The sequence below is a fragment of the Ralstonia mannitolilytica genome (assembly GCF_905397375.1).
GTDB lineage: Bacteria > Pseudomonadota > Gammaproteobacteria > Burkholderiales > Burkholderiaceae > Ralstonia > Ralstonia mannitolilytica.
The window spans coordinates 1-55,166 of the sequence record NZ_CAJPVG010000002.1 but is presented as its reverse complement, the minus strand read 5'-3'; the positions used below and the strand labels follow the sequence as shown (position 1 = coordinate 55,166).

Here is a 55,166-nt window from a genome sequence, read left to right as displayed (position 1 = left end):
CCTCCCCGCAGCTCCACGCCGAGCACACGGAACGGCGGCTCCGGCACCTTGGGCTTCGTCGCAACCGGAGTGCGCGGGCGAGCGGCGGATGCCACCTGCCGGGTTTTCTCAAGGCGGGTTTCGATTGCGTTCACGCGCGCCAGCAGCGTCTGCAGGTCGACGGCCAAGGCCCTCGCCTCATCGGCCTCTTCGATGCGCGTCATCCGTTCGTCCAGCGCCTGCCGCGCGGTGGCGAATTCGGCCTGGCTGATCGGCGTCGGCCGGCGCTTGTCCGCATCGGCCTGCTGTTCGAGATCGGCCACGCGCAGGCCCAGCGCGTTGACCTGCGCATCCTGTGCGCTGCTCTGGGTCCGTTCGGCGAGCCGCGACAGGCCGACGCTGTTGATGAGTGCCACGGCACTGATGAGCAGCAGCCAGAAGGCCGCGGCGATCTTGAGCCAGCGCGTGCAGGAATTGCGCTCGGATGGCGCTTGGGGAAAGGTCATGGCTGCATCTCCTCGGGCCGGTCGGCGTCCGGCACGGGCGGGGCGGTGCCGGGCGGGTTGGCGGAAAGGAAGGTGGGAGCACCGCGCCGGCTGAAGCAGACCTGGCGCCTCAAGTCATCGACCGACAGCTCCCAGGCCGGGCCGGCAAGGGTCAGCAAGGCATCGCGCAGCATCAGCGGGCCCAGGCGCAGGTGTGCGGCAGGCAGCGGCAGCGCGTAGAGCGCGGCGGCCTCGGCCGCATCGCAGAGCCGGTAGCCCGAGCGCAGGAGCACATGGCGCATGGCATCGCCCACGCTGGCATCAAGCATGGGCGGAATCGAGACCTCCACCGCCTGCTGCAAGAGATCACGCTGCGCGGGCTCCGGCACCAGCTCGACCAGGGTGTAGCGGCCGTAGCGGGCCACCGGAACGAAACCTGGCTCCGGCGCGACGGCGGTTGGCGATGCGGCCGGCACCGCTGGCACAGACGGCGTGGCGGTCGTGGCGCAGCCGGCGGCCAGGACGGAGCTGGCTATCGCGCCGTAGATTGTGGGAGGGCTACGAAAACGGGCGAACAGTCGCATGGTTCGGCTCCCCAGAATGTGGAGCCGTCACCATCGCTGCCGTGACGAGCGCTGGCAGCAAACAAAGGGAACTGGACGCCGACCGATTAGTGCGGTGGGTCAAGAAATCGTTGCCCTGGACAGGTACCTACGTGGCAGCGACTTTCAGCAATACCTTCGTGAATGCTTCTGGTGCAAGGAGGAACGATTGGAAGCCATCAGCCCACACCGCCGCTTTGCCACGGGCATCCACAGTCCAGCCGTCGTCCGCTTTGAAGCGTGCTTCAGCGACGTTTACCAGATCGATGCCTAGTTCATGGAACAGCGCGATGTCACGATCTTCCAACTCGAAATGGATGGTGCTGTAGAAGTCCAGCGCCTCTCGCCCCCAATAGCCGACGTAGAGAATCGGCACGTCGGGTCTGGCACGCCGGGCAGCCTTCAGGAACGTGTTCAGATGGAGATCCGCTAGCCCGCTGCCTAGCACCAGAATCAGGTCTGCCTCCATGGCCTCCCGGTTGAGCGCCGAGTAGTAGAACGCATAGGGCGACTGCTGAAGGCGGCCGAGTTTGTCCAATCCGGTGATGATCGCGCCCCGCTCGACGTGGGTGCCATCCATCCTGTCAACGCCCGAGCCATTGAATCTGGCTTGCCGACGTGCCACGGCCTTGTCATCGAACCAAACGATGTCACCGATCTGATGCTCGCCGGGCACGGAGAATCCCATATGGACTGATCCGTGTAGATGGAACAAGGCCGGCTTGCCCCACTCCGCCCAGAAAGCCTTTCCGTCGAAGTCCGAGTGATCGCCATGTCGCTGCGTAAAGCCGGTGAAGTAGCGCCCTTGGGTCGCCTGGGCGACGAAATCATCGTAGTTGGTCGTGTACACGCGAGGGACGTACTGCTGCTCCAGCACCTCGAAGAACGCAGACAAGGGATTCAATGGTAGGGCTGGGTTGTCGCAGACTTCCGAGACCTTCGCATAGATGAAATCAAGCATCGCGCTGCAGGCGGCCTTGAGTGCTTGCTCAGGGTGCGTCACAGCGGTGCCCAGGAACGGATACATCACGGGTAGGAACTTGGGAACCGCGCCTTGCTTTGCGCGCAACTGGCTGAGTTCGTGCATGACGTGATAGATGCGCTCAAAGTGGGCTTCGGCCTCGCTGGCATAGTAGGTGCGCAACTTGTCTCGAATGTCGAAATAGACCTCCGTTCCTCCCACATGGGCACAGTATTTGTCGGCCTTGATGGCGTCATCGATAAGATTCCCGAATCCAATCGTAGCGGGGATGCCCAGCTCCACCGAGGCTCCGGCCCCCATCACGACCAATGCCCTCTGCTTACCGTTCTTGTTCATTACCCGCCTCATAAAGAGATCGAAGATAACCTAACAGAAGGCAGCCCCGAAGGGCCGTGGAAAGAAGCCGGCGACCCCGAGGGGCCGCCGGCATGAGCACATGGATCAGACCGTGACAAGCTGCCGTGCCAGTGCCACCTCCACCGAGTCGCCGTCCTGGTTCAGGACATCGAGTCCGGACTCGGGCACGTCGCCCGACGTGCTCTGCGAGACCATGATCTTCCTGGCCATCAACCCCAGGCAGGTCATCTGCGAGGAGTTGGCGTAGCCGAGGTAGATCACGCGCACCGGCTGCTTCTGGCCGATGCGCCATGAGCGCCGGGCGGCCTGCTGCAGCGAATACACGTTGTACCCGCTCTGGAGGAACACGATGGTCGGGAACTCCAGCAGGTCCAGGCCGGTTTTCACCAGCTCGGGATTGGTGACGAGCACGTCGATGCCACGGTCCAACTGCTCGGCGATCCAGTCCTCGCGGCGGGAGGCATCCACGCTCGCGCGCAGTACCGCCACCTTGAAGCCCTCCTGCTCCAGCAGCACCTTCAGGCGCGACGTGGTGTCGCGCGTGCCGGTGTAGACCGAATAGACCAGGGTCTTGCGACCTTCCGCCTTCTCTTGCTTGCAGATCTCGATCAGCTCGCGTTCCTTGGGCATCACCTCCAGCTCGTTGAACTGAGCCGGAACGAACGCCAAGGTGTTGCGCGTGCGCGGATGCACCACCGTTTCCGACCGGAAGCAGCAGTCCGGCCAGGCCAGCAGCACGTTGAGGACCACACCGAGCAGCGTCGTGTCGCGCTTCGCCAGGGCCTGCTTCAGCTCCTGGGTCAGCCGACCCGCCAGATCGCGGTAGGCCGCGGCTTGCGCCGTGTCCATCGCGACTTCGCGGAACTCCTCGTCGTAGGGCGGCAGCACGTTGCCGCCGATGTCCTTCAACTTGAGGAAGACCGTGAACGGCAGGACGCAACGCAGTACGCCCTTGGGACCGAAACCCGGCGCCTTGACCGTGCGCACCGATACCTTGGTGCCCTTGGCCGTCTTGTGCGCCGTGCCGGTGCTCTCGGAATAGATGTCCTTCAAGACACCGTGATCGCGCATGAACGCCATCGCGGCCGAGGTCATGCTGCCGCTCTTCGTCGGCCGGTAGCCGTCTTCGATCATCCGCCCCGGCAGGGCTCGGAACAGCAGGTGGAACAGGTCGTCGCCGTAGCCGCCCATCAGTGTGCCGGTGAGCAGCAGTGTCTTGCGCGCCTTGGCCGCCAACACCCCCATGGCCTGGCCCTGTGCGGAGCCGCCGTTCTTGTACTCGTGTGCCTCGTCGGCGATGAGCAGGTCGAACGTGCCTTGGGGAAGCTGCCTCTTGATGAACTCGGACGGCTGGTAGCCGCCCTCGCCGAAGCCGAACTCCATGTTGGCCATCGCACGTTCCATGCGATGGGCTTGCCGGTCCGAGAAGACCAGCTCGCCGTTGCCATCCATCAGGTTGATGAACTCGTGGATGTTGTCCCCGAGCATCGACGCGAGGAAGGCGTCGCCAAACTTCTGCATCAGCTTCTGCGCGGTGACTTCCCCGATGGTTGGAATACGCTTCAGTGCCTTGAGCACGGTCGAGGACTGGTCGCTGGCGGACAGGCCTCTGGGACGGATCAACGACCACAGCGGTGCACGGCAGTGGCTGCACTTGCGGCGGGACTCCTCGGCTTCCAGCTCGACCGGGTTGATCGGCTCGCCGTCGAGGTCGGTGATGACATGCCCGCAATCCGGGCAGGCCCCCACGTCGCCGTGAGGCGTGCGCCGCCGAACGAAGACAGGTTTCCAGTGGAACCCCATCCGCATCCGCACGCGGCCCAGGACGAAGAACTCCTGGCCCTGCGCCGGCACGCCCAACTGCTCGCGCAGTTTCAGCAGCTTGACCAGCGTGTCCGGGCCATTGAGCACCCAGACCTTGGCACCGGCCACCGTCTCCTGGATTTCGCGCCGCCACTTGTAGACCAGGTGCGGCGGAGACAGAACCAGGGTACGGCGGTAGCCTTCGGCGTTGAGCACGGCGGCGGTGGCAATACCCACCGTCGTCTTGCCGCAACCCATCTCGCCATTGACGATCGCGGCGCGTTCGCCGCGATCGACCAACAGCTCGGTGACGGCATGGACCACATCGGCTTGCGCCGGGAACAGCTTGCGCTTGAGCGTGGCGAGGATCAGTTGCCGATGCACCCGCACCTGGCCGGTGTAGACCGGAGGATTGGCGCGGTTGAGTGAGTCGAGCAGCTCGTCGCCGAACTCCGATACGAAGTCCTGCAGGCTGAGCGTGAGGGGTGAAGCGGCCGCTTCGAGCAGGTCGCCCTGCACAGCGGTTTCGGGAACAGTTTCAAGATCGAGGGACATGGTGATGCTCCAATGAAGATGGGGCATGCACCGACCCCTGCGGGGCGATGGCATGCCCCAGGGGTGGGAAGAGAACGGTCAGATGACGATCAGTACTCGGATGGCAGCAACAGCGTGGTGACGCTGCGGTCCCACTCGGTGATGATCCAGAGATTCAAGGTCGGCGTGACCTGGTAGGACGAGAACAGACGATCTCCGGACTTCAACGCGGCATCGTTGGAACGCCGGTCGCAGTCGTCGAGATCGCCCCAGTCACCACGAAGGTGGCGACGCAGATAAGGCACCGGATTGAACTGGCCCTGGTGGACCAGATCGTTGATACCGGCGGTCATGACCACTTGCCCGGATGGGAACCGTGGTTGCGACACGAGGTTGAGAACAGCGAGTGCCATGGTGATTTCTCCTTCAGGAAAAAGAGGCCACGGCGCCCCATCGGGGCGACATGACCCCGGTGGGTGGACAAAGAAGGCGGCGAAGCACTGGCGGCTTGCCGTCGAGGAACGACGATCAGCGAATGGTCAGCACCTCGCCCCGCGTGGCGGAGCCCGGCGTCATGTCCCAGGCGCGGATGACCGGCACGAACTTGTCGGTGAGGATGCGTGTCTCGGCGACAGACCCGTCGTCGCGCTCGGTGTATTCTGTCTGGAGCGTTTTCTCCTTGTGGGTGTCACCTTTCACGACGAGCGTTCTGCCGCTCTTGGAGGTCACGACGCCCGAGATTGCGCCCGCGGCCAAGGCCAGGGCGAGATGCCAGTGCGACAAGGCCCGCGCCGGTGGCCGCAGCGACTGCTGCGCGCCCCCCAGGTGCGTATCGAGCGCCGGCCAGAGTCCTTGCAGCCGGCCGACTTCATCGGCGAACTGCTCGGGCTCCATCGTCACGCGATAGAAGTGCTCCGGCTCGGCCGGGCTGGCAGGGACGGTGTACGGCAGGAACGGCCATTCGAGCGGCAGTTCCTCGGCTTCGGCGTCGCCCTGACCGATCTGCAGCAGCAGACCACGCAGGGCCTTGGCCGACTCCGACGCCTGGTCGCGCTGGCGAACCCGGCGGCCGAAGATCACCACCTGCTTGAACTGCGTTTCCACCGCACGGTAGATGCGCAGGTCGGCGAAGTGGCGCGTCAGCCATCCGACCAGCTCGGCGTCGAGCACGTAGGACGGCACGATGAAGATCAGCACGCCGCCGTACTGCAGCAGCGGCAGCGCGCGCTGATAGAACAGCTTTTCCAGCCGCGCACGGCCCTGGCCCTGATAGCCGATGTTGCCGTTCACGTCCTTGCTCAGATCGCCATACGGCGGGTTCAGCCACAGCAGCCCGAATGACTGGCGCGAGATCAGCGTGTCCATCAGGTCACCGTGGATGCAGCGATCGACCAGGTGCCGTGCGTGGCGGGCACGCTCGGCGTCGTACTCGACGGCGAAGGCCTGGACCTGCTCGCGCCCGAGGGCGTGGGCGGCTTCAGCAATCGCCACGCCTTCGCCGGCGCAGGGATCGAGGATGGACATGGAGCCGGGAGACGGTGCCAGTGCGGACAAGGCGCGCTCCAGCGTCGGCTCGTCGGTGGGGAAGTAGCCGTTACGGATGAAATTGCGCGCCAGGCGCGGAAACATGAGTGCCATGGATTTCTCCTGATGATGGATGAGGGAAGGCGGGCACGCGCGGCGCGCATGCCCGTGGGAATGGCTCACGCCACACGCCGAAGCGGTGCGTTCGCGGCCAGTTCGTACTGCGTGGCACCGAGGGTGCCGTTGCGGATCAGCTCGCCCAGCGCCTTCGTCAGCGCCGGGACATCGAGGGCCAGCCGATGGCCTTCCAGCGGCCCGAGGGCCAAGGGAAGACCGGTCAGCATCCGCCGTGTCTGCAACAGCTCCAGCACGGTGTCGCGCCAGTGGTCGAGCAGTGGCAGCGGGCAGGTGTCCTGCACCAGCGTCCACAGCCGGTCGAGCCGGTAAGCGGAATCCCTGGGCAGAAGCGCCAGCGCGCTGGCGTTGGCCTTGTCTGGCTTCACGCAGCGACGATCGAACAGCCACACATTCGTCAGCGAACCGAACAGCGTTCGCCGATAGGCGCGGGTGATGCGCTTTTCCAGGTTCTCGACGTTGCCGACGAAGACCGGGATGGATGCGCCCTGCTCGGTGATGACGTGGAACTGATCCAGTCCCTGTTCATCCCGGCCGAGGGTCAGGCGAGCGAGGAACTCCTGAACGGCGGTGTCGCGCGCCCAGATCGAGAGAAAGACGAGATTGCCCTGCTCGTCACCGACGCAACCGTCGGCCATGAGGTCGGGGCATTCGTCGATGCGGTACAGCGGTTTCGCGGAAGAAGGTGCAGGCATGGTGATGTCCTCTTGGAAAAGAAGGAGCAACCACAGCCCGCGGGGCCGTGCTCGCCCCGGTTGGGTGAAGGAAGATGCGTGCCGCTAGACAGCGCGTCCCGCGTGAAAGCGGTGAACCCGCTCGCGCCACTCGGAGCTTTGCACCGGCGCCATGTCGAGATAGCGCAGCGGGCACGAGTAGTAGTACGGATGCACGGACTCATCGAGGGACTTGTAGCCCCAATCGCCGCCCGAGCTTTCCAGCAGATTGCAGCCGATGTAGCAGACGGACTCACCGGCCGCGAGGCCCATGACGCCCGCCTGCCTGGCGGTGACGCGAACCACGGTCCACAGAACGTCGCCGTCCAGCGTGTGGTCGATGACTTCGCAGCAAGCGCGTTCGGACGCCTGCGGAGCGAGCAGCTCGCGGATCAACTGATCGCGCGTCTGACGAACGAAGGTCCAGCCCATGAGGGTCTCCTTGAAGAAAAGGCCGGAGCCCTCCCCGTCGGGGGAGAACCCCGGCGGGTGGCGGAATGCCGCGCAAGGCGGCGGATGGATCAGGCAGCTTGGAGGTGCCAGTCCTGGGACAGCGGAGCGAACTCGTAGCCCAGCTTGTCGAGACGGTCGCGCTGCTGACGCAGCACACGACGATCCACGGTCGCATCGAGCTTTACGGTCTCGCCCAGGGGCCACAAGGCACCGAACAGCGCCGCGTCGTCTGCCTCGGCCGAGGCCGCAGCGGACACGGGAGCCGGTTCGCTGCCGAACGGCGTGGTATCGACCAGGGGATCGCGCGGACTGCGCGGCTTCGCCTTCGGCTTGGCCGGGGGCGTTGCCGGCGCGGGCGCCTGCGCTTCCTCGTCGATTGGATCGACTTCCTGCGGACTCAGCCGGCGGGCTTCGTCGCGGCTCAGGGCGTCGATGTTGGACAGGGTCATCCCGCCCAGATGGGCGCGGATCTCGATGACCATGCGGCCGTTGGCGTTGTACGTGGAGGGGCGAATCTCGACGATGACGAAATCACCGTCGTACTTGCCCTCGCGGTACTGATCGAGTTCGGCGTTCTTCACGACGAACTCGCCGATCGAGGTCGCCAGGCGGCCGACGTTGAAGTCGCCGTTCCTGCCGTGGATGGTCTTGATGGCCAGTTGGCCGGGAATGGTGATCATGAAGGTCTCCTGCGGACGAAGAGAAGACAAGGCCCCGGGGATGGGGCCTTGCGGATCAGAACGACTCGGCAACGGCCAATGCGGGGGCATCGGCAGCGTCGTCGGCAGCATCGGCGACGGGCCTGGAAGGCTCCGGTGCCGAGGCTTGCTGCGCGGCGGGCGCGTCGGACGTCACGGGGACTTCCGGGTCGCGCTCGTCGGTCTCGGTCGGCTTGGGTTCGGCCTTGTAGACGAGCTTGCCGTCGACCTTGATCCAACTGACGAACAGCAGACGGGCCTTGAGGCTCACACCCTGCTCGCCGGCACGCTTCCCCTTGGAGTAGGTGAAGGTGTCGGTCCACAGGTCGCCCAAGCGGAAGCCGATCATCACCTTCTTCTCGGCGTCGACCGCCTGAATGCAGCGGCGCACCAGGTGCTGCGCTTCCGAACCCGATACGCGCGTGTCGAAACGCACATACGAGACGTCGTCGCTGGGACCGTTCAGAGCCGCGATGTCGCAGGCCAGGAACGCATCGCCCTTCTTGGGCTTCACTTCGCGGATGCGATTGAGATACCCGAGGCCGGTGATGTGCAGATCGAAGTAGGACTTTTCGGTGGAAGTGGTCATGGTGAATCTCCTGGGAACAATGAGGCGGAGACACACCCGACCCAAGGCGGGGAAGGTGTGGAACCCCCGCGTGGGTTGATGGAACAGCTTGGAGGCATCGCCATCGAGAACCGATGGCCGTTCGCGCATGGATGCCGGTGCGAACTGGAGTGATCAACGCGGTCGGAACCGCGTCGCAGCCTTGAAGATCGTGGCTGCCTGGGCATGTCGCTGACGGACGTCAGCGGAACATGGCCGGAAGCGTGGCGCCAGGACGGCGCGCAGGCGAGCGGCAATCGGCACTCGCGGCTGTCCGCATTGCCGGGAAGAAAGAGGCCCCCGGAGCGGGGGCCAGGGATGGGCGGTCAGTTACCGCTGGGCGTGGGAGGAACCGCCTGCAGCGATAGGTGTGTCGCGGAGGCGGACACGTCGAGGTCGTCCTCGCTGCGCAGGATGCGCGCAAACACGCCCTCCTGCGGATCGAAGAACTCGCCGAAGTCGTCGCCACCGAACTCGGCGCGCGCCAGCTCCCACCAGTCATCGAAGGCATCGACATCCGGGTTGCAGCCAGCGGCATAGGCGATGGTCTTCTGGCGACCATCGGGTCGGCGCTCGCCGCACTCGGCCAGGAAGTACACGCCCTGATCCTTGACCAGGATGACGCGGCATTGATTCGCCACCGCTTCGGCGAGCACGGGCCGCAGCTCCGTGCCTTTGAATCGAACAGTCATGGGTGTGATCTCCAGGGGGCAGGAAAAGAGGCTTCCCGCCGCGAGGGCGGGAAGCTGCTGTGAGATCAGTGCCGGATAGCCTTACGACACGACAGGCACTGCACGCGGATGCGCCGCCAACTCCCGTCGTCGATCAGCCGTTCCAGCGTCTCGCCGAGGGTGTCGAAGAACACCTCATCGACCCGTTCGACCAGCTCGCCGTCGCGGTGCAGCTCCACCGCGTAGAGGTCGAGGCCACGCTCATACAGCACGGTGACGCGACCCTGGAACTTCGTCGTGGCGACGGTGAAGCCGATGGCCGGCGGCGTGCGGATGATGTCGGCGGGCAGCGGATCGACCCAGGTGATGTCCCGCGCGCCGGCATCCACCAGCATGTGGGTGACGCGCCGGAAACCGTCGGGAGCGGGCAACTGCTCCAGTTGGTCGACCAGTTCCTGCAGCTCGGGGCAGCGCGGCTCGGGGATCGGCAGCTTCGCCGGTGCGGACCCGAGCACGAACCGCTTCACCGTGTAGGGCTGGCCGTCGGCGGTGAACTCGGTCTGCTCCTCGGGCGTGTCCGCCCGCTGACCGTCGAAGCGGCGTCTGACATAGGGTTCGACCTGCACCTTGGCGCCCTCGTCGGGCACTTCGGTCACGAGCGTGCGATCGAGCACCGCGAACTCGGCTCGTCCCGTCTTGACGACGATGGCCTCGTCGGTGGTGGCGATGACCTTGCCCTCGAAAGGCTTCGGGTCGATGTGAAAGCCCAGCGTCGAAACCTTGGGCTGGCCGTCGAAGATGTTGAATTTGAACGAACGGACGTTGGAAGGCACATGACCGACAACGAGCGTCGGCATCTGTGCGCGGATGGCTTGGGTATCCATGGGGAGACTCCTTGTGGCAACCAAGGGACTCCCGCCCGCAAGGGAGGTCTGTCCCTTGAGGGTGAGGTGGATGGACGCGGGTGCGCCCGGAGAACGAAGCAACCAGCACGGCGAACCGCGCCGCAGTCTTGAAGGTCTCGACTGCCTGGGCATGCTGCCGGCAACGCCAGCGAACATGCGGCCAGCGTGCGGCACATGGCGGCGACCATCCGTTGGGAATCGGCAATGCGCCGGCACCGCGTTCCGCGAAAAAGAAGAGCCCCGACGTGGGGGCTCGAATGGGTTGCGGGTTACTCGTCGTCGTAGAGCGTCAGCCCGTCCAGCACTGGCGCGTCGGCATCGAACACCAACATGCGAACGTCGGCGAGCGCAGCCAGGTGCAACACTTCCACGAGGGACTCCGGCACGCCCTTGGCCCGATGCTCCTGCCGCAGCTCTTCGGCGGTGATGCCCTCGACATGCTGCAGGTTCGCATCCGTCCAGGGCGTGGCGATCAGCTTCACGCCGACCGCCGGGCTGTAGGGAATGCGGAAGGCCACGAACAGAAAACCGCTCGGCGTGGCGATGTCCGCCAGTTCGGCGAGGAAGCGACCGGCCTCCTCGGTGATGTGCGCCGAACTGATTTCCCAGGCACGGCTGTAGAACCCGGTCTCGAAGCGCAGGCGGCGTACCACCTCGCGCGCGGCTTCCTCGGAGTAGGTATCGCCGACGTGCAGCGGCTGGCCGGCTTCTTCGGCCATGACTGCGTAGACGAGGTTTCGGGCGATACCGTGGCTGGGGCACTGCGCGTCCAGCTCGGGCGGCACGTTCTGGCCCTCGGTGATCAGCGCGAAGTCGTCGCAGAAGACGCAGGCATGGCGCTCGACCTGGTTGTCCGGCAGATGCGACTGCGAGACGTGCAGCGGCAGATAGCTCAGCGGGCAGTCGTCGTCGTAGGAAATCGCCAGCAGCCGCTGCACGGACAGGCCATCGTAGCCGCGGACGAAGGGGTTTTTGGAATGAGACATGGGATTCCTCCAGCAGAGGATGGCCGAGGCAATCCCCTGCCGGGGATTGAACCCCAGCGAGTGGATGAAGTGGCAACCGGTCAGCCGGCCGCGGCGTCGGGCCGCCCTGGCGCCGGGCGGTGCAGGTCAGTGGAAGATGGTGATTCGGGACATGGCCGCTCCTGCGAAAGGAAGGAGGGACATGGCCCCGAACGGGGACGCATGTCCCTCGTGGGGTGGGATGAAAGAACGGTGGGTTGCCAGGCGCGGCTCACCAGCCGTTGTAGTGCAGCGTGAGGTCGGCGATGACCTGGCGCCGTTCCAGATCGAGGCCGCCGAAGTCGGACAGCCCCTCGAAGCCGCAACGCTTGAGCATCGCGCCGCCCTCGCGGGAGTTGTAGAAGCTCACCATCGCGGACAGGAACATGCGTTGACCGCTGCTCAGCACACCCAGGGCGTCGTTGAGCATCAGCATGTTGGGCCGCAGGTCCCACTTGGTGGTGGCACGCTGCAGACCTTCGCGTGTGCCGTCGCCGAACCACTCGTGGCCGGCGATCTGCGCGCCGCGCTTCCAGGCCTCGAAGAAGGCCTGCGGTGCAGCGTCGAAGTGCGCCTGTTCCAGCGCCATCTGATCGAGCACGTCTTCGGGTAAAGACAGATTCATGAGAGAACTCCTTGAAGGGTGGGAATCAGGGGTGAGCGCGCTGTGTCCAGGCATGGGTATCCAGGGCGCGCTGTGCTGCGAGGTGGTTCGGGAAATACTCGACGGACTCCCGCGATACCGGGCCTTCGTCGTCTTGCGTGCCGATGTAGTGGCCGGCCGCGCTGCGCAGCACCTGTAGCGGCAAACGCTTGCCGGTCCAGGCCAGCGCCAGCGCACCGCTGCGCACTGCGGTTGCAGAGGAAGATGCGGAAGGTTCAGACATGCCGTGCTCCTTGGTGGGTCGGGGAGCACGCATCCCGCAGGGGATGGGTTCCCCTCGGGTGGTTGAGAAAAGTGCATCGTCGCCAGGCCGGCGAGCGTCCGCGGTGGGCGATGCGAAGCGGACTGGATCGGTCAACGCGGCGAACCGCGTTGCAGTCTTGAAGACCGAGACTGCCAGGGCATGCCGCTGACGACTGTCAGCAACGCATGGCGTGAGGATGGGCGCGAAGCATGGCTGTCGTCGCAGGGAAAACCGAATCGCGGACGGCCCGCTTTAGGGCAGGCCCGCGTCACGGGACAAGGCAAGGACCAGGGCGCCGAAGGCCACGCGGGCCTTCGGCTGGAGAGGAAGGAGAACCACCTGTGGGCTGCGTCAGCGCGGGCCGTCGTCAAAGCCGTTCGCTGCGTCAGCAATCGCACCCGGCCCGTTTCGTGGCTGGGGCCGGAAACCTCTGGCGTGCATCCACACACAAAGGGAGCCCGTTGTTCCGCCGGCGGGCACCGGCACGGAATACCCTCGGCCCAAGGGGCCTCCTCACGGCTCGCGCGGCGGCAAGGCGTCAGGAAGCCCCTCATGACCGAGGCAAGGCACACCGATCAAGGGAATGGCGGCGGGCGCGATTCGTGGAGCAATGACCTTCTCGCCCTGTCGCCCGATGGCGGGCAGACGGGGCGCGCACACCGTTGCAGAAGGAGACGCGCGCTTTGGAGTCCCGCGCGGTGCGGGACGTTTGCCTCGCCGCCAGTGAAGTGGCCGGCGCGGCAGGGGGAAGCGAGGATCAGGACGCCTTGGAGGCAGCGCGCCGCTTGCGCGGTGCGCTGCGCCGGCCCGTCGGGGACTCGATCGGCAACGTGCCCTTGCAGTCCGGGTAGCGCGAGCAGGACCAGAACGCGCCGCTCTTGCCCGTGCGCTGCTGCATCGGTGCGCCGCACTGCGGGCAGGCCGGCGCCGGCGGCAGCTTGAGCGAGAGCGTTGCGCCGCGATACTGCTGCACGAGCTGGCCGAGCCACACGGACTGCTTCTCGATGAAGGTGTCCAGCGCCATCTGGCCGGCCTCGATCATGTCGAGCGCCTGCTCCCACACTGCCGTGGTGCCGGGGTCGGCGATGGCCGAGGGCACCGCGTCGATAAGCGTGAATGCCGCGTCGGAAGCGCGGACGGCACGGCCTTTCTTGACCAGGTAGCCGCGACCGATCAGACCGTTGATGATGTTGGCGCGTGTCGCCTCGGTGCCGATGCCGGTGGTATCTCGCAGCTTCTGTTTCAGGCGCGGGTCGGTCACGAACTTGGCGACGGTCTTCATGGCCTTGATCAGCTCGCCCTGCGTGTAGGGTTTGGGCGGCAGCGTCTTCAGCGCCTTGAGATCCACCTTTCCGACCGGGCAGGACAGGCCCGCATGCAGGGCGGGCAGCACCTGGCTGCGCTGCGCATCCTCGCCATCGGCATCGTCCGGCCCTGGCGTCGCCAGCACCTCACGCCAGCCGATGACGGCGATCTGCTTGCCCACGCCCGCCAGCGACTGACTGCCGCACGAGAACTGCGCCACCGTCCGGTCGAACTCATGGTGCGGGAGGAACTGCGCGAAGTAATGGGCGCGGATCAGCCGGTAGACGGCCAGCTCCTTCTCGTTCATGGCCGACAGGTTGGCGGGCTCCAGCGTCGGGATGATGCCGTGGTGAGCCGACACCTTGCCGTCGTTCCACGCACGCGAACGCTGTTGGCGATCCAGGCGCTCGATCAGCGGCCACAGGCTGGGGTCGGTCTTGACCAGGCTGTCGAGTACGGTCGGCACCTCGGCCAGCATGCTCTCGGGCAGGTAGCCCGAATCGGAGCGCGGGTACGTTGTCGCCTTGTGCGTCTCGTACAGCGCCTGGGCAATGTCCAGCGTCTCCTGCACGTCGAGGCCCAACTGCTTGGAGCACACCTCCTGCAGCGTGCCCAGGTCGAACGGCAGCGGCGGTGCCTCGCGCACGCGCTCGGTGTCCACCGACACGACCTGCGCATCGCGTGCCGCGCGAATGCGATCCGCAGCCTGCTGCGCCACCGGCTGCTGAAGGCAGCGACCCGCTGCATCCGTGCTGCCTTCGGGCGGTATCCAGCTCGCGGTGAAGGATTGGCCGGCATGGGATAGCAGCACATCCACGGCCCAATACGGCATGGAGACGAATCGCGCGATCTCGCGATCACGATCCACGACCAACTTCAGCGTCGGCGTCTGCACGCGCCCCACCGACAGCACGCCCGTATAGCCGGCCTGACGCCCCAGCAGTGTGAACAAGCGGCTCAAGTTCATCCCGATCAGCCAGTCGGCGCGCGATCGGGCGAGTGCGGAGAAATACAGCGGCAGCGTCTCGGCGGACGGCTTGAGCGCACGCAGCGCTTTGCGGATCGACGCATCGTTGAGCGCCGACAGCCACAGGCGCTGAATCGGCCCGCGGTAGCCGCACAGGTCGATGATCTCGCGGGCGATCATCTCGCCCTCGCGGTCGGCGTCGGTCGCTATCACCAGCTCGCCCGCCTTGGCGACGAGCTGCTGCACGACCTTGAATTGCGCTGCGGTCGCCGCCTTGGGCTCGACACGCCAACGCTCGGGAAGAATGGGCAGTTGCTCGATGGCCCAGCGCTTGTATTGCTCGCCGTAGCCTTCGGGCGGAACCGCCTCCACCAGATGACCGATGCACCAGGTCACGACGACACCCGCGCCGCTGTAGCAGCCGTTGCCGCGTTGAACGGCACCCAGCACACGGGCGATGTCCTTGCCCTGGGACGGCTTCTCGCACAGGAACACGCGCATGAAGCCTCCTTGGAAATGTGCGGTTCATCGGATGGGCGTCAGCTTGGCGGGGCCAGGAGATGCCGGCAGCAAGGAAGCCGATTGATGCAGACACCGCTTTGTGATCGGCAGGCGGCCCGTTGCCGCAGCGGTGTGCATAGACCGCAGGAGCTGGCACAGCAAGAGCGTCGTTTCGGGAGGGCGGCTGGAACTCCGTGGACGACCTTGGAGCTATCCCCTGGGGATAGCTCGCTGGTGCATCGCGGGCGTATGACGGTTGCTACAGCCGCCCTCGGGGGAACGGCGATGGGCGAATTACTGTCCGCCGGCCGGCTTGGTGCTGAGCGCCACCGACTCGATGCGGTACGGCAGGATGCCCACGCGCCGCGCCTCGACCTTGAACGTCACGCGCTCGTTCTCGTCGGCGTCCTCCCATTCGTCGCGCACGGTGCGGCCCTCGACCAGCACCCGCATACCTTTCTGGTACAGCGTCTTCCAGTGCTCGGCGTCGCGGTGCCACAGCTCCACGGGCGCCCAGAAGCCGCCGCGATCTTCGTACTCGCCGTCCTTCTTCGGGATCGGGTTGTCGAAGTAGACGTTCAGGCGAAGCAGCCGGCGCGGCTCGTCGTTGCCGTTCGGAAACTCGCGGTAGTCCGGCGCAGAACCGATGTTGCCCTCGCCGACGAAGTGCGTGCTCATGGTGACTCCTTGGTGGTGGGTGGAACGGCCGCGGTATGCCCGTGGACACGCCGCAGGTAAGCCGCTTCGGCCTGGGCGGCCTTGCTGGCGCATTCCAGGGCTTGGCGAGCGATGCTGTGGGTCAGGCTGATCTGCATGTTCAGCACGATGCGCTGCAGTTCGATCGCGTACAGCTCGTCGATCAGCGAGGCCGGCGTCGCGGGGTTGGCCAGCAGGGCCTCCCACAACGCCACGCCCATGGAGGAACGGTCGAGGTTGCGCCAGCGCAGGAAGGTCGTCCCTGCGCCAGTGGCCTGCTGGGCCAGTTGCACGTCGAGCAGGCTGAAGGGGTAGGCGCGTGCCTGGGGCAGCACACGCCGCTGCGCCAGGCCAATCACGTCGTCGCGCAGCGCTGCGCACTGGCTGGCCCAGGTCTCCAGACTCCCCTTACCCTTAAAAGGCTGTAAAAGGCCTTTTAGGTAGCCTGCGTGTTCCAGCCGCTGGAAGTCCGCCTGTTCCAGCGTCACGAAGCGCGTGGAGTGACTGATGGGGGGCGATGCCGTCATGCGTCAGCACCCTCATTACCCGTCGCTGGATTGGCTGCGCCATCCGTGTGAGCCGGCGCATCGGGCTCAATGGCGGGCGCAGCAGGCGGCGTGCCGGGCTTGGTCGTCCGCCGCGCGATCGGTGGCGCGAAGCGCGAGCGGCGCGTGCCTTCCAGCACGTCTTGCGGCAGCTCGCCGAACTTCTCCAGCGCCGCTCGCGCCGCGGCGTTCTTCGCCGCGAAGTCGTCGCGCGTCGTGCCCGAGTAGCGGTACTGCTGGGCGAGCGAGAACAGGCTGCGCAGCGCGTGCGCGCCATCATTGAGCCAGCGCTCCAAGGTGCTGCGGTCGATCAGCGCCGTGTGGTGCGCCAGGATGAGTTTGCGCGCCAGGTCGTCGTAGTCGGCCAGCAGGTACACCGCCATGAAGCCGAGCTGTGCATTCACGAACAGCGGCAGCTTCACCGGCTGCACATTCATGTTCTCGCCCAGCGACAGCGCCGGTGGCACGTCGGCCAGGGCCTGGTCGACCTGTTCGCGCAGGGTCTGCAGGCGGGTCTTGGTGTCGGCGAGCTTGTCCTCGATCCGCAACATCCACCAATCCGAGTACGGGTCGTCCTGCTCGGCGCCGCGCTTCATCTTGTTCATGGCGCCGATGAAGCCGTTGAGACCGATGATGCCGGGGCGCCCCTCGGTCGGCGCGCGGCCGTGCCAGATGCGCGAAGCGTGGTGCGTGTGCAGCGTCAGCGACATCGCGCTGCGCAGCGATCCGAGATTCAGTTGCAGGGGTTCTGTGCGTTCGTTGGCCATTGGAGCGACTCGCGGTGAAGGGGCGAGTCGCCAGCATCGGCATCGGCCGGAAGGCTGTCAGTCAACAAACCGCAGCCCATGCGCGCCCGGTTTGTTCCGCACGGAAGGCTGTGTGTGCCGGCTATCCCCTGGGGATAGCTCGGCGGAGTTGTTCGCGGCTCGCGCGGAGGTGAGACCGCGTTGCGGGGCTATGCCTCGCGAGGTCTGTACCAGGCGGCCCGTTGCCCCTCCACCTCACGGTAGCGAAGCTCGAACAGGCGGCACTCGTGCACCACCTGCCGCCAACTGCTGCAGCCGTACTTGGCTGGAAGCTGCTCGGGATGCTGGTCCGCGATCCAGCGGCCAGCGGCGGCAATGGGTGTCCAGCCCTCGACGGCCAACTGCGCGGCGGCCTCGCGCAGCGCGCGAACGATGCCGGCGGCCGGCCAGTCCACCGTGCCGTCCGGCGCGATGCCATTGACCACCAGGTCGTGGAACACATCCGACTGGACGAACTCCGCTGCCAGGCGCCGCGCCTGATCCATGTGCTCGGCCCAGCCGCGCAGCTGCTCAAAGTGTTGATCGATGCGCGTGTAGGCGGAACCGAGTTCGTCCTGTGCAGCGCGACACCCGTCCACGGTCCATAGATCGTGCTGGTCGATGAAGTGGTGCACCAGGGTGTTGCGCAGCGATACCAGGTCTTTGAGGTCGGCCTGGGTTTTGGCGTAGTCCTGCGCAGACAGGCTCAGTTGCACGCGCGTGCGAAAGGAAATCACGTCGCCGGGAAGATCGTTGTCGCGTTCCTTGCCACCATTTCCATCGGTGACCACATACGAACCAAACAGTTGTCCGACCAACGTGCCCAGGGTCTTGGTCGCGGCATCTTCGATCCGCGCTGTGCGAATGGCCTCCAGCGAATGCGCCGGGCCTGAAATCTCGTGGTGCGCCACGATGGCTTTCATGAGGCGCTCGTATTGTTGAAGGCGCAACAGGCATCTGCCCAGCAAGCGCTGAACGTCTCGCTGCAGTGGTTGCAGTACGTTTGTGACGGGGGAAGTCGTCATGTCCATCATCGGCCGGGCTCGTGCGTGGCTGTCCTCGTCTGATTCACAGGCGACAGTTTCGCCTGTCGTTCGGCGGACGACAATTGAGCGCGGCGGAAAGGTGTCTGTTCCAGCTATCCCCTGGGGATAGTCAACATCAGCGATCACGCAAGGCTTCTCGGAGCTGTGCCAGGTAGGCACGTGCCACCTCGGGGTCAGCCGCACGGGATGCCGGTGGTGACGACGGCGGGGACGCTGGCGCCGCCGATGCACTTTCTCCGGCCCAGGCCTTGAACTCCCCGCGGATCGCCTTCTGGATGATGCCAAACAGGTAGCCGGCCGGGTTGCGTACCGCGCTGTTGTGGCAGCGTGCCGCCCACTCGTCGAGAACGGCCTGCCTCTGCGCCTCGTCCACCTGCTGCAGCGCCACCAGCGCGCCGGCCTGCTGCTCGTCCTTCAAGCGCAGGAAACGCTCGGGCAGCCGCAGGTTCTGCAAGGCCCTCGCGCGCGGTACTGTACGTACTTCATTTATACGATCATTACGTACTGTACGGTCCTCCTTCGGAATCCGAAGAGAGCCGTCCGGCGCGGGTTTCGGCCCTGCTTCGGATTCCGAAGACGGGCGCGCGCCATTCCGAAGCAGGGCTTCCTGGCCTTCTTCGGATTCGTGGTCCGCACCCTCCTGTGGATAACCTGGCGTCGTCCAGCCATGCCGTGCCATGCGCTGCGCGAGCACCTGCAGGCGGGTCGGCAGCGTGCGCCCGCTGAGCAGCGGGTCTTCGGCGATCTCCCGCAGCGTGTTCATGCCCACGACCTGCACCGCCTTCGCCGCGTGCGTGAGCGCTTGGCTCACCAGGCCCAGATAGTCGGGGTCGAGCTGCATCGCCTCGAAGGGCGACAGCGGTTCGTCGTGCAGCACGTAGAGGTTCCCCTGGATGCGGCCGGTCTTGGGATCGCGCCGCCGCCGCACCAGGCTGAGCCAGCGCGTCAGCCGCAGCAGCGTCAAGGCGCGCGCCACGGTCTCGTGCGAGGCTTGCGCCGCACAGGGCATGGACGCCAGATATGGGCGGAGCTGGTCGTAGGTGGGAAAGGCGGTCACGCCGTCGTCGTTGAGCTGCAGGCGGAACACCTGCCAGGCGTTGCGTTCCAGCGGGGTCAGGCGCCGGTCGAGGAACAGTCGGCGCGGCACGCTCTCATGGCGGTTGCCGCTGTAGAGAAAGCCGTCCTGGCTCGGCGCCGTGCCCTGCGCCGGTTCCTTCGGCTCAAGGTGCCGCAGCGCCTCGTCGAACAACGCCGACAGCGCAACCGGGCCTTCGCGCCGTGGTGCGCCACCCGTGGTCATGGCCTACACCAGCCCCTGGTCGATCCAGTTGCGTATCGCCGCCCACACCACCGACATCGGCAGGCTCAGCGCCTCGGCCAGATCCATGGTCAGCGCCAGCATCGCCATGTCGTCGGTCAGGGCGATATGGCGCTCGGAGACGCCGGCCTTCCAGCGCTCCCACAAGGCCACGTCCTGCGCCTCGTCGAGCACCGGATGCCGGCCCTTGCGCTTGGGCAGCCCGAGGATGTCGCGGCGCAGCGCCACTTCCTGATGCGTGAGGCCGTAGAACTTGCTGACCATCTCCGTGCTCGCCCCCAGGCGCAGCATGCGGTCCACCGTGGCGATCTCCCGCTCCACGTCGTGCACCTGGCTCAGCAGCCGCTTCAACACTTCCCGGTTCACCGACACCGAACACCACGACACCGTGGCATTCACCAGCATGCTCACGAGTTCGGGGTGCTTCAGCGCATCCAGCTCCTCCTCGCCGAAGCCCATGGCCTTGCAGCGGCGCAACTGGCCGTTGCGCAGGTCATGCAGGGCCTGGGCGATCACGGCCTGGTTGAGTGGGTGCGGTGCCGACATGCGGGAGCCTCCTGCGCTCAGGAATCCTGGCTCGCTACGCCGGCTTCCAGATCCAGCAGCCGGCGCGCCAGGCGCAGCAGACGGAACAGCTTCACCAGCGCAGCATCGCTCAGGCGTGTGGCCGAGCCGCCGTGGCCATGCAGCAGCGCCGCCAGCTCGTCGGCCAGCCGCGCGCGGTCCAATCCGTTCGCGGAGGGCGGAGCCGCACTCAGCACATGCAGCAGGGTCAGCACCGCCCGCGCGAACGCCGGCAGCGCCTTCGCCTGGCCCACGGCCGGTGCCACGCAGACGAAGCCGATGCCGCCGACGCTGGCCTCGATGTGGTCGGCGACCGCCGCTTCCTCGCCGATCTCGCGCGCGAACTGCGCGATGTGCACGCGCAGGCGATCCGGCGCGTCCAGCCCCGGCTCGATATACCAGACGTCCGAGATGGGATAGAGCCCGCCAGCCTGCACGGGGATCGCACGCAGCGCGTCGGCCTCGAAGTCGGGCAGCTTGTCGCCGAGCTGGTCCGCGACCATCCGTTGGATGGACAGCAGGCGCTCGGTGGTCGGTGCCGGTGTCACGATGTGCCCTTGCAGACGCTCGTCGCGTTGCCCGTACTGTTCCTCCGGCGCTCCGGTCGGTGCAGGCGGTGTTGCTGCTGGCGCCGGAGGCGCGACCGGCGTGGCGTCGCGCGGCACAGACGAGGCGGGTGGCTGCTGAGGCGTGGAGACCGGCGGGGGAGGAGCAGCAGGCACGACAGGCGCTGCCGGTGGCGTCGGCACCGCTGGTTCGCTGGTCAGCGCACGCTGGCGGCTTTCGCTGTCGTTGATCTCCAGCGCCAGCGTGTCGTAGTCCACCTCCAGCAGCTCGGCCATCTGGCCCACCAGCTCGTCCTGCACCCGCTGCGGCGAGAAATCGTCCGGCTGTGTGTCGAACTGCGTCAGCACGTCCTGAAACAAGGTGGCGAAGTCCATGGCCACGGTGCGGCCCAGCGCACGCCGCTCCCAGGTGCGCTCGCACGCCTTGCGCAGCACCGCGAGCCGGTCCACCTGATGCCGGCCCAATCCGCCGTACAACAGCGTCGGGATCGCCGGCAGCAGATAGCGCACCGCATCGTTCATGCGGCTGATGTGTGACTGCGGCACCGGATAACCGTCGGCAGTCAGCCGCCGCGCGAGTTCGCTCTGCGACAGCGCCTGGCCGCTTTCCTGCTCGTAGAACTCGCGCGCCTTCTCGATGCCCAACGCCCGCTCGATGAAGGTCAGGCCGCCGCGCAGCTCGTTCTCGGCCAGATGCCCGGTCAGCGCCACGATCTCGCCGCGCGCCGGCCACGGGCGGAACAGGCACGCAATCCGGAAGAAGCGTTCCTCCTTGGTCTCGCTCCACAACTCGCGCAGGATCGCCAGCCGCGTGTTGCCGCCGTTGCGAATGATGTAGTGCGCCTCGCCCGGCCTGCGCGTGATCGCGGGGGGCGCGTCCAGCCCACGTTCGCGGATGGACGCCTTGATCTCCGCATAGGCCGGGTTGCGCGTCACGCGCGGGTCGTGGTCGTAGGGCCGCAACTGGTCCAGCGTCACCACCATCGGCGTGTCGGCGATGGGGTCGCTCAAGGTCGCGGCCGAAGGGCCGCTGCGCTCGAAGCCGGTGGCCAGCAGCTTGGCAGCCATGTCCTGCGGCGTCAGCTCAGCCACGGCTGTTCTCCTGCGCCTGCCGGTCGGCGCGGCGAAGTTGCGCGCGGGCATTGCGGTCAGCACGGTGGTCGCTCGCCGTCGAGCTGGTGTAGATCGACGCGCAGCCTTGCTTCGTGAATTTCAGGTGCCCGCCGGACGTGCGCACCACGCGCCAGCCTTCGCCCAGCGCGAACTCGATCAGCGCGCGCAGCCGTTCGCGGCCGCGCGCCAGTTCATGCGCGCTCGCCATGGCCGGCCCCTCCCGCATCGGCCCGGCCGGTGACCAGCGCGAAGCACTCCCGCCACGCGGGGAACAGCTCGCCGGCCAGCGTGCGCATGGTGTCCAGCGCCGCGGGCGCCGTGCGCCCAGCTGGCCGCCGGTACTCCACCCGATGCACCGGCAATCCTCGTGTCGCAGCGCGCGGATAGGCTTCGATGGCCGGCACGTCGGTGTCCAGCACCTGCACGCCGGCCTGTTCCTGGAACACCTGTCGCAGCGCCTGCTGGACCAGCCGCGCGTTCGACGACACCGGATGCACACGGTTGATGAGCAGGCGCAGCGGCGGCGGCTCGATGCCCAGGTGGCGATACGGCGCGATGTCCTCGATCAGTTGCAGTGTGCCGCGGCGCAGTTCGCGCGCGGCCAGAATCTCCGGCGTCACCGGTGACAGCGCCAGGTCGGACGCCAGCACAGCCATCTCCAGCAGCACGCTGCGCGCGCCCTGGGTGTCGATCAACAGCAGGTCATAGTGCGTGCGGAAGACGGGCAGCAAATGGCGCAGTCGCAGGCGCCCATCCGGAGCGTGCAGCAGCAGCGTGTTCAGTTCGCCGCGGTCGTCGTTGGAGAGCACCAGGTCCAGGCCCGCGATCGCGGTGCGCGACACCAGTTGCTCGATGCGCCGTTCGTTGAAGGCCAGCATCTCGTAGATGCCGCCGGGCGCGCGCACGTCCAGCGTGAAGTAGCTCGACAGCGTGGGCTGCACGTCCAGATCCAGCAGCAGCACGCGCAGCCCGGCATCGGCGATGAAGCCGCCCAGGTTGGCCGCCGTCGTGGTCTTGCCCACGCCGCCCTTGGTCGAAATGATGGACACCACCTGCATGAGCTTCTCCTCGTCGAATGGCATGAACCGAGAAGAAGCGTCAGGCGCGTTCTTTGAGGCGATCGGCGATCCACTGTTCGATCTCCACCGAGTCCCAGCCCACCGCGCGCACGCCCAGGCGCAGCGCCTTGGGGAACTTGCCTTCCTTCATCAGGCTGTAGATGTGCGCGCGCTTGAAGCCGGTCTTGGCTTCGACCTCGGCGCGGCGCAGGATGCGGTGCTCGGCCGGCACTGCCGGCGCGGTGGTCTGCGAAGACATGAGAGACACTCCTTGACGCTCACTGGCGCTGTTCGGAAAGTGCCTCGTATTCAATACACCGCGGTCGCCGAAATCACTGCAATTGCAGAAGCAGCGACTGCAATTGCAGTGCGCCGCATCGGCATCATGCTGGCCGCGTCGTCAGCGCGACGCCTCCAGGTGGCGCCGCGCCTGCGCGAGCTTGCTCCACAGCGTCCGCTCGCTGAGACCCGGCCGCCCCTCATGGTGTGCGATCAGCGCGCTGACCACGGCATCCATGCTGCGGAACGACGAATAGGCCGCGCCTGACGGCGAATTGCCCAGCAGCAGCGTCAGCAGTCCGCCGATGATGTTGAGGTAAGTCGTCTCGCTGCGCAGGCCAGGCTCGCGCGCCTGTTCGTCGTTGGCCGCGCGCGTGGCATGTTCCTTCGCCAGTGCTTCGTGCGCGGTGCGCAGCGTTTCATGCACCAGGGCAAGTTCGGCAAGTTGCGACTTCGCTGCTTCGCGATCGGCCAGCAGAATGTTGAGCGTGTCCACGCTCACCGCCGGATGCACCGCGCGTTCGATGCCGTCAAACAAAAACCCCGGCCGATCGCCGGGGTAGAACTGCGACATCCACGCTTTCAAGTCCACGTGGCGCACGGTCAACTCGGGGTCGTCGAGCGCCGGCCGCTGCGAGTCCAGCACGATGCCGGCCTTGCCACCGAGCAATTCGCCATGCGTCAGCGCGTCGAAGATGCGCTCGGCATACAGGCGCAGCAGCGGCCAGCGCGGGAATTCGCCGGGCTCCGGCATGGCACGCTGCTCCAGCGCTTCCAGAATACGCTGCTCGAAGCGCAGGAGACCGCACCAGCGGACGGCCCCCTCGATCGGTCGGTAGTACGTCTTTGCGCCAAAGGCGTGGCTGCTCGATTTCGGCATATCGCGCTCTTCCCATCGTCGGATCGACACATGGCAAGCGCGCGCGGCCCACATGGGCGCAGCGATTGCCCAAAGAACCCGATGAAGCGCGAGCCGGTCGGCATCGTGGTGGACGTTGGGTGCGGCGATGTCGCCGAGCGTTACGCAGGGGGCAAACCTCCTTGCGGTGCCCGCTACACCTCAACCATAATGCACCTGCGAAAAATCTTGTTACCGGCGCAACGGTCTGAAAAGCCGCGCATCCAAGTTCGATCAGGAAGGGATGCTGCGCTTTACCGGAAAACCAGGGCAAAGTTTTCGTAGGAATACGGGCGGGGTAAAGCGCCAATGCGACTTCCGGCTGAGCCGGTTTGCATCCAGCAAGGGCTCATGCGTTCTGCGTCACTGCTGTGACCTCGACAGCTTGAAGGTGCCTTGCTTGATGCCGGGTGGATAGGCCCGATTCGCCATCCATGCCCGTGACGCAAAAGGTCGGCCGCCGATGCAATGCGGGTCAAGGTCCAGACCGAAAGGGAATCGTACCGTCCAAAATCCCCGCGTCACATCGGGCGTTGATCGGTGCCTTGCGGGCGTCCGACACGCTCCACGCGGTCGATGAACTGCCGCAGCGGCTCCATGATTTCGCCTTCGGGTCGCAGTAGATAGGTCGTCAGCGAAGCGGTCTCGTCGGCCAGCGGCCGCACGACGACATCGGCCTGATGGCAACCCGCCAGATGCGCCGCGCTCGAAAAGCCCACGCCGTAGCCGGCGGCCACGAGGGCCAGCATCAGGGAATGGGTCTTGACGTACTCGGCTACCGTCGGCGGCGCATCCACCGTGCGGAGCAGCCGTTCGCGCTGCCGGCTGCAACCTTCGCAGACCTGGGGATCGCACAGCACCAGCGGATAGCTCGCCACTTCCTCCAGCGGCACTTCCTTGAAAGCCAGCAGCGGATGCCTGGCGGGCAAAGCCACCACCAGCGGGTCTCGCCACACCGGCATGGCGACGATGCCGGCGTCCATTTCACCAGCCAATGCAAAACCTGCGTCATACAAGTCGTTGCGCAGTCCAGTCACCAACTGCGCCAGTGGCGTTTCAAATATCCGAATGCCGACCTGTGGTGCCTCCTCGCGGCAAAGCGCAAGCAACGCCGACAAGCGGGCCTGCCCCATGTCACCAGATAGTGCGATGCGCAGCGTGTTCCGCTGGTTCGCTGCGGCGCGTGCCTTGGTCTGCGCTTGCTCGAAGGCCAGCAGTACGCGCCGGGCTTCTTCGAGGAAGACCTGTCCCGCCGGTGTGAGACGAACACTGCGTGGCAAGCGGTTGAGCAGCGGCACCCCTAAATCCGCCTCCATCTGGCGGATCGTGCGCGACAGTGGAGACTGTTCGATGTGCAGCCGTCGAGCAGCCCGGCCGAAGTGCAGTTCCTCGGCTACGGCGATGAAGCAGCGAAGATGGCGTAAGTTCATGCTTTCTCCCTACCGATGTGATCAGTCCATATCATCGTAGGGAGCCGAATAGTGCGGAGGATTCACCTCTGTATCGAGATGAGAGCCATCCTGGGGGGTGATGCTCGGATGCTTTTCGCCCATGTCAGCGCCTACGGCGAAGCTCTCGTTCGAGATCGCCCAGCTGCGACGCCTGAAGTTCGGCAAGAAGAGCGAGCAGCTCGATGCCGAACAACGCGCGCTGTTCGACGAGGCTCTGGACGCCGACCTTGCCGCGGCTGAGGCGCAGCTCCAGGAACTGCTGGGCAAGAAGAAGCCGCCGGCTAAGCCTGGCGCGATGCCTAAGCGCACCGCCTTGCCGGCGGACCTGCCGCGCGTGGACTGCCACCACGAGCCCGAGAACACCCGCTGCGCGTGCGGCTGTGCGCTCAAGCGCATCAGCGAGAAGCTGGACTACACGCCGGGCGTGTTCACGGTCGAGTGCCACATCCGCAGCAAGTGGACCTGCGCATAGGTGCCGAACGCTGACCCAGGCGCCGGTCCCGGCGGAGATCATCGCCAAGGGCATCCCCACCTCCGGGCTGCTCGCGTAGGTGCTGGTCGCAAAGGACTCCGACCATCTGCCGCTTACATGGTCGTCCCTAGGCAAGCAGGAATAAGCTGCGTGAGTGAATCGGGAGGTTTGCGTAGCTGATGGCTGGCCAGCAGCGTCTGCGCCGGCGGCTTCACCGGCACGAAGCGCATGTGCGGGCGGGTTGCCGCCTCGCAGATCGCTGCGGCATCGGCCGCACCGTTCTTGCGTCCCTTGCCGGCCATGCGGTAGGGCGTGACGAAGTGGCCTGCAATCAGCCGCGCATCCAGCCCATAGCCGCGCAGCTTGCGTGCCCAGTGATGCGCACCGCCGCAGGCCTCCAGGGCCACCAGGCAGCCGGGAGGCAGCTCCGCGCACCAGGCCGCAAACTTGTCAGCGGCCAGCGCCTTGGCAACCGCCACGCGCGCATCCACCGCATGCACCTAGATAACCCGCTTGGCCAGATCCACCCCGACTCGGGCAATCTCGTTCATGGACTTCCCCTTTCACATGGCTGCAGATTGATGACTTGGGGAGCACCATCGCGGTGGCAGCCAACATTTGTTTCCTGGCTGCTTACGATTGAGTCACATCAATCGGCCAGCAGATCGCTGGATGTTGACTCTTGACTTTCGGCATGTTAGGCGCAATATCTTGCAAAGTCTTGCAAGAATTTCCTCAGGCGAGGCCGCGTGACGACGGAACTTGTGGGGGTGGTATGACAGCGCGCCAGCAGGCGATCTTCACACTCGACGAGTTGGCTGCCTACTTGAAAGTCGGCAAGCGGACGCTTTACCGGCTCGCCTCGCACGGGGAGATTCCGGCCTTCAAGGTCGGCGGGACGTGGCGGTTTCGTCAAAGTGAAATCGATCGATGGATCAATGATCAGATCCAAGCAGGCAGAAAGAAGGAGGTGATACGCACAGATGAGCAGCCAAAGTCAGCGGAACACTCCGTGTCGTCTGGGCGCGCTGTCCGTCGCCGCAGGCAAACGGAGTGAGCGAGAGTCTTCAATTTTTCTTCTGGAGGTGTGACATGGACATTGATTTCAAGAAATTGGCTCCCTGGAACTGGTTCAAGAAGGAGCAGGAAGAACAACAGAGCACTGCCTCGCTGCCGGTGCAGCGCAATGACCTGCCGGTGGCGGGTGGGCCCGTCAGTCCCATCCTGCAATTGCATCGCGAGATCGACCGCCTGTTCGACGACGCGTTTCGAGGCTTCGGTTTCCCGACGCTGGCCATGCCACGCTGGCCGTCGGACTGGCCGGGCATGCTGAAGCCGGCGCTGGACATCCAGGAGACCGACAAGCAGTACAAGATCGCCCTGGAAGTACCCGGCGTCGAGGAAAAAGACATCCAGATCACGCTCGACAACGACGTGCTGCTGGTGCGCGGTGAAAAGCGTCAGGAGCAGGAAACGAAAGACGGCGGTTTCCACCGGGTGGAGCGCTCCTACGGCAGCTTTCAGCGCGCTCTGAACCTGCCGGCCGATGCCAACCAGGACACGATCAAGGCCGCTTTCAAGAACGGCGTGCTCACGATCACGATGGAAAAGCGCGAGGCCAGTACGCCCAAGCAGGGGCGCTCGATCCCGATCAACGGCTGACGCGGGGCAGCGCGTTTTTCTCAAAAACCACAAAGAGATGAGGCACCGTGATCGGCGGTGCCTCGTCAGATCAATCTTTACAGGAGCATCAGCATGGCCAGAAAACAATGCCAAGTCTGCGGCCAGCCCGCCACGGTGCGGGTGGAAGCCAATCTCAATGGTCGCCACAGCACCATGCTGTTGTGTGACGATCACTATCGCCAACTGGTGCGCCAGCAAAAGCGCACCGTCTCACCGCTGGAAGCCTTGTTCGGCTCGCGCAGCGGGCTGTTCGAAGACTTCCTTGGCAGCGACTTCTTCCGCATCGGTGACGACGCACCGTCCATGGCGGCCGATACCGACGAGGTCGTCGATGCCTCGTTCGGCGAACCCGCCCCGGCCGGTACGGGCACCGCGCGCCGTCGCGGCAGTGGGCTCGCCAGCCGTATCAGCGAACAGTCCGAGGCCCTATTGCAGGAGGCCGCCCGACACGCTGCAGAGTTCGGGCGCGCCGAAGTCGATACCGAACACCTGCTGCTGGCGCTATCCGACAGCGACGTGGTCAAGACCATCCTGGGGCAGTTCAAGATCAAGGTCGATGACCTCAAGCGCCAGATAGAATCCGAAGCCAAGCGCGGCGATAAGCCGTTCGAGGGCGAGATCGGCGTGTCGCCCCGGGTCAAGGACGCGCTCAGCCGTGCTTTCGTGGCCTCCAACGAACTCGGCCACTCTTATGTCGGGCCGGAGCATTTCCTGATCGGGCTCGCCGAGGAAGGCGAAGGTTTGGCGGCCAACCTGCTGCGCCGTTACGGCCTCACGCCGCAAGCGCTGCGCCAGCAGGTAAGCAAGGTGGTCGGCAAAGGGGCCGAGGATGGCCGCGCCGAGACGCCGACCAACACGCCCGAGCTGGATAAATACTCGCGCGACCTCACCAAGATGGCGCGCGAGGGCAAACTCGATCCAGTCATCGGCCGTGCGCAGGAGATCGAGACCACCATCGAGGTGCTGGCCCGGCGCAAGAAAAACAACCCGGTGTTGATCGGTGAGCCCGGCGTCGGCAAGACCGCCATTGTCGAAGGACTGGCGCAGCGGATGGTCGCCGGCGAAGTGCCCGAGACGCTGCGCGACAAGCGTCTGGTCGAACTCAACATCAACGCCATGGTGGCAGGCGCCAAGTACCGCGGCGAGTTCGAGGAGCGCGTGCAGAAGGTGCTCAAGGAAGTGACCGAGCACCAGGGCGAGCTGATTCTCTTCATCGACGAGGTGCACACCATCGTCGGTGCAGGCCAGGGTGGCGGCGAAGGCGGGCTGGACGTGGCCAACGTGTTCAAGCCGATGATGGCGCGCGGCGAACTGAACCTGATCGGCGCCACCACGCTCAACGAGTATCAGAAGTACATCGAGAAGGACGCCGCGCTGGAGCGTCGCTTCCAGCCGGTGATGGTGCCCGAGCCGACGGTAGCGCAGACCATGATGATCCTGCGCGGCTTGCGCGACACCTTCGAGGCGCACCACAAGGTCAGCATCACCGAGGATGCGATCATCGCCGCCGCCGAGTTGTCGGACCGCTACATCACCGCGCGCTTTTTGCCTGACAAGGCCATCGACCTGCTCGACCAGGCGGCCGCACGCGTGAAGCTGTCGGCCACGGCCCGCCCGGTGGCGGTGCAAGAGCTGGAGTCCGAACTGCACCAGCTGCGGCGTGAGCAGGACTATGTGGCCTCGCGCAAGCAGTACGACAAGGCCGCCGAGCTGGGCAAGCACATCGAGGCCAAAGAGGCCGAACTCAAGAAGCTTGTCGAGGAATGGGAACGCGAGCGCGCCTCGGGCAGTGCCGAAGTCAAAGCCGAGCATGTCGCGCAGATCGTCTCGCGCCTGACCGGCATTCCGGTCAACGAGCTGACGGTGGAAGAACGCGAGAAGCTGCTGCATCTGGAGCAGCGGCTGCACGAGCGCCTCGTGGGCCAGGACGAAGCGGTGCGCGCGGTGGCCGATGCCGTGCGGTTGTCGCGCGCGGGCCTGCGCGAAGGCAGCAAGCCGGTGGCGACTTTTCTGTTCCTCGGGCCGACCGGCGTGGGCAAGACCGAGCTCGCCAAGGCGCTGGCCGAGTCCATCTATGGCGATGAAGGTGCGCTGCTGCGCATCGACATGTCCGAGTACGGGGAACGCCATGCCGTGGCACGCCTGGTGGGGGCGCCTCCGGGTTACGTCGGCTACGACGAGGGTGGCCAGCTCACCGAGAAGGTGCGGCGCAAACCCTACAGCGTGTTGCTGCTGGACGAGATCGAGAAGGCTCACCCCGACGTCTACAACATCCTGCTGCAGGTGTTCGACGACGGGCGGCTCACCGACGGCAAGGGCCGGGTGGTGGATTTCACCAATACCATCATCATCGCCACCTCGAACTTGGGCTCGGACATCATCCAGCGTCGGCTGAAGGCCCGTGGCGCCGCCGGCGAGGAATACGAGAGGACCAAGGGCGAGGTGATGGACGTGCTGCGCGGACACTTCCGCCCCGAGTTCCTCAACCGCATCGACGAGATCATCGTCTTCCATGCGCTGGGCAAGGAGGAGATCCGCCATATCGTCGGCCTGCAGCTCGATCGTGTGGCCCGCAACGCCGCCAGCCAGGGCGTGACGCTGACCTTCGATCAGACCTTGATCGATCACTTCGCGGAGGAAGGCTACAAGCCCGAGTTCGGCGCGCGTGAGCTCAAGCGGCTGATCCGCAGCGAGCTGGAAACTGCTCTGGCGCGCGAGATGCTGGGTGGCGGTATCGGCAAGGCCGATCACGCCAGCGCCCGCTGGGACGACAAGGCCGAACGGGTGGTCTTCGAGCGCCAGGAGCCACCCGCGAAGCCGGCCGAGCCTGAGAAGCCCGATGCCGCGAACGTGGCCGAGACGCCGCCGAGCGACGCGAGCAAGCCTGCGCGCAAGAAGAAGTCAGCGGGCGGCGAATCTTGAGTCATGGGGAGGCTGTCGTGTCCGACCCCAACGGGCTGACATGGGCAGCCACCCTCGTGTCGCTGGCGGTCGCTATCCCCACAGCGGGGCACGCGGTCATCTACAAGCGTGACCCTCGATCGGCCACGCTGTGGGTGCTGCTGATCGCGCTGTTGCCGCTGGGCGGTTCGCTGCTGTATGGGCTGTTCGGCATCAACCGTTACCAGCGGCGGGCGCGGCGGCTGTTTCCGGGGGCAGATCCTGCTGTTCGGCAGGACCTCGCGCCTACGATGCCCCAGGCCGTATCGGCGCCGTTTGCCGGCCTGGCGCACCTGGTGGGACGTGCCACCGGCCAGTCGCTGACCAGCGGCAACCGCATCGAGCCGCTCGTCGATGGCGAGCAGGCCTACCCGGCCATGCTCGCTGCCATCGAGTCGGCGCGGCACAGCGTCGCGCTGGCTTCGTACATCTTCGACAGCCAAGGCATCGGGGCGCAGTTCGTCGATGCGCTGCGCCGGGCTCATGAGCGCGGCGTGCAAGTGCGGGTGCTGATCGACGACGTCTATGCCCGCTGGAGGCCCCGCAGCGCCTACCGCGCCTTGCAACGCGCCGGCGTTCCGGCGGCGACGTTCAACCCGACGTTGATTCCCGCGCGCCTGCATGCCGCGCATCTGCGCAATCACCGCAAGCTGCTGGTGATCGATGGCGAGACGGGTTTCACCGGCGGCATGAACATCTTCAGCCCGTATTGGCGGCCCGATGCGCCGGAGCAGGCCTGTCACGATTTGCACTTTCGTCTGCGCGGGCCGGTGGTTGCGCATCTGATGCGGTGCTTCACCGATGATTGGTGCGATACCACGGGCGAGCGGCTCAGCAAGGGTTTCTGGGGCGAACCGCCCGCAACGGCTGATGAGCGAGGAACCTCTTGGGCGCGCGGCATCGAGGCCGGTCCCGATGAGGCCCTGGACAGGATGCGCTGGACCTTCATGGGCGCTTTGAGCGCGGCGAAGCATTCGGTGCGCATCTGGACACCTTACTTCGTGCCCGATCAGCCGATGATCGCGGCGCTGAGCACGGCCGCGTTGCGCGGCGTGCGCGTCGAGGTGCTGACGCCCGCAAACGGCGACCATCCCACGGTGCAATGGGCCGCGCGCGCCCACTACTGGCAGGTGCTGGAGCACGGTGTACGCATCTTCGAACGGCCTGGCCCGTTCGACCACAGCAAGCTGATGCTGATAGACGGCCAGTGGTGCTGCCTGGGTTCGGCCAATTGGGATGCGCGCAGCCTGCGCCTGAACTTCGAGTTCAATGTGGAGGTGTACGACACCGCGCTGTCTACGCGGCTGGAATCCCTTTTTGATGCCGCCCGTGATGCATCGAACGAGATATCGGCCATGGCGTTGCGCGCCCGCCCGCTGGCCATCCGCTTGCGCGACGGGGTGGCCCGTCTGTTCACCCCCATTCTCTAGCGGCACGACTTGCGAGGAACATTGCCCATGGAAAAGAAAGATCAATGGAACATTGGCTACTGGATCGTCGCCGGCCTGTTGCTGCTGACGCTGCAGAACTACTGGCAGGCGGCCAAGACCGTCGAGCCCGTGCCCTACAGCGAATTCGAGAAGGCGCTGGCCGAGGGGCGCGTCGCCGAAGTGCTGGTGTCGGACCGCACGGTCACCGGGCGCCTGAAATCGCCGGACGGCCGGGGCAAGACCACCATCGTGGCCACTCGCGTCGAACCCGACCTGGCCGAGCGGCTGTCCAAGTACGACGTGCCTTACGCGCGGGTGGTGGAAAGCACCTGGCTACGTGATGTGCTCTCCTGGATTCTGCCGGCGGTGGCCTTCTTCGGCGTCTGGTTCTTCCTGTTCCGCCGCTTCGCCGAGAAGCAGGGCATGGGCGGCTTCCTGAGCATCGGCAAGAGCCGCGCCAAGGTGTTCATGGAGAAGAACACCGGCGTCACCTTTGCCGATGTCGCGGGTGTCGATGAGGCCAAGGCCGAGCTGGTCGAAATCGTCGACTTCCTGAAGAACCCGCAGGATTACGGCCGCCTCGGCGCGCGCATCCCGAAAGGTGTGTTGCTGGTTGGCCCGCCCGGCACGGGCAAGACCCTGCTGGCCAAGGCCGTGGCGGGCGAGGCCGGGGTACCGTTCTTCTCCATCTCCGGCTCGGAGTTCGTCGAGATGTTTGTCGGCGTGGGCGCGGCGCGGGTGCGCGACCTGTTCGAGCAGGCGCGCGGGCAGGCGCCGGCCATCATCTTCATCGACGAGCTCGATGCGCTGGGCCGTGCACGCGGCGTCGGCGGGCCCATCGGCGGCCACGACGAGCGTGAGCAGACGCTCAACCAGCTGCTCACCGAGATGGACGGCTTCGACAGCTCGGTCGGGCTGATCATCCTCGCCGCCACCAACCGCCCCGAAATCCTCGACCAGGCGCTGCTGCGTGCCGGCCGCTTCGACCGCCAGGTGCTGGTGGACCGGCCCGACAAGAAGGGACGGCTGGACATCCTGAAAGTCCACGTCAAGAAGGTGACGCTGGCTCAGGATATCGATCTCGAACAGGTGGCTGCGCTGACCACGGGCTTTTCGGGTGCAGACCTCGCGAACCTGGTCAACGAGGCCGCGCTGGCCGCGACCCGGCGCAAAGCGTCCGCCGTGGAGTTGCAGGATTTCACCGCCGCCATCGAGCGCATCGTGGCGGGCCTGGAGAAGAAGAACCGAGTGCTCAATCCCAAGGAGCGGGAAACCGTGGCCTATCACGAGATGGGGCATGCGCTGGTGGCGCTGGCGCTGCCCGGCACCGATCCGGTACACAAGATTTCAATCGTTCCGCGTGGCATCGGTGCACTCGGCTACACCCTGCAGCGGCCCACCGAAGACCGATTTCTGATGACACGTGCCGACCTGGAGCACAAGATCGCCGTGCTCCTGGGAGGGCGCGCGGCTGAGAAGCTCGTGTTTGGCGAGCTGTCCACAGGGGCTTCAGACGATCTCGCGCGGGCCACCGACATCGCCCGCGACATGATTACGCGCTTCGGCATGGATGAGGGCTTGGGGTACGTTGCTTTTGAGGCACAGAGGCCGCGTTTTCTTGATGCGCCTGAACTGGTACAGGGTGGCTGCCGGGTAGCCGAATCGACTCAGACACGCATCGACCAAGCCATCCGTGACATCGTGATGGGTGTGTTTGATCGTGCATACCGAATTCTCGAAATTAACCGAGAAGTGCTGGAGCGGTGCGCGCGCGAACTGCTCGCACGGGAAACGCTGGATGAATACAGCATCCGGCAACTGACGCAAGGGCTACAGCTCGAATCCCCATGTCACAGCGGCCCAACTGCCGGAGCCATTACTTCCTCTGTGTCCCAAGGAGCCACCTCATGAGTGACAGCATTCATATCGTCTGCCCACACTGCCAATCCATCAATCGCGTGCCAGCCAACAAGTTGGCAGAGAAGCCCAATTGCGGGCGGTGCCAGCACCCGCTGTTCACCGGAGAACCCATTGATCTGACCACAGCGACCTTCGCCCGTCATCTGGAGCGCAGTGACCTGCCGCTGCTGGTTGACTTTTGGGCGCCGTGGTGCGGACCGTGCAAGATGATGGCGCCGCAGTTCGAGCAGGCAGCCTCCCTGCTTGAACCCAAGGTGAGGTTGGCCAAGGTAAATACCGAGGCCGAGCCTCACCTGGCCGCCCAGTTCGGTATTCGCAGCATTCCAACCCTGATTTTGTTCCGAGGGGGACATGAGGTTGCACGTCAGGCGGGCGCCATGGGCGCGCAGGACATTATGCGCTGGGTGGCTTCGCAATTGCCCCGGTGATTCAGGTGTGATCGAGTCGTCTTCTCGGACTCTCCGTTCCATTAACGTTTCATTGAAAGAGAGAGCGCAACGCTTATGAATAAAGAATCTGGCCACACGGCCCTTGACGAGATACGCTCCCAGTGGCGGTTGATGACGGTTTACGAGCGCTTCGAGCAGGTTGTTGCCATCACGCTTTCGGGCGTCATCGCGGTGGTCATTGTGATCTCGCTGATTCAGTTGATTCGGCTCGTCTTCACGCTGCTCGTCATGGATGCGCTGAATCCACTGGATCATAAGGTTTTCCAGCTGGTGTTCGGTGCCACCATGACGCTGCTGATCGCCATGGAATTCAAGCATTCGATCGTCAAAGTGGCTCTGCGCAAGGAAAGCATCATCCAGGTCAAGACCGTCATTCTGATCGCGATCCTGGCACTGGCCCGCAAGTTCATCATCCTAGAACCCGACGTTGATCCTGCCAAAGTGGCCGCGCTGGCGGGGACGGTACTGGCGTTGGGGCTGACCTATTGGCTCATGCGTGAACGCGATGACCGCAGGAGCGAGTAATGGAGGCATGACCCCCTATGGTCTAGTCGGCCGACACGATGCCAGGTCGAGGCACCGCTGGCTCAATCGCTTTCAAACCGCGCTGCTGGTTTTGACCCTGGTGGGGATCGCGGCTGCCGCTGGCAGTCTGCTGTTCGGCGAGATGGGCCTTTGGCTGGCACTGGCAACATGCGCATTGACCCTGCTGATCGAACCTGTCGCCGCCTCCGCGATGACCTTGCGTCTGTATGGCGCCCGTCCCTTGCATTACCAGGAAGCCCCCGCAATCTGGTCGCTGTTGCGGGAGTTGGCCGTGCGCGCCGGATTACCGAATACGCCGGTTCCCCACTATGTGCCCAGCGGCATCGTCAACGCTTTTGCTACTGGTTCGCGACGCCATGCCTCCATTGCCCTCACCGATGGCCTGCTCCGCAGCCTGAGTATCCGGGAACTGCAAGCCGTGCTGGCGCATGAAGTCGCGCACATCGCTCAAGAAGATCTTCGTGTCATGGGCTTGGCCGATTCGATCAGCCGGCTCACGAACCTGCTGGCATTGCTGGGGCAGGTCGTGCTCCTGATCAGTATGCCGGCGCTGTTGGCCGGTACCGTAGAAATTAACTGGCTTGGCTTATTGCTGTTGGCCGCTTCGCCGCAACTGGCACTGCTCGCGCAGTTGGGCTTGTCACGCGTGCGAGAGTTCGATGCCGACCGGATGGCCGCAGAGCTGACGGGGGATCCGCACGGGCTCGCCTCGGCGCTGGCGAAGATCGAGCGGGTGAGCCGCTCGTGGCGAGCCTGGTTGTTGCCCGGTTGGGGCAATCCCGAACCGTCCTGGTTGCGCACGCATCCGGCGACAGAGGATCGTATCGCGCGCCTGATGGCGTTAGCGCCTCAGCCATCGCAGGCCCTGCCGTTCCAAACGGAATATCTCGCGCCAAGGTCGTTCGCCCCGATGCGCCCGCCACGCCGGGGCCTGAGCGGCCTTTGGCGCTAAATCACTCGAAAGGAACCCCCGCCATGGCTTACCACGATCCTTACCCACAACGCCCAGCTCCGGATCATTTCGTCCGGCGGTGGCTCTTCATCACTGCGTGCGTTGCCGCACTCATGCTGTTCTGGCAGTTCCTGCCCGCCATCGAGGCCTGGTTCAGCCCGCGCCAAGCCGCTGAGCGCACCGTCACGCCGCGTGGCGATCTGGCCGCTGACGAACAGGCCACCATCGAACTGTTCGAGAAATCCCGGGGATCGGTGGTCTACATCACGACGTCCCAACTGGTACGAGATGTCTGGACGCGCAACGTCTTTTCCGTGCCGCGCGGGACGGGTTCGGGTTTCATCTGGGATGACGCCGGTCATGTCGTTACCAACTTTCATGTGATTCAGGGGGCGTCGGAGGCCACGGTCAAACTGGCCGACGGCCGCGATTACCAAGCCGCGCTGGTCGGAGTGAGTCCGGCACACGATATCGCGGTGCTCAAAATCGGCGTCGGCTTCCAGCGCCCGCCCGCCGTTCCGGTCGGCACCAGCGCAGACCTCAAGGTGGGACAAAAGGTGTTCGCCATCGGCAACCCCTTCGGCCTGGATTGGACACTCACCAACGGCATCGTGTCCGCGCTAGATCGATCGCTGCCCGGAGAATCTGGCGGAGTGACCATCGAACACCTGATTCAAACCGATGCCGCTATCAACCCCGGCAACTCGGGTGGGCCGTTGCTCGATTCCGCCGGCCGTCTGATCGGCATCAACACAGCGATCTACAGCCCTTCCGGTGCATCGGCTGGGATTGGCTTCGCCGTGCCGGTGGACACCGTCATGCGCGTAGTCCCGCAACTCATCAAGACCGGTAAGTACATCCGTCCGGCGCTGGGCATTGAGGTGGACGAACAGCTCAATCAGCACCTGCTTGCACTGACCGGAAGCAAGGGCGTGTTCGTGTTGCGTGTTACCCCTGGTTCGGCAGCGCACAAGGCCGGCCTCGCGGGTGTCGAAGTCACGCCGCAAGGCATCGTGCCGGGCGACCGCATCATCGATGTTGATGGCAAGGCGACGGACGATGTGGCCAAGCTGCTCGCGCGGCTAGACGACAGGAAGGTCGGCGATGTGGTGGTCTTGTCAGTGGAACGGGCCGGCAAATCGCGCGAGGTGCGTGTGGAGCTGCAACCCGGGAATTGATTGAACTGAACCTGTGGATCAGGCGGTAGTGCAGCGTCGCGGTGATTGAGGTTCTCAGGTCTTCGGCCAGGTAGCGTTCCGCCTCAACCTCCGTAATTTTCGGATGCGATCTGCCTATCCGAATAGGCAAGCATGCAACGCCGGAACCTCTTGCCAATCATCGAAGGAGAAAGCGAGGCGCAATCCGCTTGAGGTGGACGCAGGCCAGGAACGAGGCAAACAGGAGGCCGCATTGGAACTCAGACTACTGCGCTATTTCGTTGCGGTCGCGGAAGAACTGCATTTCGCGCGAGCGGCCGAGCGCCTTGGCGTAGAACAATCGCCTGTGTCGCGCGCAATGCGCAATCTCGAAGCCACGCTCGGCGTGCAGTTGTTCGACCGCAGCGCGCACCAGACGCGACTGACCTGGGCCGGTCAAGTGTTCCTCGGTGAGTGCCGGCGTGTGCTGGCCACCGTGGAGCAGGCGGTGAGTGCCGCAAAGGCGGCGGCGCAGGGCTATCAGGGTTATCTGCGCATCGCCATCTGCGACAGCTTGGCGCAGCCCCACATTGCCACCTTGCTGGCGCGCAGCCGCGAGGAAGAGCCCGAACTGGAGATTCGCGTCTTCGAGCTGCCTTTCGCGCAGCAGCTCAAGGGCCTGCACAACGATCTGCTGGACATCGGCTTTGCGCTGTCGGACGCGGTGAGCGAAGGCCTTGTCGCCGAGCCCGTGTGGACCGATCCTCTGTCGGTGATCGTGCCCGTGCGCCACCCCTTGTTGGCGCACGCGGAAGTGCCATTGGATGAAGCCTTGAAGTTTCCGTTGGTACTGTGCCATCCGGACGCGGGATCGGGCTGCCACCACCAGATCCAGGCGGTGCTTCAAGGTGCGTCCAAGCCGCTCAAGCTGGTAGATCAGGTGACGAGCCTAGGCGTGATGCTGACTCTGGTCGGTGCCGGTTATGGCCTAGGTTTCGCCATTGCCTCGCAGGTGCAGACCCTGAACCGCCCCGACATAACCGTTCGCCCCTTGGCCGGCACGCCGCCCATGCTGTCCACCTACCTGCTGCGCCGCAGCGCCGAACCCTCTGAGCCCATGAAGCGGTTTCTGCAGCGCGCCCGCGAGGAGTTCCTGCCAAAGGGAGATGAACCGGCCTCGTGACGTTGAGCGCTCGGGTACATTGGCTACTGCTGGCTGTCCATGGCTCGCACTGGACTTGCTCGGAGCGCGCGTTGACCAAGCGTGGTTTTTCAGTCCATAATTATGTCCATCTCGGTTCGCCGAGTGCGGAAAACTCGTTATCAATCAACGAGTTGGGAACACGATGATGTTCCCATCGCCCGCTCCACCGAACAGCCTGCAGCCGCCCTCGGCGGCTTTTTTGTTGCCTGCTGCGCCTGACGCAGTGCTGGCACCGGGATCCTCATGCAGCCCACTGAACAACCGGGCACCGGCCCCGACGACGCCACGCCGGAATCGCAAGATACCAACGCCGCAGCAGACGCCGACCCCGGCACGGAAGTCGGCCACCTGCGCCGCATCCGTTCGTTCGTGCGCCGTGCCGGCCGCACCTCCAGCGGCCAGCAGCGTGCCATCGAAGCGCTCGGCCCGCGCTTCCTGCTGCCCTACGCCACCGAACCGCTCGACTGGGATGCCGCGTTCCGCCGTACCGGCGCCAAGCGCATCTTCGAAATCGGCTTCGGCATGGGCGAGACCACGGCGCACATCGCGCAATTGCGTCCGGATGACGATTTCCTGGGCGTGGAAGTGCACGAGCCCGGCGTGGGCGCGCTGCTCAAGCTGATTGGCGAGCGCGACATCGGCAACATCCGCATCGTGTCGCACGACGCGGTGGAAGTGCTCGAGCACATGATTGCGGAAGGCACACTGGATGGCATCCACGTGTTCTTTCCGGACCCGTGGCACAAGAAGCGCCACCACAAGCGGCGCCTGATCCAGGGGCCGTTCGTGGCGCGCCTTGCCGCACACCTGAAGCCGGGCGGCTACCTGCACTGCGCGACGGACTGGGAGGAATACGCCCACCAGATGCTGGAGGTGCTGTCTGCGGAGCAGATGCTCGAAAACACCGCGGACGGCTTCGCACCGCGCCCGGACTATCGCCCCGTCACCAAGTTCGAGAAGCGCGGCCTGCGCCTCGGGCACGGCGTGTGGGACGTGGTCTTCCGCAAGCGCGGCTGACCACGGCCGGCGCGCACATCAACGCGCGCCGAAATGCGTCTCGCCAAAGAGGTTCTTGGCGTGGCGCGGGAAGGCGCGCCAGTATTGCGGCGGCGCCTTGACCGTCGCGCCAAGCTCGGCGGCGGCGGCCCATGCCCAATGCGGGTTGTAGAGGAAGGCGCGACCGATGGCGACGAGATCGGCGCGACCCTCGGCCACGATCGCCTCGGCCTCATGCGGCTCGTTGATGAGGCCCACGGCGATGGTCGGGATGTCGGCCTCGTTGCGGATCTTCTCGGCGAACGGTACCTGGTAGCCCGTCGACAGCGGAATCTGCTGCAGCGGCGACACGCCGCCTGAGGAGGCATCGATCCAGTCGCAGCCACGCGCGCGCAATGCCTGCGCAAACACCACCGAATCTTCTGGCGTCCAGCCGCCCTCGACCCAATCGGTGGCCGACACGCGCACGCCCACCGGGATGTTGTCAGGCACCACGGCGCGCACGGCATCGAAAATCTCCAGCGGATAACGCATGCGGTTCTCGCGCGAACCGCCGTACGCATCGGTGCGCCGGTTGGCGATCGGGGAGAGGAATTCGTGCAGCAGATAGCCGTGCGCGCAGTGCAGCTCGATGGCCGCCATGCCAAGGCGCACAGCACGGCGGGCGGTCTCCACAAACTGCTCGCGCACGCGGGCGAGGTCGGCATCGGTCATCTCGCGCGGGGCGCGTTCTTCGGGGCGCTGCGGCAATGCGGAGGGGCCCATCGTCTCCCAGCCGCCAGCGTCCAGCGGCAGCAGCGCGCCGCCCTCCCACGGGCGCGCGCTTGACGCCTTGCGGCCGGCATGTGCGATCTGCATGCCGAGCGGCACCAGCGCGTTGTGGCGAATGGCCGCAAGCGTGCGCTCCAGCGCCGCCTCGGTTGCGTCGTCCCACAAACCCAGGCAGCCGTGAGTGATACGGCCCTCGGGCGACACGGCCGTCGCCTCGATCATGAGCAAGCCTGCACCCGACAGCGACAGGCTGCCCAGGTGCGTGTGGTGCCATGCTGCCGCCCGGCCGTTGTCGGCCGAATACTGGCACATGGGCGAGATGACGATGCGGTTCTCGAGCGTGAGACCGCGCAGGGAAAAAGGCTGGAAAAGTGCACTCATGATCAGGCGATCCGGTTGTCAGCGACTGACGGAAGAAACCGCCAGTGTGTCCGAATCCGCCCGATCGTGCAGACGGCGCGAAAGCCGCGCGCCGAGGAAGGGAAATGCTTGCCGGCGGCTTAGGGCTGCCAGGCGATGAGGTGCGTGTACGCCGTCACCAGCACGATGATGCCGAAGACGATCCGATACCACGCGAAACCACGGAAATCGTGCGTGGCAATGAACTTCAGCAGCCAGCGCACGCAGAAGAATGCCGAGATGAACGCCGCCACGAAGCCCACCGCGAAGATCGAGAGGTCGTCGGCCGACAGCAGCGCGCGCGACTTGTACATCTCGTAGACCGTCGCACCGAAGATGACCGGAATCGCGAGGAAGAACGAGAACTCCGTCGCTACCTTGCGCGACAGCCCGAACAGCAGGCCGCCGATGATGGTCGCACCCGAACGCGACGTGCCCGGGATCAGCGCAAAGCACTGCGCGAAGCCCACCTTGATGGCATCGGAGATGCGCAGGTCGTCCAGCGTCTCGATGCGCGGCGCGCCGGCCTTGGCCGCTTCGAGCAGCGCATTGGCGCGCGGGTCGTGCGTTTCGCCGCGATGGCGCTCGCGCCATTCCGCCCACAGGATCACGAAACCGCCGACGATGAACGCCGACGCCACCACGATGGGGTTGAACAGATGCGCCTTGATGGCCTTGCCGAAGATCAGCGCGAGCGTGATCGCAGGAATCGTCGCCACGATCACATTGATCGCGAAGCGCTGCTGCCGCGGGTCGTTCGGCAGGCCCTTCACCACGTCGATGATCTTGTGGCGGAACTCCCAGCACACCGCCAGGATGGCACCGAACTGGATCACGATCTCGAAGATCTTGCCTTTCTCGTCATTGAAGTCGAGCAATTGGCCGGCGAGGATCAGGTGACCGGTGCTGGAGATGGGAAGGAACTCGGTCAGGCCTTCGACGATGCCGAGAATCAGCGCTTTGATGGCGAGTGCGATGTCCATGCAGTGAGCAAACAGGGGAAGAAAAACGAAGCGCTGAGGGGTGCACCGGGTTCAAGGCCGCTTGGCCTGGACGTGCACGCCTTCGGGCAAAACCGTGATTGTACCGGGCTCCACAGCAATGCCAGCCACTTTCAGCTGGTCGGGCTTGAAGGTGTAGACGGCGTAATCGTTGAGCAACTGCCCGGCGATCAGCGAACCGATCGCGCTGATCTGCGGGCCGACGCCGCCTGGCACGTTCTGCAGGTCAAAGCGGTCGACGCTCGGTTGATCGAGGCGGATGGAACGTGTGGGCGCGTCGTAATGCAGGCCGCTGGAGACGGCCAGCGGGCCGGTCAGCGGTTCACGAAACAGGCCGCTTTCCACGCGTGCATCGGCCTGGATGGCGATGCGGTTGCGCGCCGGGTCCAGCGCCACCTGCGGATTGGACAGCGTCACGTCAAAGAAGCCGAGAAAGCGCCGCTGAAACGGAAACTTGCGTGCGAGCGCATCCTGCATCTGGCTGCGCGAGAAGGTGTAGCCGTCGCCCGTCCAGCCCGTCGGCATGCAGGCGACGAGCATGGCGGCAATGGACACCGCCATGGCGGCGGCGCCCGCCCACCAGCGGACACGGCGGGCGCGCACGAACGGCGTGGAAATTTCAGAATCGGTCATGGCACATCAGGCATCAGGAGCTTGCAGTGGCGGCCTCGAGCCGGGTCAGGAACTGCATGGCATGCACGGCCGAGGCACCACACATGTCGGGCTCCGGCCGCAGGCTGCCGCATACGGCCGGGCGTTCCGGCCGGCCGAAGATGCGACAGCGGTTGGCCTCGTCCAGTTGCACGCACCGCACGCCCGCCGGCTTGCCGCCGGGCATCCCGGGGATCGGGCTGGAGATCGAGGGCGCGATGCAGCATGCCCCACAGTGAGGTCGGCAATCCATGGCCGTGCGAGTCGGTGACATCAAGGCAGAAGCCGCTATTGTGCACCAGCACAATGCGTGCACTTCGAGCCCTGATCTGATTGACAGCGTCGATGTCGCTTGACCCATCTGTACAGCGTGCGTACATTAATGACCCGAAAGTAAGTTATCTGCGAGTCAGTGGCGCTTGCCGCGTGACCCGCCCTACCGTTGTTGCCGTCGTGACCGATCGAGATTCCGAGTCTTCCGCCAAACGCTGGACCCGCCGCAAAGAGGCGCGTCCGCAGGAACTGGTTGCCGCCGCGCTGAACCTGTTCGTGGCGCGCGGCTACGCGGCCACACGGCTCGAGGACGTGGCCTCGGCGGCGGGTGTGTCCAAGGGCACGGTCTACCTGTACTTCGCCAACAAGGAAGAGCTGTTCAAGGCCGTCGTGCAGGAAAACCTCCTGCCCGCGCTGGCTGAGGGCGAAGCCTTCATCGACACCTTCGAGGGCACCACCGAGGCGCTGCTGCACGAAATCCTGATGGGCTGGTGGGAGCTGATCGGCGAATCCCCCGCCTCTGGCCTGACCAAGCTGCTGATGGCCGAATCGGGCAACTTCCCGGACTTGGCGCAGTACTACCACGAGGAAGTCATCGCACGCTGCGACCGGCTGTTCGCGCGCATCCTCGAGCGCGGCATGGCGCGCGGTGAATTGCGCAACGTCGATATCGACCTGACCACCCTGACGATGGCCGCGCCGATGATCTTCCTGATGCTGTGGAAGCACTCCTTCGGCCCGTGTTCGCATCGGCAGCTCGACCCAAGGGCGTTCATCTCGCACGTGGTCTCGCTGTTGCTGCACGGCGTGCTGCGCAATCCGGCGGTCGGCGCGACGGTTCCGCCGCTGCCTGCCCTCACCGACCAGCCCTGGCGCAACCCGGCCACGCGCGGCAATCCCGATGAAGGCGCCACGTCATGACAACCGCTGCCGGAATGTCCTCCGGACTTGCTAAAATGCCGGGTTTGTCGTCAAACCCTCATTCGCATCATTTGCTCCGCATGGAAGGCATGCCCATGGACATCGAAAAATCCCGGTTCAACATGATCGAGCAGCAAATCCGTCCGTGGGACGTGCTCGATACCGACGTGCTAGACCTGCTGACGGTCGTCAAGCGCGAGCACTACGTGCCTGAGGCCTACCGCGCGCTGGCCTTCGTCGACATGGAAATCCCGCTGCCCGGCGGCCAGAACATGCTGGCCCCGCGCGTGGAGGCCCGCGTGCTGCAGGAACTGGCCGTGCGCAAGCATGAAGACGTGCTCGAAGTGGGAGCCGGCTCCGGCTACATGGCAGCCCTGCTGGCGCATCGCGGCCGCCAGGTCACCACGCTGGACGTCGTGCCCGAACTCGTCGCCTTTGCACGCGACAACCTCTCGCGCAACGGCGTGACGAACGTCGACGTCGTCGAAGCCAGCGGCGCCCAAGGCTGGGGCGATGGCCTCTACGACGTGATCTGCGTGTCGGGCTCGGTGCCGGCCGTGCCGGAAGCGCTGCTCAAGCAGCTCAAGGTGGGTGGCCGCCTGTCGATCTTCGTCGGCGGCGCGCCGGTCATGGAAGCGCAGCTCATCACGCGCATCTCGAACACCGAATACCAGACGCGCAACCTGTTCGAGACGTACGTGGCACCGCTGGTCGGAATTCCCGCGCCCTCGCACTTCCGCTTCTGACCCCGCCCCGACTGCCCCAATCACCATGCAACAGCTCGCTCCCACCGCCCTCGCCCAATGGCTCGCCGACGCATCGCGCGCGAAGCCCGTCCTGCTCGACGTGCGCTGGGCGGAAGAGCTCGAAATCTGTGCCCTGCCCGGGATCACGCATATCCCGATGGACCAGATTCCTGCACGTGCGGGCGAGCTGGATGCTGACCAAGACATCGTCTGCATCTGCCACCACGGCGGACGCAGCGCGCAGGTTGCGCAGTTTCTGATCACGCGTGCGGGCTTCGATCCGGCCCGCGTCTACAACCTGCAGGGCGGCGTCCATGCCTGGGCCAACCAGGTGGACCCGCAGATGACGACGTACTGATTGGGGAAGCCACGCGGACCACGCCCGGTGGTCCGCGCTGCCTTCCGAACGTTTTCCTCGCTCGGGGGCTTTATGACTGTTGCTCGCAGTAGCCGCACGCGGATGGTCGCGCGCGGTGCACTTGTTGTGCTGTGCGCGTCGATGATGCCGATGTTCGCTTGGGCCCAGGCCCCGGCGGGCGCAGCGGCCGCGACCGATCTGCTTTCCGCCTACCGCGCCGCGCTGGCCAACGATCCGCAATTCGCGTCGGCGCGCGCGCAGTCGCTCGCGCAGCGCGAGAAGCTCACGCAGGGCCGCGCCGGCCTGCTGCCGCAGGTGGGCGGTGCGTGGAGCACGACGCGCATCATCTTCGATCAGAACGCGCCGGTCGATTTCAACAAGACGTTCTCGTCGACGGGCTGGACGCTGTCGCTTTCGCAGCCGCTGTTCCGCTGGGACCGCTGGGAGACCTACAAGCAAGGCGAGATTGCCGCCCAGGCCGCCGAAGCATCGCTCGCGCAAGCGCAGCTCGACCTCATCACCCGGACGGCGCAGGCGTACTTCGACGTGCTCAACGCCCAGGACACGCTGCAGCTCGCGCTCGCGCAGCGCGATGCGATCCAGCAGCAGTACGAACAGGCGCGCCGCAACTTCGACGTCGGTAACGCCAACATCACCGATGCGAACGACGCGCAGGCCCGCCGCGACGCGATCGAAGCCAGCGTCATCGCCGCGCGCAGCGACCTTGAGGTCAAGCAGTCGGCGCTGAGGCAGATCGTGGGCGAACCCGTCGGCACGCTGGCAGGCGTTCGCGCCGGAGCCACGTTGCCGCAACCGGAGCCCGCTGCCGCCGAACCGTGGGTGGACCAAGCGCGCACCGGCAACCTGCAGGTCGCGCTGGCGCAGTACAACCTGCAGAGCGCCGAACGCGATGTGAAGAAGGCCGCGGCCGGCCACCTGCCCTCCGTGGACCTCGTCGCGCAGACCGGCCACACGAATGCCAGCGGCAACCAGTACCTGCCTTCGCTGCCCGGCGGCGCGCGCTTTGACAGCTCGCAGATCGGGGTGCAGGTGTCCATCCCGATCTTTGCGGGTGGGGCGATCCAGTCGCGCGTGCGCGAGAACATCGCACTGGAGACCAAGGCCGCGAACGACCTCGAATTCGCCCGCCGCTCTGCCGAGCAAGGCGCCCGGCAAGCGTATATCGGCGTGATTGCGGGATTGGCCCAGGTGAAGGCGCTGGAAGCCGCCGAACTCTCGGCACGCACGGCGTATGAGTCGAACCAGCTCGCCTACGGTGTCGGCGTGCGTATCGGCACCGATGTGCTCAACGCGCAGGCGCAGCTCTTCCAGGCCCGGCGTGACCTCGCGCGCGCGCGTTACGACACGATCGTCAACGGCCTGCGGCTCAAGTCCGCGGCCGGCACACTCAGCGAGGCAGACGTGATCCAGGTGAACACGCTCCTCACGGCCAGCGGCTCGAGCGACATCACCGCGCTGCCGGCGCGCGTCGCCAGGACGGCGCCCGCAAAGGCCGCAGCGCAATCTGCCAAGCGCTGATCAGTGTGACTGGCCGCGCGGCGGCAGCGGGCGCTCGGCAAACTGGAGCAGCGCGCCGCTGGCCGTCTTCCAGATGACCTGGCGGCCTTGGGTGCCGCTGGCGGAAGGCTGCATGCCCACGGTCGCCAGCGGCGACTTGAGCGCCTCCAGGAACGCATTCTCCAGCTCCATGCGTGCCGGATCGCAGGCCATGCGCGTCGATACCAGGTTGCCGAAGCGCATGCCCGACGCGAGTTTTTCGTAGGGCCCCGTGAAGCGGTTGCAGCCTGAGTAGCCCGACGCCACGCCGTTGGCGGCCTCCAGGCCGGCGCTGAACTCGATGGACAGCGGCTGCGCGGCCGCATCTGCGCCGTCGTCTTCGCTGGAGGGCAATACCTTGGGCGCCATGCCGGGCTCTTGCCAACGGATCAGCACAAAGCGCGAGCGGCCCTCACCTTGAGCCTGAGTCAGCGTGGCCTGGCCGGGGTTGGGCGCGGCATTGGCCGGCCTCGGTTTATCAGCGGCGGCGGCCGATGCCGCAGCGTGCGGCTCGGATGCGGAGGCGGCCCCGGACGAAGCCGTCGGCGTCATGCAGCCGGCGCCAATGATGGTGGCAGCGGTCAATACCGCCAGGGCTGCCGCCGTCAGCACCACACGGCGCGGCGTCCGCAGCAAGGTGGGCGTGGGACGATTCGGTTGAGACATGAACAGTCGTGAACAATGACGAAATGCAAATGCGCAAAGAGCCGTTAGTCTGCCCGGTTCGCGATGAGTTCGCACTTTTCGTGCCGACGACGCACGGCTACAGCGTCGGCAGCACCAGTGATGCCACCGCCTCCACGGTACGCGCCGTCGCACCGCCGTGCGTGGCGGCAAAGGCAAGTGCGGCGCGGGACGCGGCTTCGCGCGCATCGGGGTCCGAGAGCCACGTGTCGATCACGCGCGTGACCGCGGCCGCATCGTCGACCTGGATACAGGCGCCCGCCGCCACGGCGTCGCGCGTGGCCTGCGCAAAGTTGAACGTATGCGGGCCGATAACCACCGGCGTACCGACGGCGCAGGCTTCGATGAGGTTCTGCCCGCCCAGCGGCAACAGGCTGCCGCCGATGAACGCGGCCTCGGCGGCGGCGTAGTACAGCGCCATCTCGCCCATCGAATCGCCGAGCAGGACATCGGCCTCTGCCAGCGCGAGCTCGCCCGCCACGCCGTCCGCCGAGACCGACAGCGCGCTGCGGCGCACGACCCGCAGGCCGGCACGCTCGGCCAGTTGCGCCACCTCGTCAAAACGCTGCGGATGCCGCGGCACCAGGATCAGCAGCGCATGCCGCCTGCCGACGTGCTGCGCACGGTGCGCCTGCCACGCCTCGAGCAGCAGCGGCTCCTCGCCTTCGCGCGTGCTGGCGGCCACCCAGGCGGCGCGGCCGCCCAACGCGTCGCGCAGCATGCGGCCGGCCATGATCTGGTCGACGTGCGGCGTGATGTCGAACTTGAGGTTGCCCGTCACGCGCACGCGCGGCACGCCGAGCGAACGGTAGCGGTCGGCATCGTCGGGCGTCTGTGCAAGCACGGCGGCCAGTTGCGCGTAGGTTTCGCGCGCGGCATCGCCCAGACGGGCCGTACGCCGGTGGCTGCGCGCGGACAGGCGCCCGTTGACGAGCACCATCGGCACACCGGCAGCGTACGCGCGCTCGATCAGCACCGGCCAGATCTCGGTTTCCATCAGCAACCCCAGGCGCGGCCGGAAATGGCGCAGGAAGCGGTCAACGGCGCTGGGCAGGTCGTATGGCAGATACGCCTGGATGACGCGCCCGTTGCGTTGCGCTGCGAACTCGGCGCCGGTGCGGCGGCCAGTCGGCGTCATGTGCGTGAGCAGCACGGCGTGGTGCGGAAAACGCGCGAGCAGCGCATCGATGAGCGGCTGGGCGGCACGCGTCTCGCCCACCGATACGGCATGCACCCACAGCAGCGGACGATCGGGATTGACGCGCGGCGGATAGAACCCGAGGCGCTCGCCGACGTGCTGGCGGTATCCGGGCTCCTTGCGCCCGCGCCACCACAGGCGCAGCAGCGCAAAGGGCAGCGCAATGCGCCACAGCCAGCGATACAGGACGCGCAGCATCACAGCACACCCAGCGCGCGCAGCGCATCGAGCGCCTGCGCGCTGGTCGGATGGGCGTCGGCGCTGCCGAGGTCGTGCACATTGGGCGTCCAGTAGCCGCCCGTGCGCCACGATGTGGTGAAGTTGTAGAGCGCCACCGTTGGCTTGCACAGCGCGGCGGCGATGTGTACGAGGCCGGTGTCGACGCCTACCACCGCCGTCGCCTGATCGAGAAACGCCGTCACGTCGGGCAGCGACATGCGCGGCGGAATCACCACGCGGCCGACCGTGCCAGGCACCGCCGCAACGATCGCCTCGCGGATGGACTCGCTCGTGCGGCGCTCGGCCTCGCTGCCCCACGGCAGGGCGATCGCGTAATCGCGGGCCAGCAGCTCACGCGCAACCTCGACCCACGCGGCCTCGGGCCACGCCTTGTCGGCGCGCGACGTCGCATGCACGAGGGCCACGTACGGGCGCGGCAGAGCGAACGGCAGCTCCGCCGGCGGCTGCAGACCAAAATCGATCGTATCGGGCAGCGCGTAGCCCAGCGCCTCGGCCACCATGCGGCGCGAACGCTCGACCACGTGGATGCGCGGCTCCATCATGATCTTGCGTTGATAGAAGAGCCTCGCCAACGGCTCGTAGCCCGCGCCGTCCGTACGGTTGCCGAGCCCCGCGACGAAGCCATTCGGTGCGAGCTTGGCCTGCGCGGCAATCAGCGCCGTCTTGATCAGCCCCTGCGTATCGAGCACGGCATCGTACGGCCGCGTGCGCAGCGCACGCCGAAACGCCGCCATCTCGTTCCACGTCTTGCCAGCGCCGAGCGACTTGCGCCAGCGCCGCAGCGCAAACGGAATCACCTCGCGCACGCCGCGCACGATGCGCACGATGCCAGCAAAGCCCTCCTCGACCACCCAGTCGATCTCGGCCTCCGGATGCGCGCGCAGGATATCGGCCACCACCGGCGTGCAATGCACCACATCGCCAAGCGACGACACCTTGACGATCAGCACACGCATGCCGCCATCCTTTCCCCCAACCTCATGAGTGCGAACCGCTCGATCAGAACGGCAGTTGCGCGTCCGGCTTCTCGGCCAGGATCGCGCGGCGGAACTGCGCCTGGATGCGCGCCATGGCGGCATCGTTGTCCGCCTCGAAGCGCATCACCACCACGGGCGTGGTGTTGGACGGCCGCGCCAGGCCGAAGCCGTCTTCGTATTCCACGCGCACGCCGTCGATGCGGATGACTTCCTTGGCGCCCTCGAACGTCGCATTCGCCTTGATCTTGTCCAGCAGGGCAAAGGGCTCGCCCTCGGCGCACTTCAGCTGCAGCTCCGGCGTGCAGTGCGAGTTCGGCAGGGCGTTGAGCGTGGCGCTCGGGTCGGCCAGGCGCGAGACGATCTCGAGCAGGCGCGCGCCCGTGTACAGGCCATCGTCAAAACCGTACCAGCGGTCCTTGAAGAAGATGTGGCCGCTCATCTCGCCGGCGAGCGGCGCGCCGGTTTCCTTGAGCTTTGCCTTGACCAGCGAATGACCGGTCTTCCACATCGTCGCGCGGCCGCCGTGCTCGCGGATGAACGGCGCCAGCTTGCCCGTGCATTTCACGTCGAAGATGATCTCGCCGCCCGGGTTGCGCGAGAGCACCTCCTGCGCAAACAGCATCAGCTGGCGGTCGGGGAAGATCACCTGGCCGTCCTTGGTCACCACGCCGAGACGGTCGCCGTCGCCGTCGAACGCAAGGCCGAGCTCGCAGTCGGTCGTCTGCAGCGTGCGCACGAGGTCTTGCAGGTTCTCGACGTGCGCCGGATCCGGATGGTGGTTGGGGAAGTGGCCATCGACCTCGCAGAAGAGCTCCGTCACCTCGCAGCCCATCGCCCGGAACAGCGCCGGCGCGAAGGCCCCCGCCACGCCGTTGCCGCAGTCCACGGCGATCTTCATCGGGCGGCTCACCTTGACGTCGGAGACGATGCGGTCGATGTACTGCTGGCGGATGTCCACCTGCACGTACCCGCCCGCGCCTTCGGTGAAGTCGCCCTGCTCGATGCGCGTGCGCAGCGCCTGGATCTCATCGCCGTAGATGGCCTGGCCGGCGAGCACCATCTTGAAGCCGTTGTAGTCCGGCGGGTTGTGGCTGCCGGTGACCATCACGCCCGACGTGGCGCGACGGCCGGCCAGCTCGATGTTGGTGCCGAAGTAGACCATCGGCGTGGCGACCAGCCCCAGATCGATCACATCGACGCCGCTTGCGCGCAGGCCGTCCGCGAGTGCAGCCAGCAGCTCCGGACCCGACAGGCGGCCATCGCGGCCGATCACCACGGCCGACTCGCCCTTGGCGCGGGCGGCGGAACCAAAGGCCCGGCCGATCAGGCGGGCGGTGTCAGCGTCGACGGTTTTTCCGACGATGCCGCGGATGTCGTAGGCTTTGAAGATGGTGGGGTTGATTGTCCGCATGGTTCGTAGCGACGTATGCAAAAGAGAGATCGATGCCATTGTAAATGGGTTGACCTTGTTCATCCTGGACCAAGCTATGTACTTTCCCGTGCATCAGAGCTGCTGAAGCTCGTTCAGCGCCGGCAAACTCCGGCTTGGAATGCCGGGGCTACTTCATCAAGATGTATCTGGAAGGCACGCTACAATCTGCGGTTCAGTTACTGGAAGCACTGCCCATGTCCACTGCAAATGCGGATACCTCACTCCCTATCTTGAACCTTGTGCGCCTTCTGACGGCGTCGTTCAAGATGATTCTCGTCGTAGGCGTCGCTGGCGCAGTCGCGGGTCTCTTGGCCTCTCAAGTGATCCATCCTCGCTGGACTGCCACAATGGCAATACAGATCGGGCAAGTGTCCACTCCATCGTTCGGGGCCGGTGCTTCGATGCCTCAGCCGATCGAGAATCAGTTGACCGCCACCGAGCGGTACAACCTACCGGGCTTCCGCCTCCAAGTGCACAATGAACTTGGACTACCTGCTCCTGAAACTGGTAGCCAGGATGCGAATCTGCTCTTTGACTCCTTGAAAGCCGCTGCGGGACGCAGCCCAAACGTGATCAATGTGCAGGTGACGGCGTATTCCCGGGACGTCGCCGCAGCCGCACTCGATGCAGCACTGAAGACGTTTTCAGCCGCACACCGCGAATTGTTCGAGCGAGCTTCGCGAGAGATGCAAAGCACCCTTGTCGAGGCACAAACGAAACTCGCCGCAGCGCAACAAGACTACGCTCGCATTAACCAAATGCTGAAGGCCGCTGCTAGTGAGGATCGAGGCGGTGTGCGTGAGGTCCTTCTATCCAATACCGCTGTGCAGCTCAACTCACAGATTCTTGCGTTGCAGCAGCAAATTGCAGCCTATCAAGATGCCCTCGGACCACTGCGTAGCTATCCCACAAAAGCAATTGGACCCGCGTATGCTCCTATGCGCTCGACCACACCGGGGGCGCCAATCCTGGTTCTTCTTGGCGCCGTGCTAGGGCTGACGGCCGGAGTAGGCTTTGCATTGCTCAATAATGCAATTCGCGATCCACGAGCACCAAATTGAGCAACGCTTCGTACTACGGCATTTGCCATCTTTCTTCGCTTCATCAGTGTCTAAACGCTTCGACGACGCGCAGCGCTGCCATACTTGAGCAGCTGAGCACAAATGTAGATTGGCCGAAATGGCAACATGCAATGACACTAATGCGTGCTAGCCGGCGAGAGCAGCGACGCAAGAGGACCAGTCCCCAGTGTATGCAAAAAACCACGATTTAACTGCAAAGAGACCATCTACGGATTACAGACGGCAGTTCTACAGCCTGCGAATGCTATCCCGTCGCGCTTTGCGAGAGAAACAAGCCAATCCTGGCATACCTCCGCCGCCGCAGCATCGGACGCCCGACAACGGCATCACGTTGACGCAAAGGCTAATGGCTTTAAGGACACCTACTATTATGCTGCTTTAGGTGGGCACTAGCCGCCAAGGGAACAAACACGCATTTCGGGGCCTGCGGCTTTTGCAGCACACCCTACCTAATACCTCTCCGTTCTCGCCAGTCTCAATTGGCTCTCGCACAGGCGATGCTTATTCTGCTTCTCGAGATCATGTTCAAGCGTACACCGAGTGGCCCTGCTCCGCGGAAACAATCAAGATATTATTCAGCATCTCGAGCAATGCTGTGGGAAAATATGGGAGGGCCTAGCGTCCTTATCGGCTCGACCCGCAATAGTTGTCGTTCTTACCCTCGCGAGGTCGGCAGCAATTTCCCGAAAGACCAAAATATCGCATTTCGCACCCTCTCCCATTTTTTGAGGAAGATTTAAAAATAAGGTGAGTTTAATGATTTATGAAATTTCTTGCCAGCTCACCCCATAAATATTTAGCACGTTATGCTCAATCTTACATTCAGCTTCTTAGCATCTTTCCTTCTGACACTCGGAATAATCAGGTACGATCATATCCACGAGAAATTCACGACTGACCACGATCTGAATGGCGTACAAAAGTTTCACGTGCACCCAGTTCCGCGCATTGGGGGCGTAAGTATCTTCGTGGCGTTTTTCCTCGCGAATTCCGTGCTGCTATTCCGCCAACCCGCCATTGCTTATAAAATCTTCGCCCTACTTGCTTGCGGAATTCCTGCGTTTGCATCGGGTCTCATTGAAGACATTACCAAACGAGTAAGTCCCCGCATCCGCTTGACAGCCACATTAGCTTCGGCCTTTTTAGCTATTTTATTTCTCGATATCAAAATTATTCGCCTAGACGCAACATTGGCCGATAATTTACTCCATCTAGCGCCAATTGCCATTCTTATAACGATCTTCGCGGTAGCCGGGCTAGCCAACGCCGTTAACATTATTGATGGATTCAATGGCCTGGCATCAATGGTTAGTATTTTTATGCTTCTGTCATTGGGATACGTTGCATTTAAATCCGGCGACAGCCTAATACTCACCGCCGCTATTCTCATGATCGGCTCCATTCTTGGCTTCTTTTTTTGGAACTTTCCAAACGGACTTATTTTTCTTGGCGATGGTGGAGCTTACTTTATTGGCTTCATTATTGCAGAGCTTTCGATATGGCTTGTGATGAGGAACCCGCAAGTATCCGCCTGGTATCCGGTACTCATGCTAATATATCCCATTTTCGAAACAATATTTTCAATATACCGAAAGAAGTTTGTGCGCGGGATTTCTCCAGGCATTCCCGATGGCGTACATCTCCATATGCTTATATACAAGCGACTGATGCGCTGGACTGTGGGAGACAGAACCGCCAAAGGAGTGGTGAAGAGGAACTCGCTTACGTCGCCTTACCTTTGGTTGCTCTGCCTCACGGCGGTCGTGCCGGCAACTATTTTCTGGGATACTCCGACAGTTCTTATATTGTTTATCCCTATATTTTCCATTACCTACATCTGGCTTTACACACGAATCATCAGATTTAAGACACCACGGTGGCTAATTGTCAGCAAAGGCACCGAGAAGTAGCATTACCGAATAAGAGCTCAGACAAATATTTCGAGTCCAATGAAATTATTATTAGTCGGAAACACCGCGCAGTCCATGTTTAATTTTCGCCACGGACTTATTCGAAAGTTCGTGGAGAGCGGCTTCGAAGTTATAGTTGTCGCACCCAAAGACTCATATTCAACCAAGCTTGAAGACTTGGGGTGCAAGGTTATTGATATAGACATCTCCCGAAAAGGAAAGAATCCTTTCGAAGATACGCGATTGCTTTGGACTCTCTTTCGCATCTACAAGCGCAACAAACCGGATTTTATTATCCATTACACTATTAAACCAAATATTTATGGCACCATAGCTGCGCACTTAGCAGGAATACGGAGCATCGCAGTCACCACAGGACTGGGTTATACATTTATTAACAAAAATGCGACCTCGTTCATTGCGAAAATGCTATATAGATTCGCTTTCCGTTATGCACTGGAGGTATGGTTTCTCAACCCAGATGATCGCGCCGCTTTTGTTGCCCTTAGTCTGGTCAACGAGAAGAAGGCGATGCTACTGCACAGCGAAGGAGTTGATTTAGCTTACTTCGCCCCGAGGGACGTCGGTCATCCAGATGGAAATATACGATTCCTTCTAATAGCTCGCATGTTGTGGGATAAGGGCATCGGAGAGTACGTGGAGACGGCGCGAGCCCTCCGTCGAAAGCATTCAAACGTTGTATTTCAGTTGCTAGGAGCGTGCGACTTAGAAAATCCATCGGCTATAAGCCTTTCACAGATCCAGGAATGGGAAAATGAAGGGGTAATCGAGTATCTCGGCACCGTTGAGGACGTACGACCGGTTATCGAGCAAGCTGATTGGGTAGTTCTGCCCTCTTACAGAGAAGGTGTGCCGCGTACGTTAATGGAAGCAGCTTCGATGGCGAAGCCGATCATTACAACGGACAGCCCTGGATGCCGGGATGTAGTAATAGACAAGAATACTGGTTTTCTATGCCCCCCAAAGAATTCTCGAGCGCTAACTCGTTGTTGTGAGAATGCTTTACAACTTTCAGAAAGCGAACGTTTAGCGATGGGTGCTGCAGGGCGTGCTCTAATGGCGCGGCTATTTGATGAACGCAAAGTTTTTGACCAATATTTTGCGTTGCTAGCGAAGTACGGAAAAATTGCGCATTGAGATCAACATCCAGCCCTGCACGTTTTTTATTAAATTATGATAAAGCTCAGGATGAGGGCGCGACTTAATCATGTTTGAGTAAATCACTCTCCGCACAATTCGGCGTCGTACCTCGACATAGATAGCCATTGCAATCCTGGTTTCCTGCCACTCAGGATTCCCCCGTCATCCTATCGGTAGGCCCCCTTGTACATATGGCACCAGTGTAATGACCCAGCGAAACCTGCCCAAGTTAAGCGGCTAAAGCGAATGCCGCAGCCGGGTCTTCATCTTGAGCGCCTGGTGTGGCCCTCGATGGTTGTAAAACTGGATCTAGTCGCCGAGCGCTCGGCTGGCGTCCTGTAGGGTTTCGAAGCGATACGATGCATGCATTGCTCCCTGAGCGTGCGGATCACGCGCTCGACCATGCCGTTCTGCTGCGGGCAGTGCGGCCGTGATGAACTCCTGGGGCAGGCCATAGGGGAGTGTCAGGATTTCCGTGTTCAAGGCGGAGTTGAGAATCACACGGACGGTCGAACGAATCGATCGGCGTAGAGGATAGCGAACTGGTTCATCGCCTGCTTCCAATCATGAGCGGCACGGCTCCAACCCGCCGTGATGTTGCGCAGTGCCAGCCAGATGAGTTTGG

The 55,166-nt window shown here is 64.5% G+C and carries 54 protein-coding genes and 2 pseudogenes (1 of these 56 running past the window's edge); 19 read left to right on the top strand and 37 right to left on the bottom strand.

The features are described from left to right. From KHN96_RS05835 to KHN96_RS05700, 28 genes are all read right to left on the bottom strand, one after another. Positions 1–485: the 5' portion of a hypothetical protein gene (locus tag KHN96_RS05835; RefSeq protein ID WP_115044045.1), read on the bottom strand. 163 nt of this gene lie to the left of the window's left edge; only the first 485 of its 648 coding nucleotides appear in the window; its start codon is at positions 483–485; the stop codon falls past the left edge of the window. Beyond that, on the bottom strand, positions 482–1,048 hold the full coding sequence (gene pilL2 / locus KHN96_RS05830; RefSeq protein ID WP_115044047.1) for a PFGI-1 class ICE element type IV pilus protein PilL2: 567 nt from the start codon (positions 1,046–1,048) through the stop codon (positions 482–484). Before pilL2 ends, KHN96_RS05835 begins: the two co-directional genes overlap by 4 nt. 127 nt (positions 1,049–1,175) lie before the next feature. After that, positions 1,176–2,384, bottom strand: a complete 1,209-nt coding sequence (locus KHN96_RS05825; RefSeq protein WP_023657724.1) for an SIR2 family protein — start codon at positions 2,382–2,384, stop codon at positions 1,176–1,178. Positions 2,385–2,489: 105 nt separating this feature from the next. Then, a complete protein-coding gene (locus tag KHN96_RS05820) occupies positions 2,490–4,763 on the bottom strand; it encodes a helicase-related protein (protein ID WP_115044049.1) in 2,274 nt (757 codons plus the stop codon). An 89-nt stretch (positions 4,764–4,852) separates the two neighbouring features. After that, complete coding sequence (locus KHN96_RS05815; RefSeq protein ID WP_023123934.1) at positions 4,853–5,155, bottom strand: hypothetical protein; 303 nt, start codon at positions 5,153–5,155, stop codon at positions 4,853–4,855. 115 nt (positions 5,156–5,270) lie between these two features. Then, a complete protein-coding gene (locus tag KHN96_RS05810) occupies positions 5,271–6,380 on the bottom strand; it encodes a DUF6094 domain-containing protein (RefSeq protein ID WP_023123933.1) in 1,110 nt (369 codons plus the stop codon). Positions 6,381–6,445: 65 nt separating this feature from the next. Beyond that, the gene (locus tag KHN96_RS05805) at positions 6,446–7,096 is read right to left on the bottom strand and encodes a hypothetical protein (protein ID WP_010792163.1); all 651 of its coding nucleotides are present in this window, start codon (positions 7,094–7,096) and stop codon (positions 6,446–6,448) included. An 84-nt stretch (positions 7,097–7,180) separates the two neighbouring features. After that, on the bottom strand, positions 7,181–7,546 hold the full coding sequence (locus tag KHN96_RS05800; protein ID WP_010792164.1) for a hypothetical protein: 366 nt from the start codon (positions 7,544–7,546) through the stop codon (positions 7,181–7,183). A gap of 89 nt (positions 7,547–7,635) precedes the next feature. Further along, positions 7,636–8,247, bottom strand: a complete 612-nt coding sequence (locus tag KHN96_RS05795; protein ID WP_010792165.1) for a DUF3275 family protein — start codon at positions 8,245–8,247, stop codon at positions 7,636–7,638. Between the two features lie 55 nt (positions 8,248–8,302). Then, positions 8,303–8,854 carry an STY4534 family ICE replication protein gene (locus KHN96_RS05790; protein ID WP_010792166.1) on the bottom strand — a complete coding sequence of 184 codons (552 nt, stop codon included), beginning with the start codon at positions 8,852–8,854 and terminating at the stop codon, positions 8,303–8,305. A gap of 344 nt (positions 8,855–9,198) precedes the next feature. Beyond that, positions 9,199–9,564: a DUF3085 domain-containing protein gene (locus KHN96_RS05785; RefSeq protein ID WP_010792167.1), complete on the bottom strand. Its 366-nt coding sequence runs from the start codon at positions 9,562–9,564 to the stop codon at positions 9,199–9,201. 65 nt (positions 9,565–9,629) lie between these two features. After that, positions 9,630–10,427: a hypothetical protein gene (locus KHN96_RS05780; protein ID WP_003141039.1), complete on the bottom strand. Its 798-nt coding sequence runs from the start codon at positions 10,425–10,427 to the stop codon at positions 9,630–9,632. Positions 10,428–10,717: 290 nt separating this feature from the next. After that, entirely contained in the window at positions 10,718–11,434 is a 717-nt protein-coding gene (locus KHN96_RS05775; protein ID WP_003141041.1) for a DUF5983 family protein, read from the bottom strand. 250 nt (positions 11,435–11,684) lie between these two features. Further along, a complete protein-coding gene (locus KHN96_RS05770; protein WP_003141051.1) occupies positions 11,685–12,077 on the bottom strand; it encodes a hypothetical protein in 393 nt (130 codons plus the stop codon). Between the two features lie 25 nt (positions 12,078–12,102). Continuing rightward, on the bottom strand, positions 12,103–12,339 hold the full coding sequence (locus KHN96_RS05765) for a hypothetical protein (RefSeq protein ID WP_013982118.1): 237 nt from the start codon (positions 12,337–12,339) through the stop codon (positions 12,103–12,105). Positions 12,340–13,117: 778 nt separating this feature from the next. Beyond that, positions 13,118–15,133: a DNA topoisomerase III gene (locus KHN96_RS05760; RefSeq protein ID WP_003141052.1), complete on the bottom strand. Its 2,016-nt coding sequence runs from the start codon at positions 15,131–15,133 to the stop codon at positions 13,118–13,120. A gap of 294 nt (positions 15,134–15,427) precedes the next feature. After that, the gene (locus KHN96_RS05755) at positions 15,428–15,811 is read right to left on the bottom strand and encodes a single-stranded DNA-binding protein (RefSeq protein ID WP_003141056.1); all 384 of its coding nucleotides are present in this window, start codon (positions 15,809–15,811) and stop codon (positions 15,428–15,430) included. Continuing rightward, complete coding sequence (locus KHN96_RS05750; protein ID WP_009521552.1) at positions 15,808–16,356, bottom strand: DUF3158 family protein; 549 nt, start codon at positions 16,354–16,356, stop codon at positions 15,808–15,810. Before KHN96_RS05750 ends, KHN96_RS05755 begins: the two co-directional genes overlap by 4 nt. After that, entirely contained in the window at positions 16,353–17,141 is a 789-nt protein-coding gene (locus KHN96_RS05745) for a PFL_4669 family integrating conjugative element protein (RefSeq protein ID WP_033980479.1), read from the bottom strand. Before KHN96_RS05745 ends, KHN96_RS05750 begins: the two co-directional genes overlap by 4 nt. 188 nt (positions 17,142–17,329) lie before the next feature. After that, complete coding sequence (locus tag KHN96_RS05740) at positions 17,330–18,082, bottom strand: OST-HTH/LOTUS domain-containing protein (protein ID WP_033980480.1); 753 nt, start codon at positions 18,080–18,082, stop codon at positions 17,330–17,332. A 238-nt stretch (positions 18,083–18,320) separates the two neighbouring features. After that, the gene (locus KHN96_RS05735; RefSeq protein ID WP_003141061.1) at positions 18,321–19,505 is read right to left on the bottom strand and encodes an STY4528 family pathogenicity island replication protein; all 1,185 of its coding nucleotides are present in this window, start codon (positions 19,503–19,505) and stop codon (positions 18,321–18,323) included. A 3-nt stretch (positions 19,506–19,508) separates the two neighbouring features. Further along, the gene (locus KHN96_RS05730) at positions 19,509–20,069 is read right to left on the bottom strand and encodes a DUF2857 domain-containing protein (RefSeq protein WP_003141063.1); all 561 of its coding nucleotides are present in this window, start codon (positions 20,067–20,069) and stop codon (positions 19,509–19,511) included. Between the two features lie 17 nt (positions 20,070–20,086). After that, on the bottom strand, positions 20,087–21,745 hold the full coding sequence (locus KHN96_RS05725) for a ParB family protein (RefSeq protein ID WP_003141065.1): 1,659 nt from the start codon (positions 21,743–21,745) through the stop codon (positions 20,087–20,089). Then, positions 21,738–21,974: a hypothetical protein gene (locus KHN96_RS05720; RefSeq protein WP_033980481.1), complete on the bottom strand. Its 237-nt coding sequence runs from the start codon at positions 21,972–21,974 to the stop codon at positions 21,738–21,740. The genes KHN96_RS05725 and KHN96_RS05720 overlap by 8 nt, the downstream gene beginning before the upstream one ends. Then, the gene (locus tag KHN96_RS05715; RefSeq protein WP_033980500.1) at positions 21,958–22,824 is read right to left on the bottom strand and encodes a ParA family protein; all 867 of its coding nucleotides are present in this window, start codon (positions 22,822–22,824) and stop codon (positions 21,958–21,960) included. The genes KHN96_RS05720 and KHN96_RS05715 overlap by 17 nt, the downstream gene beginning before the upstream one ends. A 40-nt stretch (positions 22,825–22,864) precedes the next feature. Further along, entirely contained in the window at positions 22,865–23,083 is a 219-nt protein-coding gene (locus KHN96_RS05710; protein ID WP_003141069.1) for an AlpA family transcriptional regulator, read from the bottom strand. A 141-nt stretch (positions 23,084–23,224) separates the two neighbouring features. Beyond that, a complete protein-coding gene (locus KHN96_RS05705) occupies positions 23,225–23,983 on the bottom strand; it encodes an ATP-binding protein (RefSeq protein WP_115044052.1) in 759 nt (252 codons plus the stop codon). A 539-nt stretch (positions 23,984–24,522) separates the two neighbouring features. Continuing rightward, a complete protein-coding gene (locus tag KHN96_RS05700) occupies positions 24,523–25,431 on the bottom strand; it encodes a LysR family transcriptional regulator (protein WP_003141071.1) in 909 nt (302 codons plus the stop codon). Between the two features lie 139 nt (positions 25,432–25,570). On the opposite strand from KHN96_RS05700, the pseudogene KHN96_RS05695 reads away from it, so the two are divergent. Beyond that, a pseudogene (locus KHN96_RS05695) lies at positions 25,571–26,000 on the top strand (transposase domain-containing protein); the annotation flags it as partial. Between the two features lie 121 nt (positions 26,001–26,121). Here the strand turns inward: KHN96_RS05695 and KHN96_RS05690 are convergent. After that, positions 26,122–26,415: pseudogene (locus tag KHN96_RS05690) on the bottom strand (IS110 family transposase); the annotation flags it as partial. Positions 26,416–26,699: 284 nt separating this feature from the next. Here KHN96_RS05690 and KHN96_RS05685 point away from each other — a divergent pair. From KHN96_RS05685 to trmB, 11 genes are all read left to right on the top strand, one after another. Next, on the top strand, positions 26,700–26,981 hold the full coding sequence (locus KHN96_RS05685) for a helix-turn-helix domain-containing protein (RefSeq protein ID WP_012761384.1): 282 nt from the start codon (positions 26,700–26,702) through the stop codon (positions 26,979–26,981). A 35-nt stretch (positions 26,982–27,016) separates the two neighbouring features. Further along, positions 27,017–27,586, top strand: a complete 570-nt coding sequence (locus KHN96_RS05680; RefSeq protein ID WP_024973321.1) for an Hsp20/alpha crystallin family protein — start codon at positions 27,017–27,019, stop codon at positions 27,584–27,586. A 93-nt stretch (positions 27,587–27,679) separates the two neighbouring features. After that, entirely contained in the window at positions 27,680–30,529 is a 2,850-nt protein-coding gene (gene clpK / locus KHN96_RS05675; protein ID WP_058158422.1) for a heat shock survival AAA family ATPase ClpK, read from the top strand. A 17-nt stretch (positions 30,530–30,546) separates the two neighbouring features. Beyond that, positions 30,547–31,977: a cardiolipin synthase gene (gene cls / locus KHN96_RS05670; RefSeq protein ID WP_115044053.1), complete on the top strand. Its 1,431-nt coding sequence runs from the start codon at positions 30,547–30,549 to the stop codon at positions 31,975–31,977. Between the two features lie 27 nt (positions 31,978–32,004). Continuing rightward, a complete protein-coding gene (gene ftsH / locus KHN96_RS05665) occupies positions 32,005–33,888 on the top strand; it encodes an ATP-dependent zinc metalloprotease FtsH (RefSeq protein WP_115044055.1) in 1,884 nt (627 codons plus the stop codon). Next, the gene (gene trxC, locus KHN96_RS05660; protein WP_009238721.1) at positions 33,885–34,325 is read left to right on the top strand and encodes a thioredoxin TrxC; all 441 of its coding nucleotides are present in this window, start codon (positions 33,885–33,887) and stop codon (positions 34,323–34,325) included. Before ftsH ends, trxC begins: the two co-directional genes overlap by 4 nt. 75 nt (positions 34,326–34,400) lie before the next feature. After that, the gene (locus KHN96_RS05655) at positions 34,401–34,871 is read left to right on the top strand and encodes a phosphate-starvation-inducible PsiE family protein (protein WP_115044057.1); all 471 of its coding nucleotides are present in this window, start codon (positions 34,401–34,403) and stop codon (positions 34,869–34,871) included. Positions 34,872–34,878: 7 nt separating this feature from the next. Then, on the top strand, positions 34,879–35,844 hold the full coding sequence (locus KHN96_RS05650) for a zinc metalloprotease HtpX (protein ID WP_045786168.1): 966 nt from the start codon (positions 34,879–34,881) through the stop codon (positions 35,842–35,844). A gap of 23 nt (positions 35,845–35,867) precedes the next feature. Then, positions 35,868–37,022 (top strand): S1C family serine protease, encoded by a 1,155-nt coding sequence (locus KHN96_RS05645; protein WP_045786167.1) that lies wholly within the window; start codon positions 35,868–35,870, stop codon positions 37,020–37,022. A 232-nt stretch (positions 37,023–37,254) separates the two neighbouring features. Beyond that, positions 37,255–38,163 (top strand): LysR family transcriptional regulator, encoded by a 909-nt coding sequence (locus KHN96_RS05640; protein ID WP_003141085.1) that lies wholly within the window; start codon positions 37,255–37,257, stop codon positions 38,161–38,163. A 264-nt stretch (positions 38,164–38,427) separates the two neighbouring features. Beyond that, entirely contained in the window at positions 38,428–39,201 is a 774-nt protein-coding gene (trmB, locus tag KHN96_RS05635; RefSeq protein WP_062737805.1) for a tRNA (guanosine(46)-N7)-methyltransferase TrmB, read from the top strand. Between the two features lie 18 nt (positions 39,202–39,219). Here the strand turns inward: trmB and KHN96_RS05630 are convergent, their stop codons facing one another. The 4 genes from KHN96_RS05630 to KHN96_RS05615 form a co-directional block, all read right to left on the bottom strand. After that, entirely contained in the window at positions 39,220–40,332 is a 1,113-nt protein-coding gene (locus KHN96_RS05630; RefSeq protein WP_062737806.1) for an NADH:flavin oxidoreductase/NADH oxidase, read from the bottom strand. Positions 40,333–40,451: 119 nt separating this feature from the next. Next, positions 40,452–41,333, bottom strand: coding sequence for an undecaprenyl-diphosphate phosphatase (locus KHN96_RS05625; RefSeq protein WP_062737807.1), 882 nt, complete (start codon positions 41,331–41,333; stop codon positions 40,452–40,454). Positions 41,334–41,384: 51 nt separating this feature from the next. After that, on the bottom strand, positions 41,385–41,984 hold the full coding sequence (locus tag KHN96_RS05620) for a DUF1439 domain-containing protein (RefSeq protein ID WP_045786163.1): 600 nt from the start codon (positions 41,982–41,984) through the stop codon (positions 41,385–41,387). Between the two features lie 13 nt (positions 41,985–41,997). Continuing rightward, a complete protein-coding gene (locus tag KHN96_RS05615) occupies positions 41,998–42,255 on the bottom strand; it encodes a YkgJ family cysteine cluster protein (protein WP_102080819.1) in 258 nt (85 codons plus the stop codon). Between the two features lie 200 nt (positions 42,256–42,455). On the opposite strand from KHN96_RS05615, the gene KHN96_RS05610 reads away from it, so the two are divergent. From KHN96_RS05610 to KHN96_RS05595, 4 genes are all read left to right on the top strand, one after another. Then, positions 42,456–43,196, top strand: a complete 741-nt coding sequence (locus KHN96_RS05610; protein ID WP_045786162.1) for a TetR/AcrR family transcriptional regulator — start codon at positions 42,456–42,458, stop codon at positions 43,194–43,196. A 95-nt stretch (positions 43,197–43,291) separates the two neighbouring features. Next, positions 43,292–43,942, top strand: coding sequence for a protein-L-isoaspartate O-methyltransferase family protein (locus KHN96_RS05605; RefSeq protein ID WP_045787800.1), 651 nt, complete (start codon positions 43,292–43,294; stop codon positions 43,940–43,942). A gap of 25 nt (positions 43,943–43,967) precedes the next feature. Then, a complete protein-coding gene (locus KHN96_RS05600) occupies positions 43,968–44,300 on the top strand; it encodes a rhodanese-like domain-containing protein (RefSeq protein WP_045786161.1) in 333 nt (110 codons plus the stop codon). Positions 44,301–44,372: 72 nt separating this feature from the next. Further along, the gene (locus KHN96_RS05595; RefSeq protein WP_455431420.1) at positions 44,373–45,839 is read left to right on the top strand and encodes a TolC family outer membrane protein; all 1,467 of its coding nucleotides are present in this window, start codon (positions 44,373–44,375) and stop codon (positions 45,837–45,839) included. Here the strand turns inward: KHN96_RS05595 and KHN96_RS05590 are convergent, their stop codons facing one another. The 4 genes from KHN96_RS05590 to KHN96_RS05575 all read right to left on the bottom strand — a co-directional run bounded on the left by KHN96_RS05590 (position 45,840) and on the right by KHN96_RS05575 (position 50,367). Beyond that, the gene (locus tag KHN96_RS05590) at positions 45,840–46,523 is read right to left on the bottom strand and encodes an META domain-containing protein (RefSeq protein ID WP_062737809.1); all 684 of its coding nucleotides are present in this window, start codon (positions 46,521–46,523) and stop codon (positions 45,840–45,842) included. Positions 46,524–46,620: 97 nt separating this feature from the next. Then, positions 46,621–47,937, bottom strand: coding sequence for a lipid IV(A) 3-deoxy-D-manno-octulosonic acid transferase (waaA, locus tag KHN96_RS05585; RefSeq protein ID WP_062737810.1), 1,317 nt, complete (start codon positions 47,935–47,937; stop codon positions 46,621–46,623). Next, positions 47,937–48,935, bottom strand: coding sequence for a lipopolysaccharide heptosyltransferase I (waaC, locus tag KHN96_RS05580; RefSeq protein WP_062737811.1), 999 nt, complete (start codon positions 48,933–48,935; stop codon positions 47,937–47,939). Before waaC ends, waaA begins: the two co-directional genes overlap by 1 nt. Positions 48,936–48,978: 43 nt before the next feature. Then, positions 48,979–50,367: a phosphomannomutase/phosphoglucomutase gene (locus tag KHN96_RS05575; protein WP_062737812.1), complete on the bottom strand. Its 1,389-nt coding sequence runs from the start codon at positions 50,365–50,367 to the stop codon at positions 48,979–48,981. Between the two features lie 215 nt (positions 50,368–50,582). Between KHN96_RS05575 and KHN96_RS05570 the strand changes: the two genes are divergently transcribed. The 3 genes from KHN96_RS05570 (at position 50,583) to KHN96_RS05560 (ending at position 54,538) form a co-directional block, all read left to right on the top strand. Further along, the gene (locus tag KHN96_RS05570; RefSeq protein WP_181817647.1) at positions 50,583–51,449 is read left to right on the top strand and encodes a Wzz/FepE/Etk N-terminal domain-containing protein; all 867 of its coding nucleotides are present in this window, start codon (positions 50,583–50,585) and stop codon (positions 51,447–51,449) included. A gap of 827 nt (positions 51,450–52,276) precedes the next feature. Then, positions 52,277–53,380 (top strand): MraY family glycosyltransferase, encoded by a 1,104-nt coding sequence (locus KHN96_RS05565; protein ID WP_062737813.1) that lies wholly within the window; start codon positions 52,277–52,279, stop codon positions 53,378–53,380. 39 nt (positions 53,381–53,419) lie between these two features. Further along, on the top strand, positions 53,420–54,538 hold the full coding sequence (locus KHN96_RS05560; RefSeq protein ID WP_082062843.1) for a glycosyltransferase family 4 protein: 1,119 nt from the start codon (positions 53,420–53,422) through the stop codon (positions 54,536–54,538). Positions 54,539–55,166 lie beyond the last annotated feature (628 nt).

Excerpts from the sequence above, each read along its gene's own strand:
- KHN96_RS05790 (WP_010792166.1), bottom strand. The coding sequence starts at position 8,854 with ATGACCACTTCCACCGAAAAGTCCTACTTCGATCTGCACATCACCGGC.
- KHN96_RS05755 (WP_003141056.1), bottom strand. The coding sequence starts at position 15,811 with ATGAGCACGCACTTCGTCGGCGAGGGCAACATCGGTTCTGCGCCGGAC.
- KHN96_RS05605 (WP_045787800.1), top strand. The coding sequence starts at position 43,292 with ATGGACATCGAAAAATCCCGGTTCAACATGATCGAGCAGCAAATCCGT.
- KHN96_RS05800 (WP_010792164.1), bottom strand. The coding sequence starts at position 7,546 with ATGGGCTGGACCTTCGTTCGTCAGACGCGCGATCAGTTGATCCGCGAG.
- KHN96_RS05715 (WP_033980500.1), bottom strand. The coding sequence starts at position 22,824 with ATGCAGGTGGTGTCCATCATTTCGACCAAGGGCGGCGTGGGCAAGACC.
- KHN96_RS05760 (WP_003141052.1), bottom strand. The coding sequence starts at position 15,133 with ATGCGCGTGTTCCTGTGCGAGAAGCCGTCCCAGGGCAAGGACATCGCC.
- waaA (WP_062737810.1), bottom strand. The coding sequence starts at position 47,937 with ATGCTGCGCGTCCTGTATCGCTGGCTGTGGCGCATTGCGCTGCCCTTT.
- KHN96_RS05710 (WP_003141069.1), bottom strand. The coding sequence starts at position 23,083 with ATGTCTTCGCAGACCACCGCGCCGGCAGTGCCGGCCGAGCACCGCATC.
- KHN96_RS05655 (WP_115044057.1), top strand. The coding sequence starts at position 34,401 with ATGAATAAAGAATCTGGCCACACGGCCCTTGACGAGATACGCTCCCAG.
- KHN96_RS05745 (WP_033980479.1), bottom strand. The coding sequence starts at position 17,141 with ATGGCCAACGAACGCACAGAACCCCTGCAACTGAATCTCGGATCGCTG.
- KHN96_RS05700 (WP_003141071.1), bottom strand. The coding sequence starts at position 25,431 with ATGAACTTACGCCATCTTCGCTGCTTCATCGCCGTAGCCGAGGAACTG.
- KHN96_RS05720 (WP_033980481.1), bottom strand. The coding sequence starts at position 21,974 with ATGGCGAGCGCGCATGAACTGGCGCGCGGCCGCGAACGGCTGCGCGCG.
- KHN96_RS05645 (WP_045786167.1), top strand. The coding sequence starts at position 35,868 with ATGGCTTACCACGATCCTTACCCACAACGCCCAGCTCCGGATCATTTC.
- KHN96_RS05770 (WP_003141051.1), bottom strand. The coding sequence starts at position 12,077 with ATGAATCTGTCTTTACCCGAAGACGTGCTCGATCAGATGGCGCTGGAA.
- KHN96_RS05650 (WP_045786168.1), top strand. The coding sequence starts at position 34,879 with ATGACCCCCTATGGTCTAGTCGGCCGACACGATGCCAGGTCGAGGCAC.
- KHN96_RS05775 (WP_003141041.1), bottom strand. The coding sequence starts at position 11,434 with ATGTCTCATTCCAAAAACCCCTTCGTCCGCGGCTACGATGGCCTGTCC.
- KHN96_RS05600 (WP_045786161.1), top strand. The coding sequence starts at position 43,968 with ATGCAACAGCTCGCTCCCACCGCCCTCGCCCAATGGCTCGCCGACGCA.
- KHN96_RS05570 (WP_181817647.1), top strand. The coding sequence starts at position 50,583 with ATGTCCACTGCAAATGCGGATACCTCACTCCCTATCTTGAACCTTGTG.
- KHN96_RS05820 (WP_115044049.1), bottom strand. The coding sequence starts at position 4,763 with ATGTCCCTCGATCTTGAAACTGTTCCCGAAACCGCTGTGCAGGGCGAC.
- KHN96_RS05625 (WP_062737807.1), bottom strand. The coding sequence starts at position 41,333 with ATGGACATCGCACTCGCCATCAAAGCGCTGATTCTCGGCATCGTCGAA.
- KHN96_RS05565 (WP_062737813.1), top strand. The coding sequence starts at position 52,277 with ATGCTCAATCTTACATTCAGCTTCTTAGCATCTTTCCTTCTGACACTC.
- KHN96_RS05810 (WP_023123933.1), bottom strand. The coding sequence starts at position 6,380 with ATGGCACTCATGTTTCCGCGCCTGGCGCGCAATTTCATCCGTAACGGC.
- trmB (WP_062737805.1), top strand. The coding sequence starts at position 38,428 with ATGCAGCCCACTGAACAACCGGGCACCGGCCCCGACGACGCCACGCCG.
- KHN96_RS05780 (WP_003141039.1), bottom strand. The coding sequence starts at position 10,427 with ATGGATACCCAAGCCATCCGCGCACAGATGCCGACGCTCGTTGTCGGT.
- KHN96_RS05590 (WP_062737809.1), bottom strand. The coding sequence starts at position 46,523 with ATGTCTCAACCGAATCGTCCCACGCCCACCTTGCTGCGGACGCCGCGC.
- KHN96_RS05750 (WP_009521552.1), bottom strand. The coding sequence starts at position 16,356 with ATGACGGCATCGCCCCCCATCAGTCACTCCACGCGCTTCGTGACGCTG.
- KHN96_RS05595 (WP_455431420.1), top strand. The coding sequence starts at position 44,373 with ATGACTGTTGCTCGCAGTAGCCGCACGCGGATGGTCGCGCGCGGTGCA.
- KHN96_RS05805 (WP_010792163.1), bottom strand. The coding sequence starts at position 7,096 with ATGCCTGCACCTTCTTCCGCGAAACCGCTGTACCGCATCGACGAATGC.
- KHN96_RS05620 (WP_045786163.1), bottom strand. The coding sequence starts at position 41,984 with ATGACCGATTCTGAAATTTCCACGCCGTTCGTGCGCGCCCGCCGTGTC.
- KHN96_RS05630 (WP_062737806.1), bottom strand. The coding sequence starts at position 40,332 with ATGAGTGCACTTTTCCAGCCTTTTTCCCTGCGCGGTCTCACGCTCGAG.
- KHN96_RS05685 (WP_012761384.1), top strand. The coding sequence starts at position 26,700 with ATGACAGCGCGCCAGCAGGCGATCTTCACACTCGACGAGTTGGCTGCC.
- trxC (WP_009238721.1), top strand. The coding sequence starts at position 33,885 with ATGAGTGACAGCATTCATATCGTCTGCCCACACTGCCAATCCATCAAT.
- KHN96_RS05615 (WP_102080819.1), bottom strand. The coding sequence starts at position 42,255 with ATGGATTGCCGACCTCACTGTGGGGCATGCTGCATCGCGCCCTCGATC.
- KHN96_RS05825 (WP_023657724.1), bottom strand. The coding sequence starts at position 2,384 with ATGAACAAGAACGGTAAGCAGAGGGCATTGGTCGTGATGGGGGCCGGA.
- KHN96_RS05815 (WP_023123934.1), bottom strand. The coding sequence starts at position 5,155 with ATGGCACTCGCTGTTCTCAACCTCGTGTCGCAACCACGGTTCCCATCC.
- clpK (WP_058158422.1), top strand. The coding sequence starts at position 27,680 with ATGGCCAGAAAACAATGCCAAGTCTGCGGCCAGCCCGCCACGGTGCGG.
- KHN96_RS05730 (WP_003141063.1), bottom strand. The coding sequence starts at position 20,069 with ATGTCGGCACCGCACCCACTCAACCAGGCCGTGATCGCCCAGGCCCTG.
- KHN96_RS05765 (WP_013982118.1), bottom strand. The coding sequence starts at position 12,339 with ATGTCTGAACCTTCCGCATCTTCCTCTGCAACCGCAGTGCGCAGCGGT.
- KHN96_RS05740 (WP_033980480.1), bottom strand. The coding sequence starts at position 18,082 with ATGAAAGCCATCGTGGCGCACCACGAGATTTCAGGCCCGGCGCATTCG.
- KHN96_RS05560 (WP_082062843.1), top strand. The coding sequence starts at position 53,420 with ATGAAATTATTATTAGTCGGAAACACCGCGCAGTCCATGTTTAATTTT.
- waaC (WP_062737811.1), bottom strand. The coding sequence starts at position 48,935 with ATGCGTGTGCTGATCGTCAAGGTGTCGTCGCTTGGCGATGTGGTGCAT.
- KHN96_RS05575 (WP_062737812.1), bottom strand. The coding sequence starts at position 50,367 with ATGCGGACAATCAACCCCACCATCTTCAAAGCCTACGACATCCGCGGC.
- KHN96_RS05705 (WP_115044052.1), bottom strand. The coding sequence starts at position 23,983 with ATGCCGAAATCGAGCAGCCACGCCTTTGGCGCAAAGACGTACTACCGA.
- KHN96_RS05735 (WP_003141061.1), bottom strand. The coding sequence starts at position 19,505 with ATGACCACGGGTGGCGCACCACGGCGCGAAGGCCCGGTTGCGCTGTCG.
- KHN96_RS05785 (WP_010792167.1), bottom strand. The coding sequence starts at position 9,564 with ATGACTGTTCGATTCAAAGGCACGGAGCTGCGGCCCGTGCTCGCCGAA.
- KHN96_RS05795 (WP_010792165.1), bottom strand. The coding sequence starts at position 8,247 with ATGATCACCATTCCCGGCCAACTGGCCATCAAGACCATCCACGGCAGG.
- pilL2 (WP_115044047.1), bottom strand. The coding sequence starts at position 1,048 with ATGCGACTGTTCGCCCGTTTTCGTAGCCCTCCCACAATCTACGGCGCG.
- KHN96_RS05680 (WP_024973321.1), top strand. The coding sequence starts at position 27,017 with ATGGACATTGATTTCAAGAAATTGGCTCCCTGGAACTGGTTCAAGAAG.
- ftsH (WP_115044055.1), top strand. The coding sequence starts at position 32,005 with ATGGAAAAGAAAGATCAATGGAACATTGGCTACTGGATCGTCGCCGGC.